The sequence below is a fragment of the Lactobacillus sp. UMNPBX6 genome (assembly GCF_002553975.1).
Classification (GTDB): domain Bacteria; phylum Bacillota; class Bacilli; order Lactobacillales; family Lactobacillaceae; genus Lactobacillus; species Lactobacillus gallinarum.
On record NZ_PCZD01000006.1, the window covers coordinates 1 to 51,468 of the forward strand.

Sequence of the window (51,468 nt, forward strand, 5' to 3'; positions counted from 1 at the left end):
GGCATATCACACACCAGATGAAATCTTCGAAAGAGAATTAGATAAAATCTATCAAACAGCGTAAGTGTTCAATTTATTATTGCAATTTACGTTATTTTCTTAGTAAACAATTACGGCATCATTAGTAGAAACATTGTTCCATACGCTTCTAATTTCAGCAGGACGAATGTTAACACATCCATGTGAGCCGCCTTGAAGGTATGCAGTCTTACTCCAATCATTTCTCCAGCTAGCGTCGTGCAAGCCACAGCCGCTTAAAGTAAATGGCATCCAGTATTGAACTTTAGATGCGTATTTGGAGCCGTCGTCATTGAAACCGCGTAAAACGCTAGGTGACTCTTTATACATGATGTACCAAACACCCTTTGGAGTTTGGTTGCCTTTTCCACCCTCTAAAGTACCAGTAACTACATCGTTTAAATGAACAACAACGCGTCCTTTGCGAACGACCCATAATTCTTGGTTTTTAATCGAAACGACAACATAATTATTCCCGATACCGTTGTTGCTCTTGCCATAACCATGAGCATAAGTACTGTAGCCATCGCCATAAATGTATTTGCTGCCATCAAGTTCTGTAGTACCATCGATAAATGCCTTTTCTATAGCAGCTTGGGCTTTCTTTACATAAACGCCCCAACCATAACTTTCGTTAGTTACAGTGACCGTTTTGCCTTTAGCCTTATTGCCTACAGGTACCATAAATTTATAGCTCTTTTTCAACGTTTGGACTTCTTTATTGATGTCATGAAGTTTGTTAGTTAAGTTTTTGACATCAGTGAACTTATACTTACCATCCTTATAAGTAACTTCACCAATTAAGTCTTCAGCTTTTAAGGTGTATTTTTTACCAGCGATATTATAAGTTACAGAAGCGCTTTGCATCTTCTTCAGTTTTTCTTTTGCTTCGCTTAGAGCTGTAGAGTTATAAGTATATTTTTGATTATTAATCAAATCTGTATGTTGCTTGTCAAAATATTCTTTAACAGTTTGCTTATCAACAGTTTGAATATTTGCATCCCTTTCAGAAACTATTTTTTTATTTCTTAAAAAGATGACATTATCAGCTTTTTCGTTAATCTTCGCTGTAGCTTTATTAACTGTTAATTTGCCGACCATAACGCCATAGATTGTAACATTAGGATTGAAGTGAGTAGAAGCAAAGGCACGCTCACGTTGTTCGCTTTCTACCTTCTTATTGTAAAAAATTACACCACCAATAATTGCAATTATGACAATTACGCCGATAATTATTAAATAGAGATTATTTCGATTATTATGTTTTCTAAGTTCCGTTCTAGATTGCATTTTATCAAATACCCATCTCATTAGATTTTCGAATAAGTGTTTGCTTTGAAACAGTATAGCAACTATTTTTATCCTAGTAAAGTTACTATATAATACTTTTAGAATAACATACGTTATTAATTTTAACAGACTTTGAGGGAAAATATGAATAATGATCCACTTGTTTTTCAAATGAATATTGCAAAAGATAAGCCGCAGTCTTACCGTAAGGACAAAAAGAAGAGGGTTTGTCCATTTTGTGATGTAGCTAATTTAACTGATATTTATCAAAAAGAAGATGACATGATTTGGCTGAAAAATAAATATCCTACTCTGCGTGATACTAATCAGACCGTATTAATTGAATCAAGCGATCACCATGGTGATATTAGTATTTATACTAAAGAGCATAATCGTAAATTGATGCGGTTTAGCCTTGCATGTTTTGAAAAAATGGCGGCTAATAAAGATTATCAGACCGTTGTTTGGTATAAAAACTATGGTCCGCATTCAGGCGGTTCTTTGATTCACCCACACATGCAGATTGTGGGCCTTGAGCATGAAGATGGCTATAAATATATTCACCCTAATAATTTTGAAGGTGAAACGCTTTTTGATGAAAATGGGGTAGAAGTCAATATTGCCGAACACCCCGTACAAGGATATACAGAATTAAATATTAATCTTTTAACTAAGGATAGTATTGACCTATGGGCAGATTGGATTCAGAGCGGTGCTAAATACTTGCTTAATATCATGTACAATGGCAGATGTGATTCATACAATTTGTTCTTCTATCCACGCGAAGATGGTGGTGTTTGTGCTAAATATATTACCCGTTTTGAGGCTCCTCCGTATTTTGTGGGCTATAAATTATCTCAAGTAAATGATGAGATCACTTTAGACAAAGAAGCTCATCGCTTTAGAAAATTCTATGATAATGGATCGAAGATTAACTAAAAAAACTTCTCATTGCGAGAAGGTTTTTTGTTAGAATTCAGTGTGAATGATGTCGTCTTCTGGACGATGTGCTTGGATACGCAAAACTTGCCAAGCTAAATCACTTTCTGGTTCAGTAAGATTGATGATCAATTTACTGTCTTTAAAAGTAAAATCAAGATCAGTTCTGTGATCGATCCATTCAACGCGGTTAGGTTCTTGAGTTAAACCGGTAACCTCAATTTTTTCAGGGAGTGGTCGTTTTACAAAAACATATTTTTGGTAATCTGCGTGCCGATTCTCTAAAATAAAACCATTGTTGCTTTCAAGAGTGCTACTTTTGCCTTCATTTAAAGCATGACCAAATAAGTGCATCCAAGAATTAATGGTATCAAGCAACTTTTGAGTATTATCGTCAAATTTACCGTCGGTTACAGGGATGTTAATGATAGTATTTTTGCCATTTTGACGATTAGTAACAATAGTGTCAATTACATCATCACTGTTTAAATCGACACCGTCTGCTTCGTCAGCTAGAAAAATAGTGTATTTGCTGCAAGCTTCTTTAAAATCGTCTTTTTGAGCATTGGTTATCACGGCACGTGCACCAATGTTTCTAGCAGTTTTGACTAAAAAGTCCGCATCCGCATTTCCGTTTATTTTAAAATCTAAGACAATTGCAAAATCAGGATTCATCATTTTTCCTCCTTATTAATTACTAGTTAAGTTTAACCTAAAGAAGTGAAATCTAAAAATGAAAATTATTATTGCACCCGCAAAAATTATGAAAATTGATCGTGATTCTTTTCTAGTTGAGTCTAAACCTGAATTTTTGGATAAGACTAAAGTACTGGAGAAATTTTTAAAATCGCGTTCTGAAGACCAATTAACTGAGTTATGGCATGCTAGTAAAAAGGTGACAGAGCAGAGTATCGAGCAGCTAAAGAATATGAATTTGGATGAACGATTAACGCCTGCTATTTTGGCTTTTTCAGGCATTCAATACCAATATATGGCGCCGGATTTGTTTACTCAGCCAGCGCTTGATTATATTCAAAAAAATTTGCGTATTTTATCTGGCTTTTACGGGATGCTTAGACCTTTTGATGGTGTTTGCCCATATCGTTTAGAACTTAATACCAAGATGAAAGGTTTTATTGATTATAGCTTGTACCATTTCTGGGGTGATGCTATTGCTGAAAGTCTGTTTAAAGATGATGACACAGTCATTAATCTAGCTTCCAAGCAATATATGCGGTTGGTTAAGCCGTATTTAAACGAAAATCGAAAAATGATTACCATTGATTTTCAAGAATTAAAAAATGATCAATGGAAAACTGTAGGTGTTCATGCCAAGATGGCACGCGGTGAAATGGTGCGCTTCATTGCCGAAAACCAAATAAAAAATCCCGCAGAGTTGCGAGATTTTCATGATTTTGAATTCCAATTTGTGCCCGAAGTTAGTTCATCAGATCATTATGTCTTTAGAACTAACTTTGATTTTAAACGTCGTTAAAACGCAGGCTTTAAAAATTGCGCAGTTAAATCAGCTGCCATGTCTTTGTATTCACCGCTAAATCTATGATCAGCATCAGGGATCATATGTAATTTGCTGTTTTCATAAACTTCATCGTATTTTTTAGCATATTTTGGATCAACGACTTGGTCATTAGTACCGGCAATTACGGAAACTGGTCTAGTGAAACGTTGAGATACTTCATAAATTGGTAAAACTTGTGCAGTTCTTAAGTAAAAGCCGCCAAGCTTCATCCCTAATTTATTGCCTACTAATGGCACAACTTCAGGAATATGATTTGGATCATAAGTTGCACCTTGAGTGTTACCCTTTAATGCGTCGTCTTTTAATTGAGCTGCAGGAGCTAAGAGGACTACTTTTTTTACAACATCAGGATAAAGACCTGCAAGCATTGATGCCACTACGCCACCTTGAGAATGTCCCACTAAGAAGATGTCTCGAACGTGTGGATCGGTGCGGACATAGTCCAAGATCGCCTTACCGTCGGCGATTTCGTTGCAGACAGTCATATCTTCAAATTTACCATCGCTTTCGCCGTGACCATTAAAATCAAAACGAACGCTAGCGACATTTTCATCGCGTAAATCATCGGCAATTTGTCTTAATAAATCTGTATTTCTATTAGCAGTGAAACCATGCATTAAAATAGCCATGTCATAGATTTCACCAAATGGTTCTTCACGGTCACCTACGAGAGTTAAACCGTCTCTTTCAATCGTAATGCGGGACATAAACATTCTTCTTTCTAAATTGGTCTACTATTATTGTAAACTTTTTTATAGGAAAATTAGTAGAAAAGAAATTAAGAAATTGGAAAGATTGCGTAATTACGCGTAAAATTAATTCATTGATTAAGTCATGCGAGGTATTAATGATGGAAATAGTTTTTATTCGTCATGGTCAAACAGATGTTAATAAGGATAATCGTCTTCAAGGCGCGCATGTTGATGCGGAATTAAATGATTATGGCCGCGCTTATGCTAAAAAAGCAGCAGCTAACTTCGATGAAGATGAGTTTGACGTAGTATATTCTAGTCCAATGAAGCGAGCAGTCGAGACCGCTAAAATTTTTACTAAAGATAAGAAAAAGATCAATCTTGATGATCGTTTGCTTGAATTTGACTTTGGTGACTGGGATGGCAAGAAGATGGATGATATCGTTAAGGAATATCCTGATATTGTTGATCCTTGGGGAAAGGTTAATCGCAACTATATAAGATATGCCAAGAATGGTGAAAGCTACGAAGCTTTTGACAAGCGTTGCGGTGACTTTTTAGATGAAATGTACCAAAAGTATCCTGATAAAAAGGTGCTAGTAGTAGCTCATGGTCGTTTGATTCGAATGATGGCGGCGCACTATTTAACTAATGGCGATATGGATAAAATTGATACGATGGATAATTGTGCCCTAGCAAAATTTAGCGTTAAGAAAAATATTGCACGAATGATCTTCTACAATCGGCTACTTGCTTAGTAAAAAAGCAAGCAGCTTTTTTTATGTATATTCATTGACAATGCGTCACAAAAGAATAGTATAATAGTTGATTGGTGACAAAACGTCAGTGTGTTGAAAGAGAGGATAAAAATGGTTAAAGCAACATTTAAAAATTTACCTTCCGCTAAACGCGAACGAATCGAAAAGGCTTTGTTAGAAGAGTTTAGTACATATCCTTTAGCAGATGCTAAAGTTTCTCATATTGTCAAAAAGGCAGACATTGCACGTGGTGCATTCTATAAGTATTTCGATGATTTAACAGATGCTTATGTTTATATGTATCATATTGCGATCGATACTATTCACGCTAATATGAGTCCTAATGAAAAATTTGATCCTGATCATTTTTATGATCGAGTTACTAAATTTATTGATAAGACTCAAAACAGTAAATATGAACCAATGATGAAGTTGCACATGTCGCAAAATGAATATTTAATTCCGGATAACTTCAAGATTTATTCAAGACAATTATTAAATATGAGTCCACAATTATGGAGTGCAATGGTTTTAAGTCATGAAGTAATCAATCTTTGCTTGTCAGACCCAGAAAATCAAGAGAAGAACCTTGCTCGCTACAAGAAGAGTTTATACATGATTGCAAAGGGGATGAAATAATTGTTTTTAGCACTAAAAGAAATTAAACATGAAAAGTTGCGCTATGGCTTAATCATTTTAATGATCTTTTTAATCAGTTATTTGATTTTTATGTTGTCTTCATTAGCCGTGGGATTAGCGAGTGAAAATACACAGGCAATCGATAGTTGGAATGCTAAGAAAATTGTTTTAAATAAAAATTCCAATATTAGTTTGAGTCAATCTATTTTGACTAAAAAAGATTTAAAAGACGATGATATTGGTAAAAATGAAGCATATATTGGTCAAGTGGCGGTAGTAGTTAAATCTAAAAATCGGCCATCTGTTTCTGCGCAATTTTTAGGGATTAAGAAAGACCAATTTATTTACAAAGACCAGGACTTAGTAGCTGGTAAACGAGGAAAAGGTAAAACAGAAATTACCGTAGATTCAAGCTTAAGGGATAAAGGCTATCGTTTAGGCGATAAGATTAGTTTGAATGGTTCAGCTAGAAAGTATAAGATTGTGGGCTTCGTTAATAATGCCAAGATCAACATTGCCCCAATTATCTATGGCTCTTTTGCTACATGGAGAAAACTGCGGATGGTTGCACCAAATGTAGCTGCTGCAGCGATTGTTTCCAAAAATGCTAATTATAAATACAACTATAAAGATGCAAAAACATATCCGATTGCCACATTTATTAATAAATTGCCAGGTTATACTGCACAAAATATGACCTTTGGGTTAATGATTGGATTCTTATTTGTCATTTCTCTAATTATCATTGCAGTTTTCCTATACATTTTGACGATGCAAAAAATGCATAATTTGGCTGTAATGAGAGCACAGGGAATTCCAAGCAAGACACTAGTTGGTGCAACAGTTAGTCAATCAATTATTTTGGTCGTTGTGGGAGTGATTATCGCCTTAATATTGATGTGGGTCACAGCCGCTGTTTTACCAGCTGCGGTGCCTATGAGCTTTACCACAACTATTATGATTGCTGGTACGCTAGGGATGCTTGTAATGGGTATTATTGGTAGTTTGATTCCGATTAGATCAATTTTAAAGGTTGATCCTGCAAAGGCAATTGGTGAATAAAATGGCAGTAATTGAGTTAAAAGATGTAGAAAAGATTTATGGTAAAGGCGATGCGCAAGTTGAAGCTTTAAAAGATATTAATTTTGAAGCTGATAAGAGCGAATTGGTTCTGATTATGGGACCTTCCGGTGCCGGTAAGAGTACGTTTTTAACTATTGCCGGTTCACTGCAGAAACCAACTTCAGGCCAAGTTATCGTTAACGGAGAAGATATTAGCAAGTTCTCTGATAAAAAAAGAAATAGTTTGCGTTTAAATGAAATAGGTTTTATTTTACAAGCCTATAATTTGGTTCCGTATTTAACTGTTCATGATCAATTTGTTTTGGTCGATAAAGTTAAAAAGGAAGATAATTTGTCTAAAGAAGATTTGGATAAATTGCTTGAGGATTTGGGTATTACTAAATTAGTTAAAAAATATCCTAATGAATTGTCAGGTGGTCAGCAGCAGCGTGTGGCAATCGCGCGGGCACTTTATGCTAACCCAGCGATTTTGCTAGCAGATGAACCAACGGCATCTTTAGATACGCAAAATGTAGAAGAAGTTGGTAAGTTATTTAAGAAGCTGGCTAAAGAACGTGAAAAAGCAATTTTAATTGTGACGCACGACCCTCGTCTTGAAAAATATGCGGATCATATTTATGAAATGATGGATGGTAAGATGAGTCAAAAGAAGTAAAAAATACCTAGTTCAAAATTTTGAACTAGGTATTTTTGTTATGAACTATAAGTTAGGATCCATCTTGAAGCGAAGAGGTGAATCGCCAGTTTGCTTGGTGATTAATTTAGCAGACAATTCTTTGAAAATATCCGTAGCAGTTTTAGCCATCTTTTCGTTAGCTTCATTAACAAGGTCAATTCTCTTAGCTGGATCACTTTCTTTAGCTAATTTTTGATCATATTCGTAACGCAGACGGGTAGTCTTTTCTCTAGCTTCGTCTTGGGCATTGCTTAAGTCTGTTCCATATTTATTCCAATCGCGGTCAGCTAAGGTGCTTGCCAGTTTAAATACCCAGTAAGCAGAGTTAGTGCTGTAAGTTTCCTTGCCATATTTATACATAGTAGGGACCTTAGTTCCTTGTGGGTAAAATGGAACATAAACGCTTTGTGCAGCTATACCCATTGCTAACCAATGAATCATGTTTTCACCGTTTAATTCTAATAAGTGAGACTCTTGGGTAGTAGCAACAGAAATAGGTCTAAATGTCGCATTATTCTTGTTCTTAGGATTAGTTAAATCATAAGGCGTATTTTGGTAATGATTGCTCAATACGGCTTGTGCGTCTTGAATAGAAATTGGCTTGTCCGGTTTTCTAATAAATGGCAAGTCAAAATCTTGTGGTTCTTGCTCGACAGATGGAGTTAATAATTTTTGCCCAATCCAGACACGAGGTGTGTTGTAATGCAAGTCGCTATCGTCATGTGTGCCAAAGATTTCACGCCAGTTAAAGACGGCATCTTTAGGCCATAATTGATTTTGGTAAACAAAGTCTTTTAGATCTTTTGAATACATAAAATCATTACCATCGAAGACGACAGCTTGGATTGCCAATTGGTTAGCAACTACTGCGTAAGAGTCGTCAGGAATTCTTTGAGCAACCCAGTGATGGCCTGAACCGATTTCCATATACCATGCTTCATCTGGGTCACTGAATAAAATACCGTCTGCTTCAGCAGCACCATGCTTTTCGACGATTTCACCTAAACGTTGTACGCCTTCGCGGGCTGTTTTAACGTATGGCAAAACAACGGTTACCATGGCTTCTTCTAAAATACCTTTTTCTGTATCAAAAGGATCAACTGCTAATACTCTTTCATTGGCATATGCACTTTCAGTAGCACTCATTGCTACATGATGTTCATTGATACCATCTTCTTCAAAGACGCCGTACTTGTCTGTCCATTCTGGTGTTGAAGAATATGAAAAAATAGTTTCAGGTAAATCCATTTCAAATTTGTTATCTTTTGATTTGAAATGGTTATTTTTTACATTATCTTGATGCGGATTAAATGCAAGATGTTTGGGCCAAGCGGTTTTAGCATCTTCATTACGACCAATAATTACGCTTCCTGTGAGAGAAGCCTTCTTACCAATAAGAATAGAAGTACACGATGAACGTCCGATTACATTATTCATAAAAAATCACGCTTTCTAAATCGCATTTGTAACATAATTATAATGTAATTGTATTAATTTTTATATTATATTAAAAATATGTAAAAAAGGAGGTCTTAACATGAGCGAAGGACCAGAAGATAAATCAATCGAGCTAACGACAGATTATGCAGATCATACTATTAATATGAAATTTTCAGATAATCTGACTGACGATCGTGAGCGGGGCTATATTCTTTCTGCAGCTTTCTTTTCATTTTGTGCTGCACAAGGATTAGATAAGCAAGCAGTTATTGAAATAGTGTCATCACATTATGATCAATTTACTGGAGACAACGGATCATCGCTATTCAAGCGATTATAAAAAATGACAAAAATGTATTGCTTAGACTTGCATTTGTTATTTATTGGATATATGATGTATATGAAGATAAAAATAACAAGCGTATTGAAAAGCACATGCTTAGCAAATGATTGAGGTGTATTAAAATGGCAAGAAAAAAAGAAATAAGCAAAGATAAGATTTTAGATACCGCTTATAAGATGGCTATTAAAGGTGGAATTGAAGGATTAACTGCTCGTAGTATTGCTAAGGCAGGACATTTTTCAACCCAACCTTTATATCTAGAATTCGATAATATGGGAGATCTTCGTAATCAAGTATTGAAGAAAATTTCTTCAGATTTAAGAACTCACACTTTACAACAAAAGTTTACTGGTGAGCCTTTAATCGACTTGGATTTATCATACATTGATTTTGCACAAAAGCATGTTAACTTGTTCCGTGCAATGTTTGTTGATGGTAAATTCGGTAGCAAGATTATTGCTGATACTTTGATGGATCTTGGAATTGAAAAGTTTAATGAACAATATCCTGATACTGGATATGATAAAGACAAGATTAATGACATTGTAATTGCTAACTGGATTTCAACTACCGGTATAGCTGCATTAGTTGTTAACGAAATTGCAAGTTTCAACCAAAATCAAATTATTAATGTTTTGAATGCTCAAATCCATGATGCAATGCTTAACAATCGTCTTAGCGAAACTGAGGAAAATCCTATGTTTGCCGCAGATGACGAAGCATCTCTGAAGGATAACTTAGCATAATATTTCATCAATCATCTGTGCTTTTTAATGAAAAAAGACGCTTCACAATTGTGGAGTGTCTTTTTTTGCTGTTAAAATTCAGCTATTTTTGTGGCCATTAAGTTATAATTATATATAGTAAAGGAATTTTCGAAAGGTGGTTTTTATGAAGGTACTCGCTTTATCTGGTTCAAATGCAGATAACTCATTTAACGAAAAATTACTCAAAGTTATTATCAAAAATTTAGATTATAAATACGACTTCGACTTTGCAACTGTTAAGGGCTTACCAATGTTTAAAGAAGGTGTTGAAGCTCCTAAAGAAATTTTAGATTTAGGCGAAAAAGTAGGAGAGGCTGACATGATCTTAATCGGTTCTCCTGAGCAACAACACTCAGTTACAAGTGCTTTAAAGAGTGCACTTGAATGGCTTTCTAGTTCAGTTCATCCTTTCCATGACAAGCCAGTTGTGATTGTTTCAACTTCACCAATGCCTCAAGGTGGTGCTCGTTCTCAAACTCGTTTAAAGAGTATTTTGGCTGCTCCTGGTTTTAGTGCTCACGTATTTAACGGCGATGAATTTATGATGGGAATTGCACCACAACAATTTGACGAAGAGGGCAATTTAACCGAACCAGGTACGCTTAAGTTTTTGAATCACTTCTTTGATGAAGTAGATGATTGGTATGCACAACTTACTAAGTAGGGGGCTTATTTAAATGAAATTATTAGTAGTCGTTGGTACAAATGCTCCATTTTCATATAATCGTTTTTTAGCAAAATTTATTGCTAAGCGTTATGCAGATAAGGCTGATTTTGAAGTTAAAGAAATTGATCAAATTAAGCCTTTCTCTAGAACGGATGAACCTGATGAAGCTACCAAGAATTGGATTGAAGATATTAAGAATGCAGATGGCGTAATCTTGACAACACCTGAATATGATCATGCTATTCCTGCAGCTCTTAAGAGTGCACTTGAATGGCTTGGCTCACATGCTGGCCCTGACGTAATGAAGATGAAGCCAGCAGCAGTTGTTGGTACATCATACGGCATTCAAGGTTCAAGTCGTGCTCAAGAAGATGCACGAGAAATTTTGCTTTCACCTGATATGAGTGCCAACGTATTACCAGGCAATGAAATCTTAATTGGTGGCGCTGCAAGAAACTTCGATAAAACTACTGGTGATCTTTCAAATGAAGATTACATCAAGCAATTAGATGTAATGATGGACAATTTCATTAAGTTTGTAGAACAAGCAAATAAATAATTTTGCCAGTTATCTAACTCAATAGTAAAATTACCGGATAGAAAACTATCCGGTTTTTTCTCAAAAAATGTAATGGGGTGAATTAAATGGTGAATCCAGTTGTTTTGTCACTAGAGCAAGTTCGTAATCCGCGTGATTTGGGCGGCTATATTGGTGATCATGGACGTAGAGTAAAAATGCATCGTTTACTGAGAACGGGGAAGATCAGTAATATAACGCTGCATGATCAGCAATTCTTGCTTGATTATGGTTTGATCAAAATCATTGATTTACGTTCGCCATTAGAGTGTCATAAGATGCCTGATAGTAAAATTCCGGGCGTAGAACACATTGATTTATCTATTTCGACTGATGATAATACGCAAGGAGGCAAAAAAGACCTTGCTAAGACATTTGAAATTTATCGTCATGACCAATATGCTGGCTTTAAAATGATGTGTGATCGCTATCGTTCACATGTATTAAAAGAACACGCTCAAAATAGTATTCATAAAATTTTAGAAGTTTTAGCCAATACTGAAGATGGTGCAGTGTTGTATCATTGCTCTGAAGGTAAAGATAGAACAGGTATTGTTACCGTAGTTGTTCTTTACCTATTGGGTGTTGATATGGAAACTATTAGGCAGGATTATTTATATTCAAATTATATGCTAAATGACTATCGTGCTTTACGGGATAAAAAGATGCAAGAAGAAGGAGAAAATTTATGCTTCCGTGCTAATATGCGTATTTTAGGTTCCGTATCCGATGCATTTTTAGATACTGCATTAATTGCAATTGAAAAAGACTTCGGTAGTATCGATAATTATCTTAAAGAAAAAATTGGCGTAACGTCGGAATTGCGTGATAGATTACGTGAATTGTATTTAGAAAACTAGGAATTAAAATGATTAAAGATTTAGCATTAGAACAAGTAGTAGGGCATCACCATGCTTTAGGTACATCGATTACTTTGCAAATATTTGGGACACAAGATCGAAGCCTGTTGAAAAAATCTTTTGATTTAATTGATCATTATGAAGATATTTTTACTGTTAATCGTGATCAATCTGAAGTAATGGATATTAACCATGCCTCAGGTGAGCATCCTGTTCAAGTTTCAAGTGCAGTCTACAGCCTAGTGAAGTTAGCCGTAGAAAAAAGCAGAGAGAATTTTGGCTTTAATGCCTTAATTGGACCAGTAGTAAAATTGTGGCACATTGGTTTTAAAGGTGCCCATGTTCCAAAAGATGAAGAAATCAAAGATAAGATGTTACTGACGAATCCTTTTAAGGTGGAATTAAATGATCAAGATCAAACTGTTTTTCTTCAAATGAAGGGGATGGAACTGGATCTTGGTGGTATTGCCAAGGGCTGGATCGCCGACCGCATTCGTGATTTATGGCTAGCATATGGTGTTGAAGCAGGGATTATTAATTTAGGTGGTAATATCCTTCTGGTAGGCGATTCACCTAAGCGAGACAATGGTAAATGGGTGATTGGGATTCAAGATCCTAAAGAGCCTCGCGGCGACAATATTACCTCTGTAATGGTAGGAGAATGTTCAGCTGTGACTAGTGGTACGTATGAGCGTTACTTAGTAGTTAATGGACATAAGTATCATCATTTAATCGATCCTAGAACTGGTTATCCTGTAAAAACGGATTTGTCAGGCGTAACTACTTTTACCAAAACATCCGTGGAAGCAGAAATTGAATGCAAGAGATTATTCTTTGCAGGTCATCCGCTAAAAGGCTGGCATGATGATCCTGACCGTGTTGGGGCAATTTTTGTTTATAATGATGAACATGTTGAATATGATAATTTTAATCAATAAAAAATAGGGCTAAGCAAATTGTTTGTTTAGTCCTATTTTGTTTAACCAACGGTCTTACCGATGTTGAAGATACTGTTGAAGACGCCGTTAGAAAGTCCAGGTGTACTGTAGATAATGAAGCGTAAGAAGCTAGAATCTATTGTTTGTTGCATGAACCATGGATTTTGCAATGCATTGAACATGGACAAGACAACGTAGACTACGAAGTAACTGGCTACTAGGGATGCCAAAGCTCCTAAGACATTGTCTAAAAGGCTGCCAAGATTAGTGGCATGTGGATTTTTATCAGGAATCCAGCCCTTAAATATTTTCATGATCATCTTACCAACGAAGAAGATAATGAAGAATGCAGCAAAACGTGCAATCATTAATTCAACATTAGTTGTTGAATTGCTTCGAATCATTTCTCCTGTAACTTGGGTGTAAAGCCAATTGCCAAACGGATTTTGCATAAAAATTGCGACCATAAAGACAATAGCGGAACAAATTAAACCAATAATATATCTGGTAAAACCGGTTTTATAGCCTGTATAGGCTTTATAAGCTAAGTAAGCCAAAACAATTAAAGTAACAACCATTTTTATTTCTCCTTTGCGGAATATTATACCCTATTTTGCATGCGACAAAACTTTGACGATTGCAATGAAATAGTTGATAATTGTAAGGACGATTTCTCTTTACTAATAAGTATAATTAGCGTTAAATTTAGAAGTGTGAAACAAGGTTTCACGGGTGAAAAATGAATCCTGAAAAATTTATTTTAGAATTATCAAAACATAATTTTGTATTAACTGATAAACAAAAAGAGCAATTTAAACTTTATTTTAAATTCTTAATTGAAGTCAATGAACATGTTAACTTGACTCGAATTACGGAAGAAAATGAAGTTTATCTCAAACATTTTTATGATAGTGTTACGCCACTCTTTGTTTTTGGCGATGTTTTTAAAGATGGTGCTACTCTTTGTGATGTCGGAGCTGGGGCCGGATTTCCTTCGATCCCATTAAAGATTTTAAAGCCATCTCTTAAAGTAACAATTGTTGATTCGCTGGCTAAAAGGCTGACTTTTTTGAAAGATTTGATTGCTAAATTAGATTTGGATAATGTGGAGTTAGTTCATGGCCGTGCTGAAGATGTTGGTCAAAATAAGCTTTATCGCGAAAAGTTTGATATTATTACTGCACGGGCTGTAGCCAAGATGAGTGTTTTAAGCGAATATTGTCTACCATTGGTTAAAAAAGATGGTTATTTTGTAGCTCTTAAAGGACCAAAAGCTGAAGATGAACTGGATGAAGGACAAAAGGCACTTGCAGTTCTCGGAGGTAAATTAATTAAAGATGAAGAGTTAACTTTGCCAGGAACTACAGAAGAAAGAACTTTGGTTTTGGTTAAAAAAGTTAAAGAAACGCCAAAGAAATACCCTCGTCAAGCGGGGACGCCGCGGCGTAAACCAATATGTTAATAGGAGGATGAAAAATGTCATTATTTTCTTTTATGCATCATGATGAAGAAATCCCCAAGAATAAGCAAATTCAAGATCTTGAGTTAGATAAGATTGTTCCTAATCAATATCAACCACGACGTCAATTTTCTGATGATTCAATTAAGGAATTGGCGGATACTCTTGATCAAGATGGATTGCTTCAACCGATTGTAGTACGTGAAGATGGTGATGATCACTATGAGATTATTGCAGGTGAACGTCGCTACCGTGCTGCTAAGAGTTTAGGCTGGGAGACTATTCCTGCCATTGTCAAAAACATGAATGATGATCAAGCAGCTTCTCTTGCTTTAATTGAAAATTTGCAACGTGAAGACTTGAATCCTATTGATGAAGCTAAAGCCTATACTAATTTGATGAAATTAAATGATTTAACTCAAACTGCTTTGGCTAAAGATATGGGTAAGTCTCAATCATATGTCGCAAACAAGTTGCGTTTACTTAAGTTAGATGATGACGTGCAAACTGCTTTGGTTGAAGGAAAAATTACTGCTCGTCATGGCCGTGCTCTTTTAAATCTTGATGATGCTGATCAAAAGCGAGTTTTAGCTGAGATTGAAGCTAAAGGCTTAAATGTAAAGCAAACTGAAGAAATTGCTAAAGATGTGGATGCTTACTTTAATCCTCAACCTAAGAAAAAGGAAAAAGCAGAACAAAAGCGTGTTGTTAACCGCATTCCAAAGGACCTTAAAGTTCAAATTAATACCATTAAGAAGGCTGTTAAGTTGGCTAAAGATTCAGGAATTAAAGTTAAAATTAAAGAAGATAAAAATCCAGATGATTACAAAATCACCATTGAATTAAAGAGAAAGTAGAAAGGATGGAAAATATGGTAAATGTAATTTCGGTTGCTAACCAAAAAGGTGGCGTGGGTAAGACCACTACTACTATCAATTTAGCAGCCTCAATTGCCGACCGTGGTTACCGTGTTTTAATTGTGGATATTGACCCACAAGGAAATGCCACCTCTGGTTTAGGAATTGAAAAATCAGAGATTGACCAGGACATTTACAATGTTTTGATTGACGAAATTCCAATCCAAGATACAATTCATCATACATCAATAGCTAAGTTAGACATGGTTCCAGCAACAATCAATTTATCAGGTGCTGAAACTGAATTAATTAGCATGATGGCACGTGAAACAAGATTGAAGTCAGCTTTAGATGCAATTAGTGATCAATATGATTTTATTTTTATTGATTGTCCTCCTTCATTAGGTCAACTTTCAATTAATGCTTTTACTGCGTCTGACTCAATTTTGATTCCAGTTCAAAGTGAATATTATGCTATGGAAGGTTTAAGTCAGCTTTTGAATACTATTCGTTTAGTACAAAAGCACTTTAACAAGGACTTAGGTGTTGAAGGCGTCCTTTTAACTATGTTAGATGCTAGAACCAATTTAGGTGCAGAAGTAGTTAAGGAAGTTCAATCATACTTTAGTAAAAAAGTTTATAAAACAATTATTCCAAGAATCACTAAATTGGCAGAAGCACCAAGTTATGGTCAGCCGATTACCGAATATGCTCCAAGATCTCGTGGTGCTAAGGTATATGATGATTTAGCAAAAGAGGTGTTAAAAGCTCATGGTAAGAGACTCCAGAAGTAAAGAAAATAGAAAAAAAGGCGGATTAGGTCGTGGTATCGAAGCTTTATTTGATGATGAACCACAAATTGAGGAAACTGAAGAAGTTCAAGAACTCAATTTAAGTGAGATTCGCTCTAATCCATATCAGCCTAGAAAGCGATTTGATGACAAGAGCCTGAAAGAATTATCTGATTCTATTAAGGAAAATGGCGTTTTTCAGCCTATTATCGTCCGCAAGTCTGTTAATGGTTATGAGATTATTGCAGGTGAACGGCGCTATCGTGCATCAAAATTAGCTAAGAAAAAGACCATTCCTGCAATCGTTCGCAAGTTTGACGAAAGTCAAATGATGGAAGTAGCCGTCTTAGAAAACTTGCAACGTGAAGATTTGACCCCACTTGAAGAAGCACAAGCTTATGAAATGCTACAAAAGAATCTGGGTTTAACTCAGGAAGAAGTTTCTAAGAGAATGGGCAAGTCTCGTCCATACATTGCCAATTATTTACGTTTATTGACTTTGCCAAGCAAAACTAAGCGTTTATTGCAACATGGCGAATTATCAATGGGTCAAGCTAGAACTCTTTTAGCTTTAAAAGACAAAGATAAAATTGATAGTTTAGCCAAAAAGGTGGCCCAAGAAGGGATACCTGTTCGTAAGGTTGAAGCCTTGGTCAATGAAATGAATGCCAAAAAGCCCCAAAAGAAGGCTATTAAAAAGTCAGCCTTTATTAGAGCAAGCGAAAACCAATTGTCTAATAAATTTGGCGCAAGCGTTAATATTTCAGAGACTAAAAAGGGTAAAGGTCACCTATCAATTGATTTCACTTCTGCCGAAGAGTTGAATAGAATTCTTGATTTGTTAGGTGTTGATTTAGATGACTAAAGAAATCACTTATAATTTAGCTGATACAGTTCAAATGAAAAAGTCTCACGCATGCCAAGTCAACGACTGGGAAATTTTGCGTATGGGTGCTGATATTAAGCTGAAGTGTATGGGATGCGGCCATATGGTTATGATGCCGCGTAGCGAATTTAATCGGAAGATGAAAAAGGTTTTAACTAAAGCTAATGATCCGGTTAATGCAAAAAAAGAGCAATATGTGCCAAAAGATCGTATCGCTCGCCCTAATTTTAGATAAAATAGACAAGTAAGATAAAATATTAAAATAGTTTTTTAGAAAAAGAGGACAACAAATGTCATTAACTGCTGGTATCGTTGGTTTGCCAAACGTTGGTAAGTCAACTTTGTTTAATGCGATTACTAAGGCTGGTGCAGAAATGGCTAACTACCCATTTGCCACCATTGAACCAAATGTCGGGATGGTTGAAGTTCCTGACAAGCGTTTAGCAAGAATCCAAGAATTAATTCCTGCTAAGAAGATTGTGCACACTACTTTTGAATTTACTGATATTGCTGGTTTGGTAAAGGGTGCTTCAAAGGGTGAAGGTCTTGGTAACAAATTCCTCGAAAACATTCGCCAAACTGATGCTATTGTTCACGTAGTTCGTGCTTTTGATGATGACAACATTACCTCAGTTACAGGTAAGGTTGATCCAGAAGAAGACATTAATACTATTAATTTGGAACTTGCAATTGCTGACCTTGATGCTGTTAACCGTCGCATTAACAAGGTAAAGAAGGTTGCTCAACAAGGTGACAAGGAAGCTAAGGCAGAAATGGCTGTACTTAACAAATTGCAACCAGTTCTTGAAGAAGGTAATGCTGCTCGTTCAATCGACTTTAATGAAGATGAACAAAAGATTGTTAAGGGCTTATTCCTTTTGACTTCTAAGCCAGTTATTTATGTTGCTAACATTGCTGAAGATTCAATGGCTGATCCAGAAAGCGACAAGTACTACCAAATCGTTAAGAAGCACGCTGAAAGCGAAGGTGCTGAATGCTTGGGTATTTCTGCTGCAACTGAAGAAGAAATCGCTGGCATGGCTGACGATGAAAAGAAGGAATTCCTTGAAATGGAAGGCGTTGAAGAATCTGGTTTGGACCGTTTGATTCGTGCCGCTTACCACATCTTAGGTCTTAGAACCTTCTTTACTGCTGGTGGTCCTGAAACTCGTGCATGGACTTTCCACAAGGGTATGAAGGCTCCACAAGTTGCTGGTGTTATTCACTCAGACTTTGAACGTGGCTTCATTCGTGCAGAAGTTGTTTCCTTCGATGATTTAGACAAGCTTGAAACTATGCAAAAGGTTAAGGAAGCTGGTAAGTTGCGTCTTGAAGGTAAGGACTACGAAGTTCAAGATGGTGACATTATCGAATTTAGATTTAATGTCTAGGAGGAAGAATGGCTGAAGAGACAAAAAAAGAACAAACAGCTTCAAATATTGATAGCGAAAAACAAGCAAAGTTAAAGCGTCAAACTGAAGCTGACAATCAAGATGAAAAAATTAAACAAATGGATCCAAAGGAATTACGTAATAAGTTAAGTAATAAAAATCAAGATTACGTTTTTCGTTTGGAAAAAGAATTGCAATTGCAAGGTTCAATTTCCCGTGCCGAAGCAGTAGAGATGACTGATAAACTATTAGGTGAAATTGTAGTGGCACAACGTCATGGACAACCAGCTAATGGTTTATACTTAGCTTCGCCAAAGATTAAGGCAGAGCAAATGCTTCATCCGGATAAGAAGCCCGTTGCAACTCCATTTTGGCAATTAGCTATTGATGGTGCATTAATGTATCTTGCAATTTTTGTTGGTTTGTTTGGAGTTGTTGCTTTATTTGAAACTAAACAACCTAAGAATTCACAAATGGGTATTTTAACCTTAGCCAGTGTTGGTATCGTAATGGGCATCGGTATGGTGAAATATAATGACTGGATAATGCCTAAAAATGGTAAGCGCCAATCATGGGCTAAAATCATTTTAGGGATGATAGGCGTTGTTGTCGTATTATTCGTCTGGATTTGGTTACTATCTCTTCCAGGCTTAAGACCTATTAACCCGGTATTGCCAGGTGAAGTAGATATTATTATTGCGGCAGTTGCATTTGGTGCTCGTTACTTATTCAGAAGATATTACAAGATCACTGGTTCACCGTTTGCACCAAATATGCAACGCAAATAATTTGCTTCTTTTTTTAAAAAAGTACATACTTAATTTAATAACATCAAAAAAGATAAATAGGTAATAGCCTATTTATCTTTTTATTTATGAAGTGCATGGAAAGGTGGGTCTATATGGTCAAAACACTAAGCAAATCGATTAGACAATACAAAAAATTGTCATTGCTCTCACCATTATTCGTTATTGGTGAAGTAATTATCGAAATGCTGATTCCATATTTGGTCGGAATTTTGATTGATAATGGAATTATGAAGGGGAATATGCCCTATATCAGTAAAATGGGGTTGTTATTACTGATAATAACTATAGTTTCACTGATATTAGGTGCGAGTGCGAGTTATGTTTCCGCACATGCTGCAGCGGGTTTTGCATCTAATTTACGTAAAGATATGTTCTACCATATGCAGGACTATTCTTTTGAAAATATTGATCGTTTCTCAAGTGCCAGTTTGGTTACGCGTTTGACTACTGATGTTAATAACGTACAAATGGCATATCAGATGATTATCAGAATTGCGGTTAGAGCACCAATGATGTTCATCGTTTCAATTGTGATGTCTATCATAATTAGTCCAAGATTATCTTTGATTTTCTTAGTTATAGGCCCAATTTTTGCGATTCTATTAGGATTAATTATTAAAGCAGCATATCCATATTTCCCTAAAATTTTTAGAGGATATGACCGTATGAACCAAGTCGTTCGTGAAAATGTTCGGGGGATTCGCGAAGTAAAGACTTACGTTCAAGAAAAAGATCAGATTAAACAATTTGAGAAGTCATCAGGCTTTATCTATAAGTTATTCGCTACCGCACAAAAGATCATGTCTTTAAATGCGTTAGTTGTAGCGGCTGTTTTGAACATTTCAACTTTGGCTATCTGCTGGTTTGGTGCTAAAGAAGTTGTTGGTGGCAGTTTGCAAACTGGTCAACTTATCTCAATGTTTACTTATTCAAACTCTGTTTTGTTCAGTTTGAATATTTTAGCTATGATTACTACGCAATTAGTTGTTTCAGGTGCCAGTGGTCGTCGTATTGCTGCCGTCATTACTGAAAAGCCAACTATTGAAAATCCTAAAAAGCCACTTAAGCGTTTAACTAATGGTGAAATTATTTTTGATCATGTAAGTTTTAAATATGAACTAGCTGACAAGACTGATGCGTTACATGATATCAATTTGCATATCAAATCGGGTGAAACTCTAGGAATTATCGGTGAAACTGGTTCTTCTAAGTCAACTTTGGTTTCAATGATTCCGCGTTTATATGATGTAACGGCAGGTGCCGTTCGTGTAGCGGGTCATAACGTTAAGTCATATGACTTAAAGACGTTGCGTGATAACGTTGCGATGGTTTTGCAAAACAACGTTTTGTTCACTGGTACAGTAAAAGATAACCTCAAATGGGGTAACGAAAATGCAACCGATGAACAAGTTGTAGCTGCGGCTAAGATTGCGCATGCTGATGGCTTTATTCGTGAAATGCCGGATGGTTACGATACCATGATCGAACAAGGTGGTAATAACGTCTCTGGTGGTCAAAAGCAGAGAATTACTATTGCGAGAGCCTTGCTTAAGAATCCTAAGATTTTAATTTTGGATGATTCAACTTCAGCTGTTGATACCAGTACTGAACGTGAAATTAGAACTTCTTTGGCTAAAGACATGCCAGATACAACGAAGATCATCATTTCACAAAGAATTGTTTCAATTAAGGATGCTGACCGCATCATCGTGATGGATCACGGTAAAATTCAAGATATTGGAACGCATGAAGAATTGATGAAGACTAATGAGCTTTATAGTTCAATTGCTAAGTTCCAAGAAGAACAAGGAAAGTAGGTGAGCGTTATGGGTCAAGCAGTAGATAATAAAAATCAAACTAAGGGCAATCGAATTAAGATTTTGATGCGTTTGCTTAAATTAGTAAACAGTACAAGTCCATGGATGCTCATCATTTCCATGATTACCATCGTTTTAGCAGCGGCAAGTAATGTTATCGGTTCATTATTTATTGAACGATTAATCAATGATTACATTATTCCGCTAACTAAGGAAAAGGTGCCAAATTATGGTCCACTTGCAACTGCTATTGCGGTAATGTTTGGTATTTATGCCATTGGATTTTTGTCTAACTATTTGTTCAACATGTTAATGGGTGTGTTAGCTCAAAAGGTACAATTCCGTGTTCGTAACGAAATGTTCACCCACATGGAAAGCTTGCCAATTTCATACTTTGATCAAAATGAATTTGGCGATATCATGAGTCGTTATACTAACGATATCGATACCTTGATGCAGATGATTTCACAGTCCATTCCACAATTTACTAACTCAGCTTTAAGTTTGATCTTCGTTGTGGTAGCGATGTTCTCACTTAGCTGGCAACTTACTGTATTTTCATTCATTATCTTTGCCATGTCATTTGGTATCGTGCGTTTCTTGACTTTAAGATCAAGTCACTACTTCCAAGTTCAACAGAAGAAGTTGGGACAAATCAATGGTTATAACGAAGAAATGCTTAATGGGTTAAAGGTTATTAAGGTCTTCAGTCATGAACCAGAATCTAAAACAGGTTTTGATAAGTATAACGAAGAATTGCGTCAAGCTTCAGGTAAGGCCAACACCTATGCCACTATCCTTTTCCCAATCATGGGTAACATGGGCAACTTGCTCTATGTTTTAATTGCCTTTGTTGGTGGTGCTGTGGCTATTAACGGCTGGGCTCCATTATCTCTTGGTGCTATTGGTTCATTCTTGCAATTATCAAAGCAGTTTAGTATGCCAATTGCCCAGATTTCACAACAGTTGAACTCAATTGTGATAGCTTTAGCCGGTGCCGAAAGAATCTTTAATTTGGAAGATCAAGCTTCTGAAACTGACAATGGTGATGTTACAATTTCACGAGGTGCTGAAGTCGGCAGTATGTGGAATTGGAATGTTCCTGAAAAAGATGGTTCTGTTAAGAAAGTACCGGTTCGCGGACACATCATTTTTGATCATGTTAATTTTAGCTATGTTCCAGAACACCAAATTTTGCATGATATTTCAATCAATGCCAAGCCAGGGATGAAAGTTGCCTTGGTTGGTGAAACTGGTGCTGGGAAGACTACCATTTCAAATATGTTGAACCGATTCTATGATATTGATTCAGGTAAAATTACGTATGATGGTATCCCGATTAAACAGATCAAGAAGGATGATTTGCGTAAGTCATTATCAATCGTATTGCAGGAAACCCACCTCTTCACTGGCAGTATTATGGATAACATTCGCTTTGGTAATCCTGATGCTAGTGACGATGATGTTTACCAAGCAGCTAAGTTGTCACACGCTGATGAATTTATCCATGACCTTGATCACGGTTACGATACTGTGATTGATGGTGATGGCGGCGACTTATCTCAAGGTCAAATGCAGCTTCTCAGTATCGCTAGAGCGATGATTGCTGACGAACCTGTAATGATCTTGGATGAAGCAACCTCAAGTATTGATACTAAGACCGAAAAGATGGTTCAAGCAGGTATGGACAACTTGCTTGCTGGACGAACTAGTTTTGTTATCGCCCACCGTTTGTCAACTATCGTAAACTCTGATTTGATCTTGGTACTTGATCATGGTCATATCATTGAATCTGGTAACCACGAAGAGCTATTGAAGCAAAAGGGTTACTACTATGAGCTTTACACTGGTAAAAAAGAAATTGAATAGAAGTAAAATAGAGCACAAGTTGCTCTATTTTTTGTATTTTTCTAAAAAATAGCTTTACCTTTCAGCCTTTTATTGAAAAATAGTAAAATATAGACCATAGGGTCTGCTACACTAGTAGATAAAGATACAGACTATAATCAATTAGCAAAATAAAGAGAGGGGTTTTCTTTATGAAAATCTTAGTTGTTGATGATGACAAGGAAATCGTAGAATTATTAAGCATCTATCTGAAAAATGAAGGTTATGAACCAATTGCGGCATATAGCGGCAAAGAAGCAATTACTAAATTAACCACGACTCCAGATATCGCTTTGATGATACTGGATATAATGATGCCAAATATGTCAGGAATTGAAGTAATTAAGGAAGTCAGAAAAGATTCAGATATTCCAATTATTATTGTTTCAGCTAAGACTGGCGACATGGACAAGATTCAAGGGTTAATCACCGGTGCCGACGATTATGTATCTAAGCCATTCAATCCACTTGAAGTAATGGCTAGGGTTCGTTCACTTCTTCGTCGTAGTCAAAAACAAGTTAAAGATGATGAACCAGATGTTTTGGAGGTAGGTCCATTAGTTATTAACCGTGATTCACACGAAGTTAAAACTATTGATGGCAAAGCAATTCAATTAACTGCTCTTGAATTTGGTATTTTATATCTTTTAGCTAGTCATCCTAACCGGGTATTTTCAGCAGATGAAATCTTTGAACGCGTATGGCAACAAGAATCTATTGTTTCAGCTAAAACTGTTATGGTTCACGTTTCACACTTGCGTGATAAGATTCAAAAAGCTACCGGCGGTGAAGATGTCATTCAAACCGTTTGGGGCGTAGGATATAAAGTCGAGGCGTAGTTAATGAAAAAAGAACGCGTCAAGCTTACTGGCGCTGAAAAAAGTGAGTTGTTTGCAGAAGGAGTGGTAACCATCGTCCTTCTGCTTTTGTTAAATTTATCAATTATTATTCTGATTCACCTGGCTATTTTGCAAGATGAGAGCTTAGTTAATGGCATTTATTTTTTGAAAAAAACAATGACATTTGCTGGTGGGTATCATCTTTGGTCTTGGCAGAATACGTTTATTATTTTGATGGAGATAGGCGATATTGTCGTTTTATATTGGCGACTGATTAGACGCTATCATCAAATGCAGCTACGCCACGTAATTTCAGAATTGCATTATATTGCAAGTGGACACTTTGATCATCGAATCAACTTTCGAGTTCGTCCAGATTTGCAACATGTGGTTGATTCTATTAATTCTTTAGTTGATAGTACGGTTAATTCAATTAATGAGGAACGTGCAATTGAACAGTCAAAAGATGAATTGATTACCAACGTTTCGCATGATATCAGAACGCCGTTAACTTCAATTATTGGTTATTTGGGATTGTTGAAAAGTGGGGTTGCCTCACCAGAAGATCAGCAAAAATACGTTAACATTGCGTATACTAAGGCTGAGCAGATGAAGTCTCTTGCCAATGATTTATTTGAATATACTACCCTTAAATCTACTAAGTTGAATTTGAGCAATTTACATATTTATTCAATGTTAGAGCAAGTTGCTGCGGGATTTGAACTAGAAGCTGAGAAAAAGGGCATAGAAATTAAAATTGAAGCTCGGCCCAAAAATTTAATCATTAAGGCTGATGCAGAAAAATTAGTGCGAGTTTATAATAATTTGATTTCTAATGCCTTTAAATACGGTATTGGCGCTACGCAGATTAAATTAGTGGCTAATCTAGTAAATAAACGTGAAGTTGAATTACGTGTAGAAAATAATGGTGAACCTATTCCGAAGAAATCGTTGAAAAAGATATTTGATCGTTTTTACCGCGTGGAGACATCGCGCAATACAAAAACTGGTGGTACAGGATTGGGACTTTCTATCACCAAGGGTGTGGTTGATTTGCATCACGGAACTATTAGATGCGAATCGGATAAGAATTGGACAAGTTTTATTATTCGTTTACCACTTAATCCTAAGAAGGCAAACAGCAAGGGCTAGCTGTGTTATAATTTTGAATGAAATGTTTTAATACAACGAGGAGAAAAAATGAGTATTTCTTTAAATACCTGTATTTTAATTTTAAAAGAGCATCATTTACTTAAGTCAAGTGCAGTACAAGATACTGTAGCAACCAAGATGGAATACGTGTCATATGATTCACGTGATATCCAAACTAACACTTTATTCTTCTGTAAAGGTGCAGGCTTTAGACCAACATATTTATCAATGGCTAAAGATAATGGAGCAATCTGTTACGTAGCTGAACAACCTTATCCAGAAGGTAAAGGGATGCATGCATTGATCGTACGTGACGTATCAAAGGCAATGGCATTACTTTCAGCAGCATTCTTCCGTTTTCCACAAGATGATTTGTATGTAGTAGCATTTACTGGAACTAAGGGTAAGACTACTTCTGCATACTTTTTAAAGGGAATGCTCGACCAAGCTAATGGCGGCAAGACTGCTTTGATTTCATCAGTTAATGACGTTGTTGGACCAAAGCCAGAAGATAGTTTTAAGTCTAGTTTGACTACCCCAGAAAGTTTGGACTTGTTCCGTGACATGCGTACTGCTGTTGATAACGGAATGACTCACTTGGTAATGGAAGTTTCAAGTCAAGCATACAAGAAGAATCGTGTCTTTGGTTTAACTTATGATTTAGGTTTCTTCTTGAATATTAGTCCAGACCATATTGGACCAAATGAACACCCTAATTTTGCAGATTACTTACACTGCAAGTTGCAATTATTGGTAAATTCACGCAAGTGTATTATCAATGCAGAAACTGCTCACTTCAATGAGGTTTACGCTGCAGCAACCACTACTACTAATCCTGATAGCATTTACTTATTTGCTAGAGAAGATTTTGAAAATCCGGATTTAAAGGTACCAATTGATTTCAGATTTGCTTCTCAAGAATTAGATATGAAGGAAACTCGCTTCAAGTTATTCTGCTCTAGTGATAAGGCACGTAAATTGCCAATCAATGGTGACTATACTTTGAAGATGCTTGGTGACTTTAATGAATCAAACGGTACTGCTGCGATTATCGGTGCTGGTCTTGCAGGCCTTAACCATGATCAATGTGCTAAGGGTATTCGTGATGTAACTATTCCAGGTCGTATGCAAACTGAAAGAACTAAGAGCCACGGAATGGTTGTAGTTGACTATGCACACAATAAAGCTTCGATGATGGCTTTAATGAACTTCATGCAAAGTGAATTTAATAATCCTAAGATTATTGTGGTCGTTGGTGCACCTGGTGATAAAGGGGTATCTCGTCGTCCAGGCTTTAGTGAAAGTTTAAGTGCATATGCAGATAAAGCATTTTTGACTACTGATGATCCAGGATTCGAAGACCCTAAGAGTATTGCCGAAGAAATAGATTCAGGTATTGATCACTCTAAATGCGACGTTACAATTGAATTAGACCGTAAGAAAGCTATTCATGACGCGATTGCTATGGCTGGTCCAGATGATGTAGTCTTAATCTGCGGCAAGGGTGCAGATGCATTCCAAAAGATTCGCGGCGTAAATACTCCATATCCATCAGATATCGTAGTTGCTCAAGAAGTAATCAATGAATTAGAAGGTCAAAAAGAGCATTTTAGAAAGTAGAAGATAAGATGAAACATTTCTTTAGTATTATTGGTGGGATGGGAACCATTGCCACTGAAAGTTATGTTCGTTTAATTAACCATCGAGTAAAAATTGCGCGAGACCAAGATTATTTAAACTATATTTTGGTTAATGATGCTCAAGTTCCTGATAGAACTGCTTATATTAAGGATCATTCTAAGCCTAACTTCTTTTATGATTTAAAAGATGATGTAGAAGGCCAGGACAAGCTGGGAACAGACTTTTTGGTAATGCCATGCAACACTGCGCATTATTTCTATGATGATTTGGTAGCACTTACTGATAAGCCATTCTTGCATATGATGCGGATTGCAGTGCACAATTTTATTGATAATTATCCTGATGAAAAGAAAATTGGCTTAATTGCTACAGAAGGGTCAATTTATGATCATTTATATGCCGATGAAATTCAAAAAGTTGGCAGGACGGTAGAATTAGGTGGTCCTGAGATTCAGCCGATGGTCAATGAATTGATTTATTCTGATATTAAAGAAAAAGGCATTGTTGATCATGACTTGTATCACAAGATTTTGAAAACAATGCATGATAAGTATGGCTGCAACGTTATTTTGCTTGGTTGTACTGAATTATCTTTAGCTCAAGAAAAGGCACCAGATCATCCTTATAACGTGATTGATCCGCAATCAATTATTGCTGACGTGTCAATTGAGGTTGCGCTTAAGATTCGTCACGGGATGGATCCTGAAGAAGCATGTAAGAAATATATGTATAAGTAAAAAATACCGAATCAGTGCGAAGCTGGTTCGGTATTTTGTTGGACTATAATTTACAATATTATAATATAGTAAATCGTAATATTGTAAATAGGTTATATGAGAGAATGAATGATTTAATAGATGTTTAGAACACAATAGTAAAAGAAGATTATCATGTCCCCTGGGGAATGGCTGCGCTTTATGAAGGCATAATTGCGACGATTTTTTGCCAGGCTTTTCGTTGATTAGAGAATTAATTTTGAAGGTTCATTTTGATTTTTTAGGACTATAATAAGAGCAAATGAAAAATCAAAGAAGGTCTCAAAATGTATCAAGAAGATGAAAACGACTTGAAGATTTGGCTTTTGAATAATATTACTGATTTGTTAGTAAACGAAAATACTAAACCAGAAGAACGCAAAGTTTTGCTTAATGCTAAGCATCAACTCGAAACTGGCGAATCAGCTAACTATGTTTGCAACTTAATTCGTGTTGGTCTTGATCCTTTAAGCTGGCAAAGCAAGTTATCTAAGGGTGTGACTGAATTTCACTATGAGATTGCTAATGGTGTTCGCCCTGTCTCTCATCAAGCAGGAGCACTTGGTGGTGCAGCCTTAGGCTTGGCCTTTTCGGGCATTGGTAGAAGATAAAACAGAAATTAAATATAAGAAAATAGCTATTAACCTAAAATGGTTTGATAGCTATTTTTTTGCACCTCAATATAAAATTATATATTTACAGCCAGTAATTATCGTAATACAATAAAATTAATGAGAGGTAGATAACTCTATAGGGAGGAATGAATTATGAAAAAGTTTATCCTGAATCTAATAACGGTAATTAGCTGGATTATTGAAATATTTATGTGGTTTTCAATTGCTGTATGTACACTCATGGCAGGATCTTTTGTATTCTTATTAGTTAAAATGCCAGATGTAATCAGAGAAATTGCTAAAGAACCTGGTTTACGCCAGTATAGTAGCCAATTTTGGCATATACTACCATTTTTTATGATTATTGGTTTGATAGCTGTTATTTTCTTTAATCTTGGCATTCATAATGTGCGGCACTTGATCAAGAATATCAAGCAAGAAGTTTACTTTGATCAGGCTAACCTGCATGAATTGAAGCAATTGTTAATTAGATCAATTGTTTATACAGTGTTGTCAATTATTTCCTGGGCAATTATCTTGCCAATGGACAGCACACCATTTTATCCTAATGCATATATTGCTGATCTGGTATTTATTGCGATTGTCTATGTTGTCTACTTGATCTTTAAGCATGGCTTAGCCTTACGTGATGACACTAACAAGATTATTTAGGAAGGGAGAATATAAATGAAAAATAAAGTTTTTAAATTACTTAACATCGTAGCCTGGATTGGCGAAATATACTTTGTTTTGATGGCGATCTTCTATTTGATCTTTTTAGTTGCTGCAGTCATAACGCCCGGAACGCAAGGCTGGATTCGCCAGATGATGATTACTCCATTTTTTAAAGTAAGCAATGGTCCTTCAGCATGGATGGTGATTGCTGTGGCATTAATTGCCGATATTGTGATGATTGTAATTGTTCATTATTTACAAAAAATGATTGTAAATTTAAATCAAGAGAAGTATTTTGAACAAGATAACCTGCAATTATTGCAGCGGTTGCTGGCGACTGTAGGTATTTATACTATACTAAATTGGGTCAATGTCTTGTTGATTTGCGTGACTGGTGAATTTGCTAAAGCAGACCAGCTTTCTAGTGAATGGGTAGCAAGTAGCTGGAATGCCTTAATCTTTTTAGCAATTATCTATATTATTTATCTAGTATTTAAATCTGGTTTAAAGCTGCAACAAGAATCAGATACTTTTATTTAATGGGGATGAAAACAGATGATTGAAGTAACTGTTGACTTTATGCTGTTAAAAAGAAAGATGAAGTCAAAAGATTTAGCTAAAGAAATTGGGATTACACCGGCGAACTTGTCTATTTTGAAAACAGGTAAGGCACATGGTGTTCGTTTTGATACACTTAGCAAAATTTGTAAGGCATTAGATTGCCAACCTGGTGATTTGCTTAAGTATGTGCCAGATGATGAAGATAAAGGTGAAGATGATGAAAAATAAAAATGAATTTTCAGCTTTAAAATTATTTATCTCAATGCTAATTGCTTGGGCAATAGTATTTGTCGGAGCCTGGGCTGGTAAGGGTTTTAGTGCAGACTTTTTTGCAATGCCACGTTTTGTCGTAGTACTAGTTACTTCTGTTGCCGGTGCAATTGTAATTGGACCAGCGATTTATGGCTTTTTGTATATTGGCGGGAAGCATGATAAGTAAAATCCATTAGTGAAATTTTGAATTAGATATTGACAAATTAGGCAATAGATATTAGTGTATTAGTTAAGTGATACAGATGAGGAAGGACGTGTGGACATGGTCATTATGATAGTTGCAAACATAGTTTTAGTTTATTTAGCCATTTGTTTTTTAGTCAGTATGGCTAGAACAATTGGAGCAAAGCGTGAAGAATGGCATGTCTACAATGGACAAGGCATGAGTTTTGCAGAGGCTTTTGTAAGATATTTCATTGAAGATATCACGCTGGGCCAAATAACGATTTAGGAGGTGTACGTATAATGATCTACTTACTATATATTTTGATTGGTTTATTGATTGTTCTAGGTGTTAATTTAGCAATTACCGCATTTTGGGCAGTGCATGATATGTACGTACACCGAGATCGAGAAGACCAAGATTTCACTACTTTTAAAAAATATTTTGTTAAAAATAATAATATTCCAACTAAAATGTCAGATATTTTCAATTAACGAAGCCGCCGCAAGGCGGTTTTTTTGTTGGAAAAAGTTTCGGATTCCCAGTTTTAAGTTAATCGAGCGCACTATTATGCTAAAATTGAAAGCGAATACAAAAAAGCTTGAATAGGGGAATTTTATGACTAATAAATTAATTAACTTTACTAAAGATGGACAAAAAATTATTTTAAATTATCAAGATAAACCTTTAGAGTTAACAGTCTTAACTCCAGAGATTATTCGTGTGTTTCAAGATCGCGGCAACGCCAGCAATTCTTACGCCATTGAAGGCGATAAGGAAATTAAGACTGACTTTGATGTTGAAGATAAAGGCGATCATGCTGAAATAACAACTGAAAAGTTAACTGTTAAGGCATACGATGACGAAAAGATTGATGTTTATGATGAAAAAGGCGATCCGTTAATTATTGATTATCGCGGCAGTAGAACGCCAATCGATCGTCAGATGGACAAAGAGCACTTGAAGCTAGCTGAATCAGAAGGCCATGATGTTAAGAAATTGCTGGGTATGCATGATGAAAACTATTATGAAATTATCAAGACTTTAGCCAGCGATGAACAATTTTATGGCCTGGGTGATAAAACAGGTTTCTTAAACAAGCGTCATTATGCTTATGACAACTGGAATACTGATAATCCTGATCCGCAAGTAGAAAGTTTCACTCGACTTTATAAGTCAATTCCAATTTTACTTGGTATTAAAAATGGTCATCCTTACGGTATCTTTTTTGACAATACTTACCGCAACCACATTGATCTAGGTAAAGAAAGCAACAATTATTATTACTACTCAGCAGTTGATGGCAATATTGATTACTACATTATTGGCGGTGATTCACTTAAGGAAGTTATCACTAACTATACTTATCTGACCGGCCGTGTACCAATGCCTCAAAGGTGGACATTAGGTTATCAACAATCACGTTGGGGCTATAGTGTCAGCCAAAAACAAGTAGAAAAGATCGCTGAAAATTTGCGCAAATATGATTTGCCATGCGATGTTTTACACCTTGATATCGACTACATGGATGGATATCGTGTCTTCACTTGGAGAAAAGATACCTATGAAGCTCCAGAAGATTTTGTTAAAAAGATGCGTAAGCTCGGCTTCAGAATTATTACGATCATCGACCCGGGTGTAAAGAAGGATGACGACTACAAGATCTACCAAGAGGGTCTTGAAAAGGGCTACTTCGTTAAGGCTCCAGATGGCACTGTTTATGTGAATGAAGTTTGGCCAGGGGATGCAGTCTTCCCAGACTTTGGTCGCAAGCAAGTACGTGAATGGTGGGCCAAGAACTGCAAGTACTTAGTTGACTTAGGCGTCTCAGGTATTTGGGACGATATGAACGAACCAGCTTCATTTAGAGGTGAAGTTCCAGAAGATGTAGTCTTCCATAATGAAGATGAGGAAACCACTCATAAAAAGATGCACAATGTCTATGGTCATAACATGGCTAAGGCAACTTATGAGGGACTTAAGAAGTACTCGGGCAAGCGTCCATTTGTAATTACTCGTGCTGCATATGCTGGAACACAAAAGTTTTCCACAGTTTGGACTGGTGATAACCAAAGTTTATGGACACACGTGCAAATGATGATTCCGCAATTATGTAACTTGGGGATGAGTGGTTTTACTTTTGCCGGTACTGATATTGGTGGTTTTGGTGCCGATACTACCCCTGAACTTTTGACTCGCTGGATTGAAGGCGCTTTGTTTAGCCCACTTTACAGAAACCACGCGGCTCTAGGCACTCGCTCACAAGAGCCATGGGTATTTGGTGAACCAACATTATCAATTTATCGTAAGTACTTGAAGTTACGTTACCGTTTTGTACCATACTTGTACGATGAATTTTATCGTGAAAGTAAAACTGGGTTGCCAATCATGCGTCCACTTATTTTGAATTATGAAAATGATCCACATGTGTATAACATGAATGATGAATACATGGTGGGCGAAGACATTTTGACAGCTCCAGTTGTTCAAGAAGGTCAAACTAGCCGTGCAGTCTACTTGCCAGAAGGTGAATGGATTGATTTCTGGAATGGCGTTGAATATAGCGGCAAGAATACGATCCTGGTTGACGCTCCAATTGATAAATTGCCATTGTTTATTAAGAAGAATACGATTTTGCCATGGGGCAATGAAGTTAGCCACATTTCTGATGAGCCAGATAAGACCATGACCTTCAGAGTCTTTGGCGACAAAGGTAAGTACACTCATTACCAAGATAACGGTCTGGACTTCAATTACCAAAATGGCGAATACAACTGGTACGATGTGGAAGTTGCTGACGGTCATGTGGAAATTAAGTTGGCACATCATGGTTATGCACATGAATATCAACAGATTATAGTTAAGTTAGCTGATCGCGAAGTTGTCTTTGATTATTGCAACGGTGAATACGTAGAAAAATAAAAATAAGTTTGTAGCCATCGATTAAATTCGGTGGCTATTTTTTGTGGGTGAAAAAATATTAAAGTTGAATATTATAAGACTTCAACTAGTGTATTTCATGAACTAGTTGAAGCTTTTTTGATACCAAATCGGTCCTTCTTTACATGTGAAGCTGTCGTTTTAATATGATTTTATAAAGGGGGATGAACCAAACACCGTTAACGCGCATAACTGGTAAAATTTTGGGCATTTTTGGTGAAATTATTACCCAGGTGTTAATTTATGCGTTAGGGTTAGCAGGTTGTTATTATGCTGCACCGTATATTGGTGGGGTTAGCGACAGTTTCAACAAGTTCAAACCGATGATCGACCAAGTCGTAGGCAACCTTTTGTCCTGGGGCCTACTGTTCACGGTACTAGCTTTAGTATTATTCATCATCTTCGCCGCATTTTGTGGTGCTTTGACTGCTAAGAGCGAGAATGCAAATAAGGCAGTTTCACCTTTGACGACTGTCGGTATTGTTGGCTTCTTGATCGCAATCAACTTGCAATCAGCAGGTGATCCGATCTGGGCTAAGATTTTGTCATATGTTCCATTCTTATCATCATTCATTATGCCAATGAGAGTGCTGAAAGGAAATGCGACTGGCTTTGAAGCAGGAATTTCAGCTGTGGCTGCTTTGTTAGCAATAGTAATTTCCTTTATGTGGATCAGACGTATCTATCCGAAGTTGATTTTACAAACTGATGATTTAGGTCCATGGCAAAACTTTAAGCGTGGATTGCTTAATTAGAATATTTATTTAGCCAGCAAGAAATAATCTTGCTGGTTTTTTTCGTCATTTTTGTTTATTCTTCGTCAAATAGGGTAAAATGACTAAGAATAATTATCAGTGACTACGAAAACAGATCATGTAAATACACATGATCTGTTTTTTGCGTAAAAAATGCATAAAAATGAATTTTAATGAAGAATAATTAATTAAAATGATTATTTTTGAAGAAATGTGATTGATTTTGGAGAAAAAAGCGGATACAATAATGATCGAGGTGAAAAAGAAATGCTGACACAGGAACGCCAAAGCTTAATTGAAAACTACGTTAATCAGCACGAAGTATGCCGCGTTAGCGAGTTATGCGACTTAACTGATACATCCGAATCAACTATCCGTCGCGATCTTATTCAGATGGAGAAGAACGGAATGCTTAAGCGTGTGCATGGCGGTGCTCAATCAGTAAAAAATTTTTCTCGTGATGTTTCCCAAAACGTCCGCTTTAATTTGAATCATGACGTTAAAATTGCGATTGCTAAGTATGCAGCTCGCAACTTTGTTCAACCCGGTGATAATGTATTTATCGATGCGGGAACGACCACATATGAGTTAGTCCCATTTTTGGCCGATGTTCCCAAGGTGAAGATCATTACCAATGGTGTTGAAACGGCGTTATGTAGCTTGAATCACGGCATTAAGACCATCTTAATTGGTGGCGAGGTCAAAGATGACACTCATGCCGTGATTGGTCAAACTGCACTCGCTCAAATTAGAGGGATGAACTTTTCAGTTAGTTTTGTTGGAGCTAACGGAATCGAAAAAAATGGCAATCTTACAACGCCAGATCCCGAAGAATCTGCAATTAAGGCTGCCGAAATTAAACAAGCTAGACATGCCTATGTTTTAGCTGATTCATCCAAGATTGGTGAACGCAACTTTGCGGTTTTCGCCAACACCAAGGACGTTTACGTGGTAACAGATCAACTTAAATCCAGTCAAAAAGCGGCATTACCTGCCGATATCAACCTAGAGGAGGCAAAATAATGATCTATACAGTAACTGTTAACCCAGCGCTTGACTATGTTCTTCAATTAGAAAAAGTTAACCGCGGGGAAGTTAACAGAACTAATAATGATGCATTTTTAGCAGGTGGGAAAGGAATTAACGTTTCTCAAATTCTTAACCAATTAAGTGTTGATAACACTGCTTGGGGCTTTGTTGGTGGTTTCACTGGCAAGGAATTGGTTCGCCAATTAAACCAAAAGAGAATTGAAAGTGACTTCGTTACTATTTCAGACAACACTCGTGTGAACGTTAAGATTCATGCAGAAAAGGAAACTGAAATTAACGCAGCTGGTCCTAACATTACTGACCAAGAAATCACTGCTTTCAAGGATCGTTTGAACGACTTGAAAAAGGGTGACATTGTTGTCATGAGTGGTTCACTTACTCCAAGCTTACCAACTGATTTTTATCAATCACTTCTTCCAACTATTAAGGAAGCTGGTGCAGAATTCGTAGTTGATACTACTGGTCAAGCTCTTCTTGATACTTTGGAATACAAGCCATTAGTAATCAAGCCTAACCACCACGAATTGGCTGACCTCTTTGGCGTAACCTTTGATTCTAGCGATGTGATGCTTGAATACGCACAAAAATTGCTTGATATGGGTGCACAAAATGTCATGGTTTCAATGGCTGGCGAAGGTGGTTTCCTTTTGACTAAGGATCACGTATACCACGCTAAGGGTGCCGTTGGTACTGCTGTCAACTCAGTTGGTGCCGGTGACTCAATGATCGCTGGTTTTGTTGGTACTTACTACAAGACTCAAGATCCTAAGGAAGGCTTTAGAATTGGTATGGCTTGTGGTGCTGCTACTGCATTTACCAAGGATATCGCTGTGAAGAGTCAAATCGACGCAGTATTGCCACAGATTAAGGTTGAACAAATTTCTTAATTTAAAGGGGAAAGATATATGAGAATTAAGGACATATTAAGTCCTGAGTCCATGATTATGGAACTCAAGGCTAAAAACAAAGAAGATGCCATTAAAGAAATGGCTGACCTTGAAGTTGCAACCGATATCGTTAACGACGAAGATGCATTTATCAAGTCCATCTGGGACCGTGAAAATGAATCTACTACCGGTATTGGTGGCGGAATTGCGATGCCTCACGCACGTAACAAGTCAATTAACAAGGCTCGTGTGTTGTTCGCTAAGAGTAAAGAAGGTATTGACTACAACTCACTTGATGGTCAACCAGTTCACTTATTCTTCATGATTACTGCACCAGCTGGTGCTGACAATACTCACCTTCAAGCTTTAGCTAAGCTTTCGGGTTTATTAATTGATCCAGAATTGGTTGAAAAACTTAAGGCTGCTAAGACTCCAGAAGAAGTTATCGATCTTTTCGAAAAGGCTGAAACTAAGAAGGACGAAGAAGACAAGAAGGCTGCCGAAGCTAAAAAGGCTAAGGAAGCTGCTAAGGCTCAAGGCAGTTCAGATGATAACAAGCCTTTGATCGTTGGTGTTACTGCATGTATCAACGGTATTGCCCATACTTACATGGCTCAAGAAGCCTTGATCAAGGAAGGTAAGAAGCGCGGTATCGAAGTTAGAATCGAAACTAACGGTTCAGAAGGTGTTAAGGATAAGTTAACCCCTGATGAAATTAAGCGTGCTAAAGGTGTTATTATCGCTTCTGATAAGAAAGTTGATATGCCACGTTTTGACGGTAAGCACTTAGTTAACCGTCCAGTTGTTGATGGTATCAACAAGCCAGGTGAATTGATTGATGACATTATGGATGACAAGGCAGATGTTTACCACGCAAGTGCATCTGACAAGTCAGAAGAATCATCAAGCACTGAAAAGCCAGGCTTATGGGCAGGTATTTACAAGAACTTAATGAACGGTATCAGCCACATGCTTCCATTCGTTATTGGTGGTGGTATCTTGATGGCTATCTCCTTCATCGTAGAAAACTACGGTGGTGGTGCTAAGTCTCCTGCATTTATCTTCTTGAACAACGCTGGTAACTTGGCCTTTGCCTTCATGGTTCCAGTTCTTGCTGCTTACATTGCTGAATCAATCGGTGACTTGCCAGCTCTTATGCCAGGTTTCGTTGGTGGTTACATGGCTGCGATCGTTAACGGTCAATTCCAAGTTAACGTTCAATCACACGCAACTTCACCAGCTGGATTCTTAGGTGGTATTGCTGCCGGTTTCATCGCTGGTTACTTAATGATTGGTTTGAAGAAGCTATTTGCTAAATTACCTCACTCAGTTGAAGGTATGAAGCCAATGCTGTTCTACCCAATCTTAGGTTTGCTGTTAATCGCAGCTATTATGTTCTACATCATCAACCCAATCTTCAGTGGTATTAACTTTGCTATTACCCACTTCTTGAATGGTATGGGTACTGGTAACTTGGTACTTCTTACTACTATCTTGGCTGGTATGATGTCAATCGATATGGGTGGTCCTTTCAACAAGGCTGCTTACGTATTTGCTTCAGGTGCTTTTGCTAACGACCCACACTCAACTACTGCTGCTATCTTAATGGCTGCTGTTATGGTTGGTGGTATGGTTCCACCATTTGCTACTGCTATCGGTACTACTTTCTTCAAGAATAGATATACTTTGGAAGAACGTCGTGCAGGTGTTTCAAACTGGGTATTAGGATTCTCATTCATTACTGAAGGTGCTATTCCATTTGCAGCTGCTGACCCAGGTCACGTAATTCCTTCATGTATCATCGGTTCAGCCGTTGGTGGTGCCTTAGTTGGTTTATGGCACGTTGGTGTTCCAGCTCCTCACGGTGGTCTTTGGGTATCACCACTTGCTGGTAACATTGGTGGACCAAGTCACATTTTGTTCTACTTCTTGGCAACTATTATCGGTTCTATCGTAGCCGGTTTGATCATGAGTTTCTGGAAGAAGAACGTTAAGGATGATCCTGACGAATAAAAATATGTACTGGAGTAAAATAATTTAAGTTATTAATTAAAAAATGCTCCATTATGTAAAAAAAGTATTATAATATAAACATCTTGATGATCTCTACTTGAGTCAAGATACTCTGTTATGTTTTGCGCTACCTTCGGGTAGCGTTTTTTTGTGAGAAAAATTAAGGGATATATTAAGCTAAAACTAGTAAGTAGGTGAAAAAGTTGAACGATCAAATTATCCGGATCACCAGGGCTCTCAATCATCCAATTCGTATTCAGATTCTTTATTATTTAAATGATCATCAAAAAAGTAGTGTAAATAATTTGGTTAAGCAATTCGATGTGAGTCAACCAGCTATTTCACGTCATCTTAGAATTTTAGAAGAAGCTAAGTTGGTTAAAAGTGAACGGGTTAAGCAGGAAAAGTACTATAGTTTAGCTGATAATCATATTATTAAAATCTTGGATGTTTTACGTCAGCACGTCAAAGAATAGTTTGACAAGCATATAAAAATATGTTTATATAATGATGTAATTCTAGAACAAAAGCATTTAAATAAAATTCAGCAAATTTTATATTTTAAACATTTCTTATAATTTATAAGTTTTTATTGATAGCATCAGGTCTAAGAGGCACTGGTGCTATTTGTATACGCTTAAAAATATTGACACGATTATCAAACTAGCTTATTCTAACTTTAAGTCAGAAAAGAATTGCTGAACTTTCTGATTTAAATGCTTTTTTTGTATGGAGGAAATTATATTGAGAAAAATAAAATCTAGAATTACTAAGTCACTTTTTATCATGGGATTAATGGGCATGATTATGCTCTTAGCTTCCGCATGCTCAAATAAAAAAGGTGCAAAAACTAACTCTGACAAGGTTTCAATTGTGACTACAACTAATGTTTATGCAGATATTGCTAAGAATGTTGTAGGTAATTACGGCAGTGTTCAAGCCATTATTAAAAACAGTGCAACTGACCCACACGATTTTGAACCAACAACTGCAGATGCCAAGGAATTGACTAAGGCTAACATTATCGTAGCTAATGGCTTGGGTTATGACACTTGGATGAACAAGTTAGCTAGTTCAGTAAGCAAGAAACCAGTCTTGGTGGGTGAAGACTTAATGGGACTCAAGAAGGGCGACAACCCTCATATCTGGTATGATTTAGATATGCCAACCAAGTATGTTAACTACTTAGTTAAGCGTCTGTCTAAGTTAGACAAAAAACATGCAGCTTACTTTAAGGAAAATGGTGACAAGTACTTAGCTAAAGTCGCTAAGATCAAGCAAATTGCCAAGTCAACTGATAAGAAGAACAATAAGCCTGTTTTCGTTAGTGAACCTGTTTTTGATTACGGTTTAGAAGAAGCTGGCTACAAGATTGGCGACAAGGAATTTAAAGAAGCAATTGAAAATGGTACTGATCCAAGTCCTAAGACCATCAATAAGATGACTAATGAAATTAAGGATAAGAAGATCGCATTCTTTGTTAATAACACTCAAGCAAGTAGTTCAACTGTTAAGACTTTTGTTAAGCTTGCTAAGGAAAACGGTGTGCCAATACTTAACGTTCGCGAAACAATTCCAAATCATATGACTTACTTGGATTGGATGAGAGAAAATTACCAAAATTTAGCTAATATTAGCAAAAAATAGATAGAATTTAGCAAGTAAAGGGGATGCTAAATTGATTTTAGATGTGAATGATCTTTCAATGAGATTTGATACAAAGACCGTTTTTCAGGATATTAACTTTCATCTTGAAAAAGGATCAATGACTGCTCTCTTGGGACCAAACGGAACGGGAAAGACAACATTAATTAAGATTTTGATGGGGATGCTTACGCCAACTGATGGTAGCTATAAATTCTCATCAGATGTTAAATTAGGCTATGTGCCACAATTTAGAAATATTGATTCAGAATATCCACTTTCAATTCGTGCATTTATAGGTTTAAATGCACCACTTTTTAAAACAAAAAAGGTGAAGGATCAAATTGATCATCAATTGATTGAAACTCACTTAGATTCGATTAAGGATACTCGAATGGGTGAAGCTTCAGGAGGTCAAAAACAGCGTGCATATTTAGCTCAGGCGCTGCTGGATAGTCCTAATATGATTATCTTGGATGAAGCAACAGCGAGTCTTGATCCGGCGGCTAAGGAAGAATTAATGGGGCTAATCAAGCACCTTAATCAAGAACACAAAATTACGGTTTTGTTCGTTACTCATGATATTCCGTTAGCTAAAAAATATATGACTGATTACTTGTACCTTAACAAGGGTTCAATCAGACAAGGAAAGATGAGTGAGTTTAAGGAGGATTTCGAATAATGTTTCAATATGAATTTATGCGTTATGCCTTCTTAGCAAGTACATTTATTGCGATTACCTGTGGGGTCGTCGGAGTTTATGTTGTAGCACGCAGCTATGCCTTTTTAGCTCATACTTTGTCAGAAATTGGCTTTGCGGGGGCAGCCTTTGCCGTGTTTATCGGTATTGCGCCGTTATGGGGGATGCTGCTCTTCACGTTATTAGGTTCGATTGGCGTTGGTGAATTGTCTTTGCATAGTGATCAAAAGGAATCTTCAATTAGTGCGATTTCTGCACTTTTTATTGGATTGGGTGTCTTGTTCCTAGCTATTTCAGGGTCTAACAGCCGTTATGCGACGAATATTTTGTTCGGTAGTATTATCGGCGTAGACAAGCAAGGCGTAATCCAATTGGTTGTTTTATCAGTTATCGTTTTGCTGATGATTTTGCTGGTTCAAAGGAACTTGAACTTTGATTCATTTGACCATATAGGTGCGATTGCGCACGGTGTGCATACTGGCTTAGTAGGAATTGTTTTCTTAATTTCTTTAGCTATGTCAGTTGCTATCGGTGCACAAATTGTTGGTTCATTGTTAGTATTTATTTTGCTAACATTGCCATCTTCAACGGCCCGTTATATTGGTCGAACAATTCCAGCGATGATTGCATGGTCGGTTTTCTTTGCCTTAATTGGTGTTTGGGCAGGTCTATACTTAGGTTTTATCACTAATTGGCCTGTCACATTCTTTATTGCTACAATCGAAGTAGTAATTTATCTGGTTGCTTATGGCCTCCATGTAGTTAAACATCGTTAATAGAAATAAAGCAGGTTGAGAAATTCAACCTGTTTTTTATTTGAAAAAGAAAAAGAACTACTCCATTCCGAGGAGTAGTTCTCAAATGATGTGAGAAATTTTACTTTCCATTAATTGTTATATAGTTTGTTGAGCAAAGTTGCAAGCAAAAATTTTAGAATTTGTAATAATTAATAAAATTTGAGTATTTGGTTTTAACTTTTGACTTATTTAATGATTAAATATACTACAAGATATTTTACGATAAAGGATGGGTTAGATGTGGATTAAGTTTGCGATTGCGTTGTTGCCAATCATTTGGTTGATTATTTCACTTGGTGTGATGCGCATGCCAGCTGCACGAGCTTGTGTAATTGGATTGGTATTAACAATTGTGCTTGCAATTTTTAGCTTTAAATTACCTGTTTTAGATACCATGACGGGAGCCTTAGAAGGGATCATCATGGGTATTTGGCCAATCATGTTCGTGATCGTGATGGCGTTATTCGCATACAATGTGACTACTGAGTCGGGCGGAATGAAAACCATTCAGAATATGCTGGCCACGATTTCAACTGATAAGCGTATTATCGTGCTAATTATCGCTTGGGGCTTTGGCGGCTTTCTTGAATCAATTGCCGGTTTTGGTACAGCAGTAGCAATCGCGGCAGGTATTTTAATTGCTTTTGGGTTAGATCCAATTAGAGCATCAGTAATCAGTCTGATTGCTAATACCACGGCCACAGCTTTTGGTGCAATTGGCTTGCCGATTTTAACATTAGCTGAAGTAACTAACTTGAAGCAAGAAAATTTATCTTTCATTGTAACTTTGCAATTATTTGTATTGGTAGTGTTAGTACCATTTATCCTGGTAATTTTGACAGAAGGCAGTATTAAAGCTGTAAAAGGCGTTGGCTTAATTACCTTGATGTCAGGACTAGGAATGGCTATTCCCCAGGTAATAGCTGCTAAATTTGTCGGTGCAGAATTACCTGCAATTGTAGGTTCTCTTTGCTCAATCGCTATTACGGTTTTGTTTACTAGATGGCATGAAGATGAGGAAGAATCTGATGTGGAGCGTCCAAGTACAAATGAAATGCTTAAGGCATGTTCACCATTTATCTTAGTCTTCATCTTCGTCATTTTTGCATCATCATTGGTGCCAGCAGTTAATAATTTACTTAATAAGGTGACAACTAATTTGGTTGTTTATACGGGGAAAAATCCAAATACCTTGGCCATTAATTGGTTAAATTCTCCAGGAACTTTACTTTTAATTTCTACATTAATCGGGGGAACCATCCAAGGCGTTAGTTTTAAGAAGATGATGCAGATTTTAGGACAATGCATTAAGAGCGTGTGGAAGACCGCAATTACAGTTTGTGCCATTGTTGGTCTGGCTAAGGTAATGGTCTATGCTGGTATGACTGATGCGTTAGCTATTGCATTGGTAAGTTTGCTTGGCCCTGTTTACCCATTGTTTGCGCCGCTTATTGGGGCTCTTGGAACATTCTTAACAGGATCTGCTACTTCAGCTAACGTGCTCTTTGGTAACTTGCAACTGTCAGCAGCAGCGGACTTAGGCGTAAGCAAGTACTGGGTTGTGGCATCGAACATGACGGGTGCAACGGCAGGGATGCTGTCCCCACAGAATATTGCGGTAGCAACCGGTGCGATCAACCGTGAAGGTGACGAAGGCGAGATCTTGAAGGAGACTGTCAAGTGGGGCAGTTTGTATCTTGTGATTTGTTGTATCTTCTTGTATGTAGTTGGTTTAGTTGCAGGGATGATTTAAATGAATCAAAGAATAAAATCTATTTTGCTTAGTATGCAAACACAGCCAGATATTACTGGTGATCCTGAAGCAATGACAATAATTGATCATGCTTTGATTGAAATAGAACAAGATATTGATCTAAATAAGGTTGTTTTTAAATTAAATCAAGAGATTGATAATTATTCGTTGACGCATGATTTCAAGTTACCGTCAACGTTAACTAAGTTAAAAATTATGCTAGATGAAAATCCAAATAAATGGGCTGAAGCTGATTTAACAGGCTCCGTTTAAAATAAAAAAGCTGATAATTCACGTAAAAATGAATTGTCAGCTTTTTCGATATAAATATTTTTTACTTCCCAATCAAGCTCTCGAATTCGTTTAAACGCTTTTCAAAAGTCTTGAAAGCATCTTCCAAATAATCAGGCTTGGTCATGTCAACGCCGGCACGCTTCATAATCTCAGTAGGATAGTCGCTAGAACCTGACTTAAGGTAGCCCAGGTATGCATCCCTGTCAGCCTGACCACCGTGCACAACCTTATTAGCCAAAGCTGTCGCAGCCGCAAAACCAGTCGCATATTGGTAAACGTAGAAGTTGTAGTAGAAGTGTGGAATCCGTGACCACTCAAGCGCAATATCGCCACCTGGTTCAACACTATCGCCGTAGTAGTGCTGGTTAATTTGACCATACACATCATCTAAAATATCAGCAGTCAATGGTTCACCCTTAGCATCTGCTTCATGGATAAATTGTTCAAATACCGCAAATTGAGTTTGACGGAACAAAGTACCCTTGAATGAATCAAGGTAGTAATTCAAGATGAATGCGCGTGTCTTAGGATCAGTAATATGGTCCAGGAAATACTCGGTCAAAATATTTTCGTTAGTAGTTGAAGCAATTTCAGCTACGAAGATTGGGTAATCACCATAGATGTAAGGTTGACTATGGCGGGTGTACCAAGAGTGAACTGAGTGCCCAGTTTCGTGAACTAAAGTATAAAGTGAATCGATATTGTCTTCCCAGTTCAAAAGCTCATATGGATCAGTGTCATAGGCACCACCGGAGTATGCGCCGGTAACTTTACCTTTTGATTCAACAGGATCAATCACGCGGTTATTAAAAATATAATCAACGTGCTTCAAGTAGTCTTCACCAAGTGGCTTCAAGGCTTCTTTAGCAACCTTTTTTGCCTCTTCAAAGTTATAAGACAAAGCAGGCTTACCAGTTAGCGGCACGTACATGTCCCACATTTGTAAGTCTTTAAGACCTAAAATCTTTTTACGTAATGCGACATAACGGTGGAGCAAATCAAGGTGTGAATCAACCTCTTTGATTAATGTGTCGTAGACTTCAACAGGCACGCCGTTTTCAGCTAATGCGGCTTCTCGAGCTGAGTCATACTTGTGCATACGAGCGTTGTAGTTATGCTTTTTCACAACACCAGATAGAGTAGATGCAAGTGAGTTCTGGAATTGACCATAGCTTGCATAAAGCGTATCGAAGGCGCCTTTGCGCACGTCACGGTTTTGGGACTGAATCAATAATGAATAAAGACCATCGGATAATTGTTCCATGTTGCCGTCTTCGTCTTGCACGTAGCCATATTCCATGTCAGAGTTGGTTAAAACGTTAAAGGTGTTCTCGGACACGCTCATGGCATCCCCGGCATCAGCGATAATTTTTTCTTCTTCTGCTGGCAAGGTATGAGGGCGCTTATTAGTAATCATTTCCAAATAGTGGGCATAATCAGCTAATCTTGGTTCATCATTCTTAAATTGTTCAAACTTTGCGGCAGGGATGCTTAAAATCTCAGGATTAATAAAGCTGGTTGCTGCTTCAAATTGATTGGACAAGCTTTGCACGCGACTAACATAGCCCAAATAATGTGAGTTAGAAGTATCAACGTCGCTAGACATAGTGGCATAAACGTAAATATTTTCCACATCACGCTTAACTGCTAAAATCTTGGTTAAGCCTTCATATAAGTCTTTGCCTGATTTAGCCAAACTGCCCTTTAATTCACTTAGCTTAGCTACTTCGTCTTTTGCCTTGTCGTAGGCATTTTCCCAGTCCTGGTCTGTTTTAAAGATTCGGGTTAAATCCCACTTCATATTTTCTGGGACTTCGCTTCTTGTTGGAATCGCCATAAATTTTCCTCCATTAATTACATTTTGTATACATCATAATTCGATGTACAATGAAACACAAAAAATAAGTTATTATTAATTATAAGTAATTTTATTTTATCTAGCGATTAAAAGTGATACAAATTAACATGTATTAATTTTGAAGGGAAAAGATACAAAGAATGGACCAAAATCCAAAACGAAGAGAAGAATACCGAGCAAGACATTCCTCACTTAATCTCCACCGCAATCGTGCTTTTGCTGCAGACAGTTCTGCATTAAAAAGTGGTAATATGTTTGCACGCTTTATTGGCGTAGTCGCATTAGTGGTTGTTTGCTTTGGAGTAGCATGGGCTGCGCACATGTATTTCACCATTCATAGTGCAGTTGATGGTAAGGGGGATAGCGATGTACCGGCTTCAGCTAAGATCGCTAATAGACAACCTATTTCTATCCTAGTGTTAGGTGTGGATCAAGGTATTGAAGGACGACATGATCGTGGTAATTCAGATACCATGATTTTAGCTACAGCTAATCCGCAAAAAAATACTGCAACGATGACCTCAATTCCGCGTGATACCTTAGCTGATATTAAGGGAGATCCGGGAGACGAATATTTCATGTTCAGGGTAAACTCTGCCTATGAAATTGGTGGTAGTCAATCCAGCATGAAGACTGTTTCAAGCATGTTAAATGTACCAATTGATTATTATCTAGAAGTGAATATGAAGGCATTGCGCAGCTTAGTTAATGCAGTAGGTGGCGTAGACGTTAATGTGCCGTTTGATTTTTCATATGATTGGTGTGATTTCCATAAAGGGAAGCAACACTTGAATGGTCGTCACGCTGTGGCTTATGTCCGTATGAGAAAAGAAGACCCACGTGGGGACTATGGTCGTCAACTTCGTCAACGCCAAGTAATTGAGGCGATTATGCATAAGGCCATGTCTGTTAATACGCTGAGCAATTATCGTAAGTTAATTGATATTTTTAACAAGTACGTGAAAACTAATTTGACCTTTAACGATATGCTTAGTCTTACTTTGAATTATCGTGGTTGTGCTAAGAATTTGAAGAGTGGCTACATTCAAGGTCATGATGCCTGGATTGATGGTTCTTCAATTCAAGTTGCTTCAACTGAAGAATTGCAGAAGGTTTCTAATAGAATTCGGAAGAATTTAGGTTTAGAAACTGAAACATTAGATAATGAAGAGACACGACAAAACGAATTGAATGACCAAAATAGTCATATCAAGTGGGACGATCCGCAAGCATTTACTAATTATCGAATCTATGATCAAAATTCAGATAAGCTTGCTGGTGGTTCTAATTCTGGTTATGGTAAGAATCCAAATGCTTCATCATCGTCAAATAGCAGCAGTTCTAGTTCATCATCAAGTAGTGGTGGCTGGAAGTTTCGATGGTAAAAATTAACAGCATCCCGATCTGGGATGCTGTTTTTGTATGTGAAATATATTTTCTATGCTATAATACTTGTACAAAAAATTGTCAAAACTATGCTAAGGAGGATTATTATGCAAGCAGAGGCTTATTCAAACGTTAGAAATAATTTGAAGTCCTTTATGAAAAAAGTAAATGATGATGCAGATGCAATTATTATTACGTCTCGTAATGGTGAAGATAATTCTGTTTTAATGAGTCAAGATGAATACGATAATCTGATTGAAAATGCATATTTGCGTAGTTCTAAAGCCAATGTAGATCATATTATGAAATCGTGGGCTGAATTGAAAGCCGGCAAGGGAAAGGAACATAGCTGGGAGTAATGAAAGTTATTTGGTCCGATGAGTCATGGAAAGATTTTGAATATTGGCTTGATAATAATCAAAAAATTGTTAAACGTATTCGTAAGTTAATTCAAAATACTAGACGAACACCATTTGAAGGGATAGGTAAGCCAGAACCGCTTAAGGGAGATATGGCGGGATTATGGTCTCGACGGATTACTAATGAACATCGATTTGTATATTTTGTAAATGAAGATGGATTGAACATAGTATCTGTTCGCTTTCACTATTCCGATTAAAATTAACAGCATCCCGATCTGGGATGCTGTTTTTTGCTGATGTAAAATAAACTGAGAGGTGAGAAAGATGATTGGGACAATCGTGAACACATTAGCGTTATTAGTAGGAACGTCCATTGGCTGTTTAGTAAAAAAGGGGATTAACAAGCGTTACGAAGACGTTTTATTTATCGCAATGGGCTTAGCTGCTCTAGGCATTGGCTGGGAAAACGTGACCAACAACATGCCGAAGAGCCAGTATCCCGTTTTATTCATTGTCAGCCTAGCTTTAGGCGGCGTATGTGGAACCGCTCTTGATATTTCTGGACATTTTGATCGCTTAGTTGCTAAAACTGGCAAATCCAATTTAGGCAAGGGTCTTGCAACTGAAATTTTGCTTTGCTGTATTGGGGCACTTTCCATTGTTGGTCCCGTTATTGCAGCTGTAAAGGGCGATAATACCATGCTGTTCACTAATGCTACGTTGGACTTTGTAACGTCGATGGTCTTTGGTGCAAGCTTCGGCTGGGGGATGCTGGTTGTTGCTCCAGTTCTATTTTGCTGGCAAGGCAGTATTTATCTCGTCGCCAAGTTTTTATCAGCCAGCTTTTTTACCGGTCCACTTGTAACAGAAATTTCCATTGTTGGTGGCTTCTTAATTGCCTGTTCAGGTCTAGCTTTATTAAAAATTCGTGATGTAAAGACATTGAATTTTTTGCCTGCACTGCTAGTACCAGTTATCTTTTTTATTATTAAAGATGTAACGGGCCTATTTTAATTTGAATTAAATTTTCTGAAAATTTTGCCAGCCATACTATGGTTATGAATCAAGTTGTCTTTAATTCCCATTAGTTTAAAATCTGCATTTTGCGCAACGCGGGTGCTTTTACCATTTTCAACTGCAACAATTAAGTCAACGTATTTAAGATTTAACTCACTGAAGGCATATTTGCACACTTCACGTACGCTTTTAGTCATAATGCCTCGGCCTTGATATTTGCTAGACAGCCAATAGCCGATTTCGCCTTTTTGGTTGGTAATTAAATTATGCAAATCAATCATGCCGCAAGGTTCGCCGTTAACGAGAATAGTCAATACAATCATGCGCTCTTGAACCATGTTAGCTTGAATGGTTTTGATAAATTTAGCTTCATCAGCTGAAGATTTCATATTGTAGGCCCAGGGCAGCCACTTACCTAGGCTTTCTCGATCATGGGCGATTGCATGATAAAGATCAATTGCTTGCCAAGTTTGCGGCAATACTAAGTGAATATCTAAATCATCGATTTGGAAGTGGATTAATGAAAAATAGTAATGGATATTTTTATTCATTTTATCGTTTCTTTCTAAATACAAATTGAGTTATTGCAAGTATACTTAATTCATAATTAAAAGTCATTGCAAAGTTAGCTAAATTTTGCTAAGTTCGTAAAAGTTACTGCTTTTGTGTTGAAGGGAGAAAATTATGCAAAAAAAAGAATCAATATTTCCAGTCATTTATGGCATAATTTCCGCAATAATTGCTTTTATTGCCGTATTTTTTATTTGCCTGCACACTTTTAGATTAAATCTGCAATTGGCGATTATACTGGCAGGTATTTTTGCAATTTTCTTTTTTTGCTTGTCTTATTTTAGAGGGCATGCTTCAGTTGAAATTAAGCGCATCGTTTATAAATATAAGTTAACAGATCAAGAAGTGGCTAATATTACGGGGATGAAACCGAGCGATTTTCCAATTTATCACGATCGCTTGCAGTTGATTTTGCCTAAACGCTACTGGCCACGTGTACTTGATGCGCTGCAAAAGTATGAAAAAGAACAAGAATCTACAAATAATAGTTAGAGGGAAAAATGAGTTTATTAACTGTTAAAGACTTAAGTCAAAGCTTTATTGATAAGACTTTGTACGAAGATGCCAACTTTGTATTAAATAAGGAAGATCACATGGGGGTTACCGGTCAAAATGGGGTAGGTAAATCTACGCTAATTAAGATTTTGACAGGTGAGATTATTCCAGATGACGGTCAAGTTAAATGGCAAAATAAGATCGATGTAGGATATTTGGACCAGTACGCTAAGCTTGCACCAGGGGTAACCATTCGCGGCTTTTTGCGGACTGCTTTTGATGAGCTGTTTAAAAAAGAACAAGAATTAAATGAGTTATATACCAAGTATGCTGAAAATAGTGATAATCAATTGCTAGAAAAAGCAGGTAAGATTCAGACCTACCTAGAAGAGAACAATTTTTATGATATTGATACCGAAATTGAACAAGTTGCAGCTGGGTTGGGTTTAGCGGACCTCGGCTATGACCACGATGTTTCCAAATTATCAGGTGGTCAACGTTCCAAAATTATTTTGGCTAAGCTTCTTTTGCAAAGCCCTGATGTTTTGGTGCTAGACGAACCAACCAACTACCTGGACGTATCACATATTGATTGGCTAGTTGATTATCTGAACAACTTCTCTGGCGCCTTTATCGTAGTTAGTCACGACTATGATTTTTTAGGTAGAATTACCAATTGTATTATTGATATTGATTTTGGTACGATTACGCGTTATACCGGTACGTTGAAGCAAGCGCTGCGGCAAAAAGCGGCTAACCGTGAAACTTACCTTAAGGCATATGCTAACCAGCAACGCAAGATTGCTAAGACCGAAGCATATATTCGTAAGAACAAGGCTGGTACTCGTGCCAAGAGTGCTAAGTCACGCGAAAAGCAACTGGCAAGAATGGATATTTTAACCCCACCTAAAAACAACCGTCGGGCTAAATTCGAATTTCCATACGTAGCTACGGCTTCTAACTTGCTTTTACAAACACAAGATTTAGTAATTGGTTATGATCATGCGTTAGTTAAGTCTGCCTTTAATTTCTCCGTTGGTGGCAACGAAAAGGTCGCAATCACTGGCTTTAACGGAATTGGTAAGACTACCTTGCTTAAGACGTTATTAGGAAAACTCAAGCCAATTTATGGCTCGTATGAATTATCAGTAACGGCAAAATTAGCTTACTTCAAGCAGGATTTAGCTTGGCCAAATAATAATATGACGCCGCTACAATATTTGCAGGAAGAATTTGAACGCAAGAAGCCTAAGGAATTAAGACAGGCACTTGCTCGTATGGGTTTGACTGCGCAACAAGCGATGAGTCCATTGAAAGAATTGTCTGGTGGGGAACAGGAAAAAGTAAAATTAGCTAAGATGCAATTTGAACCAGCTAACTTGCTTTTCCTTGATGAACCAACTAACCACTTGGACAACGATACGAAAGATGCCTTGAGAAAAGCCATCGTCAATTTCCCAGGTGGAGTAATTATTGTTAGTCACGAACGAGATTTCTTCCATGGCGATTGGGTAGATAAGACTATAGATATTGAAACAATGAATTGAGGATAAAACTATGTCCGATAAGCACGATACTAAATTTTATCAGGAAATATTGGATATTTGTTTAACCGCTGGACGCTTAATGATTGAAGGCGGTAGTGAAATGTATCGGGTTGAAGACACGATGCTTAGAATTGCTCGGAACGCGGGTGCAGAAGATCCGCGTGTTTTTGCTACTCCTACTTGTGTATTTATGAGCTTAAATGGGGGTAACTTATCTCAAATGAAGCAAGTGCGAGATCGTAATATTAATCTGGAGTTAGTGGATCGTGTTAATGCATTATCGCGACAATTTGCAGCTAAGCAAATTGATTTACAACAATTGAAGGAAAAGATAGTCCAAGTAGCTAATGCTCCTTCTTTCCCTATGTGGTTGCAAGTAGTTGGTGCAGCAATTCTGAGTGCGACTTTGATGGTTCTGTTTATGGATAATTATGATTGGGTCGACTTTCCAGGAGCTGCTTTAGTGGGTGGTGTCGGTTTTTGGGCATATTGTGAATTTAAAAAGTACACTAAAGTTCGCTTTTTATCAGAATTAATTGCGGCGATGGTGATGGGACTTTTAGCAGTAGGCTTGAATTGGTTAGATTCACAGATGATCGTGGATAATATTTTGATTGGAGCGCTAATGACTTTGGTTCCAGGGCTTGCCTTAACCAATGCATTGCGAGATCTATTTATGGGTGATTTGCTATCTGGAATTGTAAGAATGTGTGAAGCCGTCTTAACCGCACTTGCTTTAGGTGGTGGAGTCGGAATGATCTTGAAGTTCATGGGGGTATAACGATGCCTTTTTGGTTAGAGATAGTAATTAATGTTGCTTTTTCTTATATTGCTTCTGTAGGATTTGCGTTAACTATTAATGTCCCACATCGTGCGCTTAATTCATCTGGAATTAGTGGAGCAGTAGGCTGGATGGCTTATTGGTTTTGCTTTCGCTTAGGTATGGGCAGAATGGTTTCTAATCTGATTAGTGCATTTTTAATCGGAATTTTGGGATTATTTTTTGCTAGGAGAAAAAAATGTCCTGCAACGATCTTTAATATTCCTGCATTGGTACCGCTGGTGCCGGGGATGCCAGCTTATCAGGCCGTTCGTGCACTTGTAGCAGGCAATTATACACAAGGACAAGAGCTGATTTTGCGAGTGGCAATTGTTACTGCCGCAATTGGGTTAGGTTTCTTGTTATCTACGATGTGCATTGAAGCATTCTATAGAATAAAATATCGCCATTTTAAGAAGATAATGCTGTACATGAAACGTAAAAGATAGTACAATGCCTAGTTGACGAGTCGATTAATGAACGCGAGATGCGTATATTTATGAGATAGAGGACATCCGCCTTAAGTGGCAAGCACGGGAAGTGCTGATGGTGGACATACTGATGTGAACAGTTTAAATGCCCACATGTGCTTTTGCATGTGCCTTGAGTTGAAAAAGGACAAGCTTTCCATAAAGCTTGTCCTTTTTGTTTTGTTTAACTAATGTAAAGCCTTGTTGACCTTGTTGGTCGTAACTCTGTTCTAATTTATGCCAGTTTACAGCTTGATTTTTAATGAAAAACGCCCGAAAATCCCCGTATTTTAATGCGGGGATGGATAGGGCC

The 51,468-nt window shown here is 37.1% G+C and carries 58 protein-coding genes and 1 pseudogene; 51 read left to right on the plus strand and 8 right to left on the minus strand.

Annotated elements, in window-relative coordinates; all coding sequences use genetic code 11:
- Positions 1-99: 99 nt before the first annotated feature.
- A complete protein-coding gene (locus CP357_RS01860) occupies positions 100-1,308 on the minus strand; it encodes a L,D-transpeptidase family protein (RefSeq protein ID WP_087236333.1) in 1,209 nt (402 codons plus the stop codon).
- Between the two features lie 144 nt (positions 1,309-1,452).
- Here CP357_RS01860 and CP357_RS01865 point away from each other — a divergent pair, with 144 nt between their 5' ends.
- Positions 1,453-2,247 (plus strand): DUF4931 domain-containing protein, encoded by a 795-nt coding sequence (locus tag CP357_RS01865; protein ID WP_025005926.1) that lies wholly within the window; start codon positions 1,453-1,455, stop codon positions 2,245-2,247.
- A 30-nt stretch (positions 2,248-2,277) separates the two neighbouring features.
- Here the strand turns inward: CP357_RS01865 and CP357_RS01870 are convergent, their stop codons facing one another.
- On the minus strand, positions 2,278-2,922 hold the full coding sequence (locus CP357_RS01870; RefSeq protein WP_098036401.1) for a hypothetical protein: 645 nt from the start codon (positions 2,920-2,922) through the stop codon (positions 2,278-2,280).
- 58 nt (positions 2,923-2,980) lie between these two features.
- Here CP357_RS01870 and yaaA point away from each other — a divergent pair, with 58 nt between their 5' ends.
- Positions 2,981-3,742, plus strand: a complete 762-nt coding sequence (gene yaaA / locus CP357_RS01875; RefSeq protein WP_098036402.1) for a peroxide stress protein YaaA — start codon at positions 2,981-2,983, stop codon at positions 3,740-3,742.
- Here the strand turns inward: yaaA and CP357_RS01880 are convergent.
- Positions 3,739-4,494 carry an alpha/beta hydrolase gene (locus tag CP357_RS01880; RefSeq protein ID WP_098036403.1) on the minus strand — a complete coding sequence of 252 codons (756 nt, stop codon included), beginning with the start codon at positions 4,492-4,494 and terminating at the stop codon, positions 3,739-3,741. The genes yaaA and CP357_RS01880 overlap by 4 nt on opposite strands.
- 143 nt (positions 4,495-4,637) lie before the next feature.
- On the opposite strand from CP357_RS01880, the gene CP357_RS01885 reads away from it, so the two are divergent.
- The 4 genes from CP357_RS01885 (at position 4,638) to CP357_RS01900 (ending at position 7,614) form a co-directional block, all read left to right on the plus strand.
- The gene (locus CP357_RS01885) at positions 4,638-5,237 is read left to right on the plus strand and encodes a histidine phosphatase family protein (protein WP_025005922.1); all 600 of its coding nucleotides are present in this window, start codon (positions 4,638-4,640) and stop codon (positions 5,235-5,237) included.
- A 111-nt stretch (positions 5,238-5,348) separates the two neighbouring features.
- On the plus strand, positions 5,349-5,876 hold the full coding sequence (locus CP357_RS01890; protein ID WP_025005921.1) for a TetR/AcrR family transcriptional regulator: 528 nt from the start codon (positions 5,349-5,351) through the stop codon (positions 5,874-5,876).
- The gene (locus CP357_RS01895; protein WP_098036404.1) at positions 5,877-6,938 is read left to right on the plus strand and encodes an ABC transporter permease; all 1,062 of its coding nucleotides are present in this window, start codon (positions 5,877-5,879) and stop codon (positions 6,936-6,938) included.
- A 1-nt stretch (position 6,939) separates the two neighbouring features.
- Positions 6,940-7,614 (plus strand): ABC transporter ATP-binding protein, encoded by a 675-nt coding sequence (locus tag CP357_RS01900; protein ID WP_087176249.1) that lies wholly within the window; start codon positions 6,940-6,942, stop codon positions 7,612-7,614.
- A gap of 45 nt (positions 7,615-7,659) precedes the next feature.
- Here the strand turns inward: CP357_RS01900 and CP357_RS01905 are convergent, their stop codons facing one another.
- The gene (locus CP357_RS01905) at positions 7,660-9,072 is read right to left on the minus strand and encodes a C69 family dipeptidase (protein WP_087176203.1); all 1,413 of its coding nucleotides are present in this window, start codon (positions 9,070-9,072) and stop codon (positions 7,660-7,662) included.
- 100 nt (positions 9,073-9,172) lie between these two features.
- Here CP357_RS01905 and CP357_RS01910 point away from each other — a divergent pair, with 100 nt between their 5' ends.
- The 6 genes from CP357_RS01910 (at position 9,173) to CP357_RS01935 (ending at position 13,227) form a co-directional block, all read left to right on the plus strand.
- Complete coding sequence (locus tag CP357_RS01910; RefSeq protein ID WP_098036405.1) at positions 9,173-9,415, plus strand: hypothetical protein; 243 nt, start codon at positions 9,173-9,175, stop codon at positions 9,413-9,415.
- Positions 9,416-9,540: 125 nt separating this feature from the next.
- Complete coding sequence (locus tag CP357_RS01915; protein ID WP_098036406.1) at positions 9,541-10,164, plus strand: TetR/AcrR family transcriptional regulator; 624 nt, start codon at positions 9,541-9,543, stop codon at positions 10,162-10,164.
- Between the two features lie 145 nt (positions 10,165-10,309).
- Positions 10,310-10,849, plus strand: coding sequence for an NADPH-dependent FMN reductase (locus CP357_RS01920; protein WP_025005915.1), 540 nt, complete (start codon positions 10,310-10,312; stop codon positions 10,847-10,849).
- A 13-nt stretch (positions 10,850-10,862) separates the two neighbouring features.
- On the plus strand, positions 10,863-11,411 hold the full coding sequence (locus CP357_RS01925; protein WP_025005914.1) for an NADPH-dependent FMN reductase: 549 nt from the start codon (positions 10,863-10,865) through the stop codon (positions 11,409-11,411).
- An 86-nt stretch (positions 11,412-11,497) separates the two neighbouring features.
- Positions 11,498-12,289, plus strand: coding sequence for a tyrosine-protein phosphatase (locus CP357_RS01930; RefSeq protein WP_098036407.1), 792 nt, complete (start codon positions 11,498-11,500; stop codon positions 12,287-12,289).
- A gap of 8 nt (positions 12,290-12,297) precedes the next feature.
- A complete protein-coding gene (locus tag CP357_RS01935; protein WP_098036408.1) occupies positions 12,298-13,227 on the plus strand; it encodes an FAD:protein FMN transferase in 930 nt (309 codons plus the stop codon).
- Between the two features lie 41 nt (positions 13,228-13,268).
- Here the strand turns inward: CP357_RS01935 and CP357_RS01940 are convergent, their stop codons facing one another.
- A complete protein-coding gene (locus CP357_RS01940) occupies positions 13,269-13,805 on the minus strand; it encodes a CvpA family protein (RefSeq protein ID WP_098036409.1) in 537 nt (178 codons plus the stop codon).
- A 161-nt stretch (positions 13,806-13,966) separates the two neighbouring features.
- Between CP357_RS01940 and rsmG the strand changes: the two genes are divergently transcribed.
- The 31 genes from rsmG (at position 13,967) to CP357_RS02095 (ending at position 42,609) form a co-directional block, all read left to right on the plus strand.
- Positions 13,967-14,689, plus strand: a complete 723-nt coding sequence (gene rsmG, locus CP357_RS01945; RefSeq protein WP_098036410.1) for a 16S rRNA (guanine(527)-N(7))-methyltransferase RsmG — start codon at positions 13,967-13,969, stop codon at positions 14,687-14,689.
- Positions 14,690-14,703: 14 nt separating this feature from the next.
- A complete protein-coding gene (gene noc / locus CP357_RS01950; RefSeq protein WP_098036411.1) occupies positions 14,704-15,543 on the plus strand; it encodes a nucleoid occlusion protein in 840 nt (279 codons plus the stop codon).
- 14 nt (positions 15,544-15,557) lie between these two features.
- Positions 15,558-16,337, plus strand: a complete 780-nt coding sequence (locus CP357_RS01955) for a ParA family protein (RefSeq protein ID WP_098036426.1) — start codon at positions 15,558-15,560, stop codon at positions 16,335-16,337.
- Positions 16,315-17,199, plus strand: coding sequence for a ParB/RepB/Spo0J family partition protein (locus CP357_RS01960; protein ID WP_087176210.1), 885 nt, complete (start codon positions 16,315-16,317; stop codon positions 17,197-17,199). Before CP357_RS01955 ends, CP357_RS01960 begins: the two co-directional genes overlap by 23 nt.
- Positions 17,192-17,455, plus strand: coding sequence for a DUF951 domain-containing protein (locus tag CP357_RS01965; RefSeq protein WP_025005907.1), 264 nt, complete (start codon positions 17,192-17,194; stop codon positions 17,453-17,455). The genes CP357_RS01960 and CP357_RS01965 overlap by 8 nt, the downstream gene beginning before the upstream one ends.
- Before the next feature lie 55 nt (positions 17,456-17,510).
- A complete protein-coding gene (gene ychF / locus CP357_RS01970) occupies positions 17,511-18,611 on the plus strand; it encodes a redox-regulated ATPase YchF (protein WP_005720971.1) in 1,101 nt (366 codons plus the stop codon).
- An 8-nt stretch (positions 18,612-18,619) separates the two neighbouring features.
- A complete protein-coding gene (locus CP357_RS01975) occupies positions 18,620-19,399 on the plus strand; it encodes a DUF1129 domain-containing protein (protein WP_087235900.1) in 780 nt (259 codons plus the stop codon).
- A gap of 113 nt (positions 19,400-19,512) precedes the next feature.
- Positions 19,513-21,237 (plus strand): ABC transporter ATP-binding protein, encoded by a 1,725-nt coding sequence (locus tag CP357_RS01980; RefSeq protein ID WP_087176212.1) that lies wholly within the window; start codon positions 19,513-19,515, stop codon positions 21,235-21,237.
- A 9-nt stretch (positions 21,238-21,246) separates the two neighbouring features.
- Complete coding sequence (locus CP357_RS01985) at positions 21,247-23,106, plus strand: ABC transporter ATP-binding protein (protein ID WP_098036427.1); 1,860 nt, start codon at positions 21,247-21,249, stop codon at positions 23,104-23,106.
- A 170-nt stretch (positions 23,107-23,276) separates the two neighbouring features.
- The gene (locus CP357_RS01990) at positions 23,277-23,963 is read left to right on the plus strand and encodes a response regulator transcription factor (protein ID WP_025005902.1); all 687 of its coding nucleotides are present in this window, start codon (positions 23,277-23,279) and stop codon (positions 23,961-23,963) included.
- Positions 23,964-23,966: 3 nt separating this feature from the next.
- Positions 23,967-25,115, plus strand: coding sequence for a cell wall metabolism sensor histidine kinase WalK (locus CP357_RS01995; RefSeq protein ID WP_025005901.1), 1,149 nt, complete (start codon positions 23,967-23,969; stop codon positions 25,113-25,115).
- A gap of 48 nt (positions 25,116-25,163) precedes the next feature.
- Positions 25,164-26,735 (plus strand): UDP-N-acetylmuramoyl-L-alanyl-D-glutamate--2,6-diaminopimelate ligase, encoded by a 1,572-nt coding sequence (locus tag CP357_RS02000; RefSeq protein ID WP_087176214.1) that lies wholly within the window; start codon positions 25,164-25,166, stop codon positions 26,733-26,735.
- Positions 26,736-26,743: 8 nt separating this feature from the next.
- Positions 26,744-27,493, plus strand: a complete 750-nt coding sequence (locus tag CP357_RS02005) for an aspartate/glutamate racemase family protein (protein ID WP_098036412.1) — start codon at positions 26,744-26,746, stop codon at positions 27,491-27,493.
- A gap of 305 nt (positions 27,494-27,798) precedes the next feature.
- Positions 27,799-28,122 (plus strand): bacteriocin immunity protein, encoded by a 324-nt coding sequence (locus CP357_RS02010; RefSeq protein ID WP_025005897.1) that lies wholly within the window; start codon positions 27,799-27,801, stop codon positions 28,120-28,122.
- A gap of 156 nt (positions 28,123-28,278) precedes the next feature.
- Positions 28,279-28,797 carry a DUF2975 domain-containing protein gene (locus CP357_RS02015; RefSeq protein ID WP_098036413.1) on the plus strand — a complete coding sequence of 173 codons (519 nt, stop codon included), beginning with the start codon at positions 28,279-28,281 and terminating at the stop codon, positions 28,795-28,797.
- Positions 28,798-28,812: 15 nt separating this feature from the next.
- The gene (locus CP357_RS10280) at positions 28,813-29,340 is read left to right on the plus strand and encodes a DUF2975 domain-containing protein (RefSeq protein WP_087176217.1); all 528 of its coding nucleotides are present in this window, start codon (positions 28,813-28,815) and stop codon (positions 29,338-29,340) included.
- Between the two features lie 15 nt (positions 29,341-29,355).
- Positions 29,356-29,589 carry a helix-turn-helix transcriptional regulator gene (locus CP357_RS02025; RefSeq protein WP_025005894.1) on the plus strand — a complete coding sequence of 78 codons (234 nt, stop codon included), beginning with the start codon at positions 29,356-29,358 and terminating at the stop codon, positions 29,587-29,589.
- Positions 29,579-29,800, plus strand: a complete 222-nt coding sequence (locus tag CP357_RS02030; RefSeq protein ID WP_087176218.1) for a hypothetical protein — start codon at positions 29,579-29,581, stop codon at positions 29,798-29,800. Before CP357_RS02025 ends, CP357_RS02030 begins: the two co-directional genes overlap by 11 nt.
- A 96-nt stretch (positions 29,801-29,896) precedes the next feature.
- Positions 29,897-30,085, plus strand: coding sequence for a hypothetical protein (locus CP357_RS02035; protein ID WP_098036414.1), 189 nt, complete (start codon positions 29,897-29,899; stop codon positions 30,083-30,085).
- 14 nt (positions 30,086-30,099) lie between these two features.
- Positions 30,100-30,291, plus strand: a complete 192-nt coding sequence (locus CP357_RS02040) for a hypothetical protein (RefSeq protein ID WP_098036415.1) — start codon at positions 30,100-30,102, stop codon at positions 30,289-30,291.
- Between the two features lie 124 nt (positions 30,292-30,415).
- The gene (locus CP357_RS02045) at positions 30,416-32,719 is read left to right on the plus strand and encodes a glycoside hydrolase family 31 protein (RefSeq protein WP_098036416.1); all 2,304 of its coding nucleotides are present in this window, start codon (positions 30,416-30,418) and stop codon (positions 32,717-32,719) included.
- A 182-nt stretch (positions 32,720-32,901) separates the two neighbouring features.
- The gene (locus CP357_RS02050; protein ID WP_098036417.1) at positions 32,902-33,492 is read left to right on the plus strand and encodes an ABC transporter permease; all 591 of its coding nucleotides are present in this window, start codon (positions 32,902-32,904) and stop codon (positions 33,490-33,492) included.
- A gap of 267 nt (positions 33,493-33,759) precedes the next feature.
- Positions 33,760-34,515, plus strand: coding sequence for a DeoR/GlpR family DNA-binding transcription regulator (locus CP357_RS02055; RefSeq protein ID WP_098036428.1), 756 nt, complete (start codon positions 33,760-33,762; stop codon positions 34,513-34,515).
- Complete coding sequence (gene pfkB / locus CP357_RS02060) at positions 34,515-35,429, plus strand: 1-phosphofructokinase (RefSeq protein ID WP_087176221.1); 915 nt, start codon at positions 34,515-34,517, stop codon at positions 35,427-35,429. Before CP357_RS02055 ends, pfkB begins: the two co-directional genes overlap by 1 nt.
- A gap of 18 nt (positions 35,430-35,447) precedes the next feature.
- Positions 35,448-37,442, plus strand: coding sequence for a fructose-specific PTS transporter subunit EIIC (locus CP357_RS02065; RefSeq protein WP_098036418.1), 1,995 nt, complete (start codon positions 35,448-35,450; stop codon positions 37,440-37,442).
- Positions 37,443-37,645: 203 nt separating this feature from the next.
- On the plus strand, positions 37,646-37,918 hold the full coding sequence (locus tag CP357_RS02070; protein WP_003630183.1) for a helix-turn-helix transcriptional regulator: 273 nt from the start codon (positions 37,646-37,648) through the stop codon (positions 37,916-37,918).
- 253 nt (positions 37,919-38,171) lie between these two features.
- A complete protein-coding gene (locus CP357_RS02075) occupies positions 38,172-39,089 on the plus strand; it encodes a metal ABC transporter solute-binding protein, Zn/Mn family (protein ID WP_098036419.1) in 918 nt (305 codons plus the stop codon).
- 31 nt (positions 39,090-39,120) lie between these two features.
- On the plus strand, positions 39,121-39,768 hold the full coding sequence (locus CP357_RS02080) for a metal ABC transporter ATP-binding protein (protein WP_098036420.1): 648 nt from the start codon (positions 39,121-39,123) through the stop codon (positions 39,766-39,768).
- Positions 39,768-40,562: a metal ABC transporter permease gene (locus CP357_RS02085; protein WP_025005878.1), complete on the plus strand. Its 795-nt coding sequence runs from the start codon at positions 39,768-39,770 to the stop codon at positions 40,560-40,562. The genes CP357_RS02080 and CP357_RS02085 overlap by 1 nt, the downstream gene beginning before the upstream one ends.
- Positions 40,563-40,821: 259 nt before the next feature.
- Positions 40,822-42,336 (plus strand): L-lactate permease, encoded by a 1,515-nt coding sequence (locus CP357_RS02090; protein ID WP_098036421.1) that lies wholly within the window; start codon positions 40,822-40,824, stop codon positions 42,334-42,336.
- Entirely contained in the window at positions 42,337-42,609 is a 273-nt protein-coding gene (locus CP357_RS02095; protein WP_098036422.1) for a bacteriocin immunity protein, read from the plus strand.
- A gap of 61 nt (positions 42,610-42,670) precedes the next feature.
- Here CP357_RS02095 and pepF read toward each other — a convergent pair whose 3' ends face one another.
- Positions 42,671-44,467 (minus strand): oligoendopeptidase F, encoded by a 1,797-nt coding sequence (pepF, locus tag CP357_RS02100; RefSeq protein ID WP_098036423.1) that lies wholly within the window; start codon positions 44,465-44,467, stop codon positions 42,671-42,673.
- A 161-nt stretch (positions 44,468-44,628) separates the two neighbouring features.
- On the opposite strand from pepF, the gene CP357_RS02105 reads away from it, so the two are divergent.
- The 4 genes from CP357_RS02105 (at position 44,629) to CP357_RS02120 (ending at position 47,250) form a co-directional block, all read left to right on the plus strand.
- Positions 44,629-45,873 carry an LCP family protein gene (locus tag CP357_RS02105; RefSeq protein WP_098036424.1) on the plus strand — a complete coding sequence of 415 codons (1,245 nt, stop codon included), beginning with the start codon at positions 44,629-44,631 and terminating at the stop codon, positions 45,871-45,873.
- A 108-nt stretch (positions 45,874-45,981) separates the two neighbouring features.
- Complete coding sequence (locus CP357_RS02110) at positions 45,982-46,233, plus strand: type II toxin-antitoxin system Phd/YefM family antitoxin (RefSeq protein ID WP_087176228.1); 252 nt, start codon at positions 45,982-45,984, stop codon at positions 46,231-46,233.
- Positions 46,233-46,493 carry a Txe/YoeB family addiction module toxin gene (locus CP357_RS02115; RefSeq protein ID WP_087176229.1) on the plus strand — a complete coding sequence of 87 codons (261 nt, stop codon included), beginning with the start codon at positions 46,233-46,235 and terminating at the stop codon, positions 46,491-46,493. The genes CP357_RS02110 and CP357_RS02115 overlap by 1 nt, the downstream gene beginning before the upstream one ends.
- Before the next feature lie 67 nt (positions 46,494-46,560).
- Positions 46,561-47,250: a DUF554 domain-containing protein gene (locus tag CP357_RS02120; RefSeq protein ID WP_087236355.1), complete on the plus strand. Its 690-nt coding sequence runs from the start codon at positions 46,561-46,563 to the stop codon at positions 47,248-47,250.
- Here CP357_RS02120 and CP357_RS02125 read toward each other — a convergent pair.
- Positions 47,247-47,804 carry a GNAT family N-acetyltransferase gene (locus CP357_RS02125; RefSeq protein ID WP_087363580.1) on the minus strand — a complete coding sequence of 186 codons (558 nt, stop codon included), beginning with the start codon at positions 47,802-47,804 and terminating at the stop codon, positions 47,247-47,249. The two genes, CP357_RS02120 and CP357_RS02125, sit on opposite strands and share 4 nt — an antisense overlap.
- 133 nt (positions 47,805-47,937) lie before the next feature.
- On the opposite strand from CP357_RS02125, the gene CP357_RS02130 reads away from it, so the two are divergent.
- From CP357_RS02130 to CP357_RS02145, 4 genes are read left to right on the plus strand one after another with little or no spacing between them, the layout of a single operon-like run.
- The gene (locus CP357_RS02130; protein WP_098036425.1) at positions 47,938-48,315 is read left to right on the plus strand and encodes a hypothetical protein; all 378 of its coding nucleotides are present in this window, start codon (positions 47,938-47,940) and stop codon (positions 48,313-48,315) included.
- Positions 48,316-48,323: 8 nt separating this feature from the next.
- A complete protein-coding gene (locus CP357_RS02135; protein WP_087176233.1) occupies positions 48,324-49,865 on the plus strand; it encodes an ABC-F family ATP-binding cassette domain-containing protein in 1,542 nt (513 codons plus the stop codon).
- Positions 49,866-49,875: 10 nt separating this feature from the next.
- Positions 49,876-50,646 carry a threonine/serine exporter family protein gene (locus CP357_RS02140; protein WP_025005870.1) on the plus strand — a complete coding sequence of 257 codons (771 nt, stop codon included), beginning with the start codon at positions 49,876-49,878 and terminating at the stop codon, positions 50,644-50,646.
- A gap of 2 nt (positions 50,647-50,648) precedes the next feature.
- Complete coding sequence (locus tag CP357_RS02145) at positions 50,649-51,134, plus strand: threonine/serine exporter family protein (protein WP_056945632.1); 486 nt, start codon at positions 50,649-50,651, stop codon at positions 51,132-51,134.
- 123 nt (positions 51,135-51,257) lie between these two features.
- Here CP357_RS02145 and CP357_RS10190 read toward each other — a convergent pair.
- Positions 51,258-51,468 (minus strand): annotated as a pseudogene (locus CP357_RS10190) (hypothetical protein); the annotation flags it as partial.

Excerpts from the sequence above, each read along its gene's own strand:
- CP357_RS01900 (WP_087176249.1), top strand. The coding sequence starts at position 6,940 with ATGGCAGTAATTGAGTTAAAAGATGTAGAAAAGATTTATGGTAAAGGC.
- CP357_RS02105 (WP_098036424.1), top strand. The coding sequence starts at position 44,629 with ATGGACCAAAATCCAAAACGAAGAGAAGAATACCGAGCAAGACATTCC.
- CP357_RS01960 (WP_087176210.1), top strand. The coding sequence starts at position 16,315 with ATGGTAAGAGACTCCAGAAGTAAAGAAAATAGAAAAAAAGGCGGATTA.
- CP357_RS01935 (WP_098036408.1), top strand. The coding sequence starts at position 12,298 with ATGATTAAAGATTTAGCATTAGAACAAGTAGTAGGGCATCACCATGCT.
- CP357_RS02095 (WP_098036422.1), top strand. The coding sequence starts at position 42,337 with ATGAATCAAAGAATAAAATCTATTTTGCTTAGTATGCAAACACAGCCA.
- CP357_RS02000 (WP_087176214.1), top strand. The coding sequence starts at position 25,164 with ATGAGTATTTCTTTAAATACCTGTATTTTAATTTTAAAAGAGCATCAT.
- CP357_RS01965 (WP_025005907.1), top strand. The coding sequence starts at position 17,192 with ATGACTAAAGAAATCACTTATAATTTAGCTGATACAGTTCAAATGAAA.
- CP357_RS02110 (WP_087176228.1), top strand. The coding sequence starts at position 45,982 with ATGCAAGCAGAGGCTTATTCAAACGTTAGAAATAATTTGAAGTCCTTT.
- CP357_RS01865 (WP_025005926.1), top strand. The coding sequence starts at position 1,453 with ATGAATAATGATCCACTTGTTTTTCAAATGAATATTGCAAAAGATAAG.
- CP357_RS02055 (WP_098036428.1), top strand. The coding sequence starts at position 33,760 with ATGCTGACACAGGAACGCCAAAGCTTAATTGAAAACTACGTTAATCAG.
- CP357_RS01940 (WP_098036409.1), bottom strand. The coding sequence starts at position 13,805 with ATGGTTGTTACTTTAATTGTTTTGGCTTACTTAGCTTATAAAGCCTAT.
- yaaA (WP_098036402.1), top strand. The coding sequence starts at position 2,981 with ATGAAAATTATTATTGCACCCGCAAAAATTATGAAAATTGATCGTGAT.
- ychF (WP_005720971.1), top strand. The coding sequence starts at position 17,511 with ATGTCATTAACTGCTGGTATCGTTGGTTTGCCAAACGTTGGTAAGTCA.
- CP357_RS02005 (WP_098036412.1), top strand. The coding sequence starts at position 26,744 with ATGAAACATTTCTTTAGTATTATTGGTGGGATGGGAACCATTGCCACT.
- CP357_RS02015 (WP_098036413.1), top strand. The coding sequence starts at position 28,279 with ATGAAAAAGTTTATCCTGAATCTAATAACGGTAATTAGCTGGATTATT.
- CP357_RS02130 (WP_098036425.1), top strand. The coding sequence starts at position 47,938 with ATGCAAAAAAAAGAATCAATATTTCCAGTCATTTATGGCATAATTTCC.
- CP357_RS01930 (WP_098036407.1), top strand. The coding sequence starts at position 11,498 with ATGGTGAATCCAGTTGTTTTGTCACTAGAGCAAGTTCGTAATCCGCGT.
- CP357_RS01990 (WP_025005902.1), top strand. The coding sequence starts at position 23,277 with ATGAAAATCTTAGTTGTTGATGATGACAAGGAAATCGTAGAATTATTA.
- CP357_RS02010 (WP_025005897.1), top strand. The coding sequence starts at position 27,799 with ATGTATCAAGAAGATGAAAACGACTTGAAGATTTGGCTTTTGAATAAT.
- CP357_RS01890 (WP_025005921.1), top strand. The coding sequence starts at position 5,349 with ATGGTTAAAGCAACATTTAAAAATTTACCTTCCGCTAAACGCGAACGA.
- CP357_RS02120 (WP_087236355.1), top strand. The coding sequence starts at position 46,561 with ATGATTGGGACAATCGTGAACACATTAGCGTTATTAGTAGGAACGTCC.
- CP357_RS01920 (WP_025005915.1), top strand. The coding sequence starts at position 10,310 with ATGAAGGTACTCGCTTTATCTGGTTCAAATGCAGATAACTCATTTAAC.
- CP357_RS02125 (WP_087363580.1), bottom strand. The coding sequence starts at position 47,804 with ATGAATAAAAATATCCATTACTATTTTTCATTAATCCACTTCCAAATC.
- CP357_RS02115 (WP_087176229.1), top strand. The coding sequence starts at position 46,233 with ATGAAAGTTATTTGGTCCGATGAGTCATGGAAAGATTTTGAATATTGG.
- CP357_RS02040 (WP_098036415.1), top strand. The coding sequence starts at position 30,100 with ATGATCTACTTACTATATATTTTGATTGGTTTATTGATTGTTCTAGGT.
- CP357_RS02030 (WP_087176218.1), top strand. The coding sequence starts at position 29,579 with ATGAAAAATAAAAATGAATTTTCAGCTTTAAAATTATTTATCTCAATG.
- CP357_RS01910 (WP_098036405.1), top strand. The coding sequence starts at position 9,173 with ATGAGCGAAGGACCAGAAGATAAATCAATCGAGCTAACGACAGATTAT.
- CP357_RS02090 (WP_098036421.1), top strand. The coding sequence starts at position 40,822 with ATGTGGATTAAGTTTGCGATTGCGTTGTTGCCAATCATTTGGTTGATT.
- CP357_RS02135 (WP_087176233.1), top strand. The coding sequence starts at position 48,324 with ATGAGTTTATTAACTGTTAAAGACTTAAGTCAAAGCTTTATTGATAAG.
- CP357_RS02075 (WP_098036419.1), top strand. The coding sequence starts at position 38,172 with ATGGAGGAAATTATATTGAGAAAAATAAAATCTAGAATTACTAAGTCA.
- CP357_RS02035 (WP_098036414.1), top strand. The coding sequence starts at position 29,897 with ATGGTCATTATGATAGTTGCAAACATAGTTTTAGTTTATTTAGCCATT.
- CP357_RS01995 (WP_025005901.1), top strand. The coding sequence starts at position 23,967 with ATGAAAAAAGAACGCGTCAAGCTTACTGGCGCTGAAAAAAGTGAGTTG.
- CP357_RS01925 (WP_025005914.1), top strand. The coding sequence starts at position 10,863 with ATGAAATTATTAGTAGTCGTTGGTACAAATGCTCCATTTTCATATAAT.
- CP357_RS01980 (WP_087176212.1), top strand. The coding sequence starts at position 19,513 with ATGGTCAAAACACTAAGCAAATCGATTAGACAATACAAAAAATTGTCA.
- CP357_RS01985 (WP_098036427.1), top strand. The coding sequence starts at position 21,247 with ATGGGTCAAGCAGTAGATAATAAAAATCAAACTAAGGGCAATCGAATT.
- CP357_RS10280 (WP_087176217.1), top strand. The coding sequence starts at position 28,813 with ATGAAAAATAAAGTTTTTAAATTACTTAACATCGTAGCCTGGATTGGC.
- CP357_RS01915 (WP_098036406.1), top strand. The coding sequence starts at position 9,541 with ATGGCAAGAAAAAAAGAAATAAGCAAAGATAAGATTTTAGATACCGCT.
- CP357_RS02065 (WP_098036418.1), top strand. The coding sequence starts at position 35,448 with ATGAGAATTAAGGACATATTAAGTCCTGAGTCCATGATTATGGAACTC.
- noc (WP_098036411.1), top strand. The coding sequence starts at position 14,704 with ATGTCATTATTTTCTTTTATGCATCATGATGAAGAAATCCCCAAGAAT.
- CP357_RS02045 (WP_098036416.1), top strand. The coding sequence starts at position 30,416 with ATGACTAATAAATTAATTAACTTTACTAAAGATGGACAAAAAATTATT.
- CP357_RS01955 (WP_098036426.1), top strand. The coding sequence starts at position 15,558 with ATGGTAAATGTAATTTCGGTTGCTAACCAAAAAGGTGGCGTGGGTAAG.
- rsmG (WP_098036410.1), top strand. The coding sequence starts at position 13,967 with ATGAATCCTGAAAAATTTATTTTAGAATTATCAAAACATAATTTTGTA.
- CP357_RS01870 (WP_098036401.1), bottom strand. The coding sequence starts at position 2,922 with ATGAATCCTGATTTTGCAATTGTCTTAGATTTTAAAATAAACGGAAAT.
- CP357_RS02025 (WP_025005894.1), top strand. The coding sequence starts at position 29,356 with ATGATTGAAGTAACTGTTGACTTTATGCTGTTAAAAAGAAAGATGAAG.
- CP357_RS01975 (WP_087235900.1), top strand. The coding sequence starts at position 18,620 with ATGGCTGAAGAGACAAAAAAAGAACAAACAGCTTCAAATATTGATAGC.
- CP357_RS02145 (WP_056945632.1), top strand. The coding sequence starts at position 50,649 with ATGCCTTTTTGGTTAGAGATAGTAATTAATGTTGCTTTTTCTTATATT.
- CP357_RS02050 (WP_098036417.1), top strand. The coding sequence starts at position 32,902 with ATGAACCAAACACCGTTAACGCGCATAACTGGTAAAATTTTGGGCATT.
- CP357_RS02140 (WP_025005870.1), top strand. The coding sequence starts at position 49,876 with ATGTCCGATAAGCACGATACTAAATTTTATCAGGAAATATTGGATATT.
- CP357_RS02085 (WP_025005878.1), top strand. The coding sequence starts at position 39,768 with ATGTTTCAATATGAATTTATGCGTTATGCCTTCTTAGCAAGTACATTT.
- pfkB (WP_087176221.1), top strand. The coding sequence starts at position 34,515 with ATGATCTATACAGTAACTGTTAACCCAGCGCTTGACTATGTTCTTCAA.
- CP357_RS01860 (WP_087236333.1), bottom strand. The coding sequence starts at position 1,308 with ATGCAATCTAGAACGGAACTTAGAAAACATAATAATCGAAATAATCTC.
- CP357_RS01880 (WP_098036403.1), bottom strand. The coding sequence starts at position 4,494 with ATGTCCCGCATTACGATTGAAAGAGACGGTTTAACTCTCGTAGGTGAC.
- CP357_RS01905 (WP_087176203.1), bottom strand. The coding sequence starts at position 9,072 with ATGAATAATGTAATCGGACGTTCATCGTGTACTTCTATTCTTATTGGT.
- pepF (WP_098036423.1), bottom strand. The coding sequence starts at position 44,467 with ATGGCGATTCCAACAAGAAGCGAAGTCCCAGAAAATATGAAGTGGGAT.
- CP357_RS01885 (WP_025005922.1), top strand. The coding sequence starts at position 4,638 with ATGGAAATAGTTTTTATTCGTCATGGTCAAACAGATGTTAATAAGGAT.